The organism is Pirellulales bacterium (genome assembly GCA_036267355.1).
Classification (GTDB): Bacteria; Planctomycetota; Planctomycetia; order Pirellulales; family DATAWG01; genus DATAWG01.
The window spans coordinates 1-57671 of record DATAWG010000099.1 but is presented as its reverse complement, the minus strand read 5'-3'; the positions used below and the strand labels follow the sequence as shown (position 1 = coordinate 57671).

The 57671-nt window shown below is 62.3% G+C and carries 36 protein-coding genes (1 of these 36 running past the window's edge); 15 read left to right on the top strand and 21 right to left on the bottom strand.

Annotation, left to right across the window (positions count from 1 at the left end; all coding sequences use genetic code 11):
- A protein-coding gene (locus VHX65_15630; protein HEX3999982.1) for an NAD(P)-dependent oxidoreductase crosses the window boundary here: on the top strand, positions 1-9 show its end. Its footprint begins 876 nt before the window's first position; only the last 9 of its 885 coding nucleotides appear in the window; its start codon lies off the left edge, out of view; the stop codon is at positions 7-9.
- A gap of 257 nt (positions 10-266) precedes the next feature.
- Here the strand turns inward: VHX65_15630 and VHX65_15625 are convergent, their stop codons facing one another.
- The 5 genes from VHX65_15625 to VHX65_15605 all read right to left on the bottom strand — a co-directional run bounded on the left by VHX65_15625 (position 267) and on the right by VHX65_15605 (position 7139).
- Positions 267-1562, bottom strand: coding sequence for a DUF1501 domain-containing protein (locus VHX65_15625; GenBank protein HEX3999981.1), 1296 nt, complete (start codon positions 1560-1562; stop codon positions 267-269).
- A 163-nt stretch (positions 1563-1725) separates the two neighbouring features.
- Positions 1726-4602 carry a DUF1549 and DUF1553 domain-containing protein gene (locus VHX65_15620; protein HEX3999980.1) on the bottom strand — a complete coding sequence of 959 codons (2877 nt, stop codon included), beginning with the start codon at positions 4600-4602 and terminating at the stop codon, positions 1726-1728.
- A gap of 174 nt (positions 4603-4776) precedes the next feature.
- On the bottom strand, positions 4777-5598 hold the full coding sequence (locus VHX65_15615; GenBank protein HEX3999979.1) for a hypothetical protein: 822 nt from the start codon (positions 5596-5598) through the stop codon (positions 4777-4779).
- 30 nt (positions 5599-5628) lie between these two features.
- A complete protein-coding gene (locus tag VHX65_15610; protein ID HEX3999978.1) occupies positions 5629-6366 on the bottom strand; it encodes a hypothetical protein in 738 nt (245 codons plus the stop codon).
- A gap of 179 nt (positions 6367-6545) precedes the next feature.
- Complete coding sequence (locus tag VHX65_15605; protein HEX3999977.1) at positions 6546-7139, bottom strand: RNA polymerase sigma factor; 594 nt, start codon at positions 7137-7139, stop codon at positions 6546-6548.
- A gap of 441 nt (positions 7140-7580) precedes the next feature.
- On the opposite strand from VHX65_15605, the gene VHX65_15600 reads away from it, so the two are divergent.
- Positions 7581-8927, top strand: coding sequence for a GNAT family N-acetyltransferase (locus VHX65_15600; GenBank protein ID HEX3999976.1), 1347 nt, complete (start codon positions 7581-7583; stop codon positions 8925-8927).
- Positions 8928-8938: 11 nt separating this feature from the next.
- Positions 8939-9814 carry a hypothetical protein gene (locus tag VHX65_15595; protein HEX3999975.1) on the top strand — a complete coding sequence of 292 codons (876 nt, stop codon included), beginning with the start codon at positions 8939-8941 and terminating at the stop codon, positions 9812-9814.
- Between the two features lie 103 nt (positions 9815-9917).
- On the opposite strand, the gene VHX65_15590 is transcribed toward VHX65_15595, so the two are convergent.
- The 7 genes from VHX65_15590 to VHX65_15560 form a co-directional block, all read right to left on the bottom strand.
- On the bottom strand, positions 9918-10319 hold the full coding sequence (locus VHX65_15590; GenBank protein HEX3999974.1) for a DUF423 domain-containing protein: 402 nt from the start codon (positions 10317-10319) through the stop codon (positions 9918-9920).
- A 161-nt stretch (positions 10320-10480) separates the two neighbouring features.
- Complete coding sequence (locus tag VHX65_15585; GenBank protein ID HEX3999973.1) at positions 10481-14704, bottom strand: hypothetical protein; 4224 nt, start codon at positions 14702-14704, stop codon at positions 10481-10483.
- Between the two features lie 384 nt (positions 14705-15088).
- Positions 15089-17149, bottom strand: coding sequence for a hypothetical protein (locus VHX65_15580; protein ID HEX3999972.1), 2061 nt, complete (start codon positions 17147-17149; stop codon positions 15089-15091).
- 133 nt (positions 17150-17282) lie between these two features.
- Positions 17283-19070 carry a hypothetical protein gene (locus VHX65_15575; GenBank protein ID HEX3999971.1) on the bottom strand — a complete coding sequence of 596 codons (1788 nt, stop codon included), beginning with the start codon at positions 19068-19070 and terminating at the stop codon, positions 17283-17285.
- Between the two features lie 108 nt (positions 19071-19178).
- Positions 19179-21338 (bottom strand): type IV pilus assembly protein PilM, encoded by a 2160-nt coding sequence (gene pilM, locus VHX65_15570; protein HEX3999970.1) that lies wholly within the window; start codon positions 21336-21338, stop codon positions 19179-19181.
- Positions 21339-21665: 327 nt separating this feature from the next.
- Positions 21666-22934 (bottom strand): tetratricopeptide repeat protein, encoded by a 1269-nt coding sequence (locus VHX65_15565; protein ID HEX3999969.1) that lies wholly within the window; start codon positions 22932-22934, stop codon positions 21666-21668.
- Positions 22935-23150: 216 nt separating this feature from the next.
- Positions 23151-24461: a 6-phosphofructokinase gene (locus VHX65_15560; GenBank protein ID HEX3999968.1), complete on the bottom strand. Its 1311-nt coding sequence runs from the start codon at positions 24459-24461 to the stop codon at positions 23151-23153.
- A gap of 1241 nt (positions 24462-25702) precedes the next feature.
- Between VHX65_15560 and VHX65_15555 the strand changes: the two genes are divergently transcribed.
- From VHX65_15555 to VHX65_15540, 4 genes are all read left to right on the top strand, one after another.
- The gene (locus VHX65_15555) at positions 25703-26899 is read left to right on the top strand and encodes a hypothetical protein (GenBank protein ID HEX3999967.1); all 1197 of its coding nucleotides are present in this window, start codon (positions 25703-25705) and stop codon (positions 26897-26899) included.
- A gap of 803 nt (positions 26900-27702) precedes the next feature.
- The gene (locus VHX65_15550; protein HEX3999966.1) at positions 27703-29124 is read left to right on the top strand and encodes an efflux RND transporter periplasmic adaptor subunit; all 1422 of its coding nucleotides are present in this window, start codon (positions 27703-27705) and stop codon (positions 29122-29124) included.
- A 172-nt stretch (positions 29125-29296) separates the two neighbouring features.
- On the top strand, positions 29297-32818 hold the full coding sequence (locus VHX65_15545; GenBank protein ID HEX3999965.1) for an efflux RND transporter permease subunit: 3522 nt from the start codon (positions 29297-29299) through the stop codon (positions 32816-32818).
- A gap of 193 nt (positions 32819-33011) precedes the next feature.
- A complete protein-coding gene (locus tag VHX65_15540; protein ID HEX3999964.1) occupies positions 33012-35189 on the top strand; it encodes a TolC family protein in 2178 nt (725 codons plus the stop codon).
- 335 nt (positions 35190-35524) lie between these two features.
- On the opposite strand, the gene VHX65_15535 is transcribed toward VHX65_15540, so the two are convergent.
- The 7 genes from VHX65_15535 to VHX65_15505 form a co-directional block, all read right to left on the bottom strand.
- Entirely contained in the window at positions 35525-36556 is a 1032-nt protein-coding gene (locus VHX65_15535) for a hypothetical protein (GenBank protein ID HEX3999963.1), read from the bottom strand.
- Positions 36557-36783: 227 nt separating this feature from the next.
- On the bottom strand, positions 36784-40446 hold the full coding sequence (locus VHX65_15530) for an FtsX-like permease family protein (protein ID HEX3999962.1): 3663 nt from the start codon (positions 40444-40446) through the stop codon (positions 36784-36786).
- A 50-nt stretch (positions 40447-40496) separates the two neighbouring features.
- Positions 40497-41177: an ABC transporter ATP-binding protein gene (locus VHX65_15525; protein ID HEX3999961.1), complete on the bottom strand. Its 681-nt coding sequence runs from the start codon at positions 41175-41177 to the stop codon at positions 40497-40499.
- A gap of 913 nt (positions 41178-42090) precedes the next feature.
- Positions 42091-43842 carry a phosphoenolpyruvate--protein phosphotransferase gene (gene ptsP, locus VHX65_15520; GenBank protein ID HEX3999960.1) on the bottom strand — a complete coding sequence of 584 codons (1752 nt, stop codon included), beginning with the start codon at positions 43840-43842 and terminating at the stop codon, positions 42091-42093.
- A gap of 58 nt (positions 43843-43900) precedes the next feature.
- Entirely contained in the window at positions 43901-44158 is a 258-nt protein-coding gene (locus tag VHX65_15515) for a DUF433 domain-containing protein (GenBank protein HEX3999959.1), read from the bottom strand.
- A 195-nt stretch (positions 44159-44353) separates the two neighbouring features.
- The gene (locus VHX65_15510) at positions 44354-44761 is read right to left on the bottom strand and encodes an Hsp20/alpha crystallin family protein (protein HEX3999958.1); all 408 of its coding nucleotides are present in this window, start codon (positions 44759-44761) and stop codon (positions 44354-44356) included.
- A 73-nt stretch (positions 44762-44834) separates the two neighbouring features.
- Positions 44835-45272, bottom strand: coding sequence for an Hsp20/alpha crystallin family protein (locus tag VHX65_15505; GenBank protein HEX3999957.1), 438 nt, complete (start codon positions 45270-45272; stop codon positions 44835-44837).
- Positions 45273-46072: 800 nt separating this feature from the next.
- Here VHX65_15505 and VHX65_15500 point away from each other — a divergent pair.
- The 7 genes from VHX65_15500 (at position 46073) to VHX65_15470 (ending at position 55167) form a co-directional block, all read left to right on the top strand.
- Positions 46073-46630: a 3-hydroxyacyl-ACP dehydratase FabZ family protein gene (locus VHX65_15500; GenBank protein HEX3999956.1), complete on the top strand. Its 558-nt coding sequence runs from the start codon at positions 46073-46075 to the stop codon at positions 46628-46630.
- Positions 46631-46865: 235 nt separating this feature from the next.
- On the top strand, positions 46866-47264 hold the full coding sequence (locus tag VHX65_15495; GenBank protein HEX3999955.1) for an acyl carrier protein: 399 nt from the start codon (positions 46866-46868) through the stop codon (positions 47262-47264).
- A gap of 176 nt (positions 47265-47440) precedes the next feature.
- The gene (locus VHX65_15490) at positions 47441-48145 is read left to right on the top strand and encodes a 3-hydroxyacyl-ACP dehydratase FabZ family protein (protein HEX3999954.1); all 705 of its coding nucleotides are present in this window, start codon (positions 47441-47443) and stop codon (positions 48143-48145) included.
- Positions 48142-49425, top strand: a complete 1284-nt coding sequence (locus VHX65_15485; protein HEX3999953.1) for a beta-ketoacyl-[acyl-carrier-protein] synthase family protein — start codon at positions 48142-48144, stop codon at positions 49423-49425. The genes VHX65_15490 and VHX65_15485 overlap by 4 nt, the downstream gene beginning before the upstream one ends.
- Positions 49426-49790: 365 nt before the next feature.
- A complete protein-coding gene (locus tag VHX65_15480) occupies positions 49791-50276 on the top strand; it encodes a VOC family protein (GenBank protein HEX3999952.1) in 486 nt (161 codons plus the stop codon).
- 806 nt (positions 50277-51082) lie between these two features.
- On the top strand, positions 51083-52330 hold the full coding sequence (locus tag VHX65_15475) for a hypothetical protein (GenBank protein ID HEX3999951.1): 1248 nt from the start codon (positions 51083-51085) through the stop codon (positions 52328-52330).
- A gap of 233 nt (positions 52331-52563) precedes the next feature.
- The gene (locus VHX65_15470) at positions 52564-55167 is read left to right on the top strand and encodes a protein kinase (GenBank protein HEX3999950.1); all 2604 of its coding nucleotides are present in this window, start codon (positions 52564-52566) and stop codon (positions 55165-55167) included.
- A 114-nt stretch (positions 55168-55281) separates the two neighbouring features.
- Here VHX65_15470 and VHX65_15465 read toward each other — a convergent pair whose 3' ends face one another.
- Positions 55282-55905, bottom strand: coding sequence for a sigma-70 family RNA polymerase sigma factor (locus tag VHX65_15465; protein ID HEX3999949.1), 624 nt, complete (start codon positions 55903-55905; stop codon positions 55282-55284).
- A 460-nt stretch (positions 55906-56365) separates the two neighbouring features.
- On the opposite strand from VHX65_15465, the gene VHX65_15460 reads away from it, so the two are divergent.
- Positions 56366-57247, top strand: coding sequence for a hypothetical protein (locus tag VHX65_15460; GenBank protein HEX3999948.1), 882 nt, complete (start codon positions 56366-56368; stop codon positions 57245-57247).
- A gap of 234 nt (positions 57248-57481) precedes the next feature.
- On the opposite strand, the gene VHX65_15455 is transcribed toward VHX65_15460, so the two are convergent.
- The coding region (locus VHX65_15455) for a hypothetical protein (protein ID HEX3999947.1) at positions 57482-57671 on the bottom strand (190 nt) is incomplete at its 5' end.

Genomic DNA, 57671 nt, shown 5'->3' with positions numbered 1-57671 from the left:
GGACTATGAAAGTGGCGAAGCGACGAGTGCGCGACGCTATCTTTTTCCCCATGCCGCAAACGGCGCCCGGTAGCCCGAAGCGTTGGCGATGAATCTTCAGGGCGGCTCCGCCTCCGTCAAAGGATTCCCTCGCTAAGGCTCGGCCGAAAGATAACTTCCGCTTTTGAACCCCTCACCCTGCCCTCTCCCGCAAGGGGAGAGGGGCCCGTGGAGAAGTTGTTTTTCGTCCGAGCTTAACGCTTCGGACTCGTGTGTTGACCCAAAGCCTAGCCGAAAAGCTCCGGCACTGGTGTGCCGTTGCGAACGATCATCACCGGGCGGCCGGTCGGCGTGCGGTATTCCTTCGTGTAGTCGATCCCCAGGCTGCGATAGAACGACGCGGCAACGTCGTCGGGGCTGATTGCCCGATCTTTCGGCTTGGCGGCTTTCTCGTCGCTCGCACCGATCACTTGCCCGATTTTCATGCCGCCGCCGGCCAGCAGCGTGAACATCGCTTGCGGCCAGTGATCGCGGCCGGCATTCGGATTGATTTTCGGCGTGCGGCCAAATTCGCCCGTGACGAACACCGAAGTCGAATCCAACAATCCCCGTTGGGATAGGTTGGTGAGCAGCGCGGAAAATCCGTCGTCGAATTCCGGCAGCTTGCGCTCCTTGAGCGCTTTGAAATTCTGACCATGAGTATCCCAGCCGCCGTAGTTGATGGTGACGAATCGCACACCCGCTTCCACCAGCCGCGTGGCCAGCAGGCAACTTTGCCCGAAGGCATGGTTGCCGAATTTTTCGGCGACCGCCGCCGGCTCAAGACTCGTGTCGAACGCCTTGCGAGCAGCCGGCGAACTGACGATGTCGTACGCTTGGCGATCGAATTTGTCTAATCCCTGGAGCACGTCGCTATTGCGCTCATAGCCTTTGAACGTCGTGTCGAGATCGTCGAGCAAATGATGGCGGCGCTCCATGTCAGCCACCGTCAGCCCGCGCGACAGCGATATGCCGCGCACGGCAAATGGCTTGCCGAGCATGGGCACGGCGCTCGTTTCGAGCGTGGCGTATTGCACGCCCAAGTAGCCGGGGCGGGCGGTCGTGCTCGGAATCGCCACGGCCGAGGGAAGCTCTTTCGGCACGGGCAGCTCGCGGCTGATCACGGCCCCGTAGCCGGGATAATCGAGCGACCGCAGCGGCCGGTTGCCGGTGTTCATATAGTCGGTGCCGAGATTGTGGGCGCCCAGCGTGTGGCTAACGCCGCGTAGAATCGTGAACTTGTCGGCACACTTCGCCAGCTTCGGCAAATGTTCGCAGATCTCGATGCCGGGCACATTCGTTTTGATCGGCTTGAATTCGCCGCGATATTCGGCGGGCGCCTCGGGCTTGAGATCGAACATGTCTTGGTGCGAGGGACCGCCTTGCAGATAGATGTAGATGGCCGAGCGGCCCTTGGCCGGCGCCACCTGCCCCGCTTCGGCGAGCCGCAGATAGCCGGCCAAATGCAAACCGAGCCCGCCAAGTGCCCCGACCTTGATGAAATCGCGTCGTCGCAATCCGTCGCAAAAAATGTGAGATGCCATGGGAGACTCCGGGGAGGTGGGTGAGGCGGGTGGGGTTCGGATAGGCTACAGGCTACACGCTACAGGTACGAAGGCAGACGAACGCTGTCGCGTCCTGTAGTCTCAAGCCTCAATCCTTCAGCCTTTCTTAGAGATTCGTGCTTCGTCATTCTTCGCTTGCCGCTTAGTGGTTCAGGATGAATTCCTTGGTGTTCAACAAGGCCCAGAGCAGATCGCGGAGGCCGGATCTCGGAGTCTCGGAATCCGCGATCGCTTCGCGGCCACGGGCTAGTTCGGCCGGCTGCGGCATGCGCGACAGCGTACGCAAAAACGCTTCTTGCACCAAGCCATCCGTTTCAGCCGGCGACAGCTTCGGCGCTACAGGAGGCTTGCCACGCTTCGCGCTCGCGTCCGCGGGCGGTTCGTGCGGTGTTCGCATCGCAGCGCCGAATTTTCTGGTCGTCTCGGCCAGCCAGCCGCCGTCGCGATCGAGCATCGTCAGCACTTCCTGATCGTTTTGCAGGAAGAACGTTTGCAACAGGCTCGGCTCCATCGACCGTTCGCAATCGCAATTGGTCAATCGCCGCGGCTTGCCGAAAACCGTCAGGGCATAGCGGTTGGCCGCTTGGCGCGGCTTGCCCGGCCGCAACCCACCGGCGGAATCCAATCCGATGGCCCGATCGACCGGCTGTTCCATGGCAAGCTTCCACTCGGCGCTGCCGGCGGTCGCCAGCCGCAGGGCATCGTAGGCGACTTCGGCCGGCAGACGGCGCGGAATCGCATGGCTGAAATTGTGCTCATCGAGCCGGTTCGTCGAGTTCGGCTGCCAGCTTAATTGATACGTGCGGCTGTTGAGAATTTCCCGATGCAGCCATTTCAAATCGTAGCCGTGCTCGACGAAGGCCCTGGTGAGGTAGTCGAGCAGCTCGGGATTGCTCGGCGGATGGGCCTGATTGAGATCGTCGGTCGGCTGAACGATGCCGACGTTGAAATACGTTGCCCAAACGCGATTCACGATTACGCGGGCAAAGTAGCGCGTCGGGTTGCGACGGAGCCACTCGACGAGCGCTTGCCGTGGATCGTCGTATTGGTTCAGATCGACCATTTCACCGCCGAGAAGTTTTGCGTTGGCGGCCGGGATGGGCCGCGCTTTCGCTTTGGCGGAATTGTTTTTCGGCGGTTCTTTTTTGGCCGGTCTGGCGCCCGCTTTCGGGAGCAGAAACACTTCTTGGAGCGGGATGACTTTTCCCTGCTGGCCAAGCTCCGTGAGCAGCTTGTTGAAATCGGCGTTCTTCTTGGCGGCCTTTTTGGCCGCGCGGTTGGCGGCACTAGCAACCGTCGCAACGACGATTTTCGCTTTGGAACCCTTGGATACCGTCGTGGTGTCGGCAGAATGCTCCGCCCTTCGCTTCACGGCTCCCGCGGCAAGCGCGACGGTTTTCATGTCGGGGGGCAAACCACCTTCGGCTTGGCCGCGAATTACGGCCGTCAATTCGTTATTCACAGCCCGATCCTCCGGGGCAACACCGAAACCGACGCGCGTAAAGAACCGGCTGAAATCGTCGAAATCCTGCTTCGTCCAGCGATCGAACGGGTGCTTATGGCATTGGCAGCATTGCATCTGCACTCCGAGAAACGTGTAGCAGAAGCCAAGCGCCATATCGTTGGGATTGCGGAAATTATTGCGAGCCCAATAAAAGGGCATCGTCGGCGAGGCGGCGAAATCCGCCGAACCATGCGGAGCGTTGTAGGTTGCCATGCGCCGGCAATAGGCCGCGTAGTCTTCCCCCGGCTCGCGACTGGTGGCCAACAGCAGGCCGGCCACGATCTTGTCGTACGGCACGTTGCGCCGCATCCGGTCGTACATCCAGTCGTACCATTGCAGCGAGGCGGTGGTTTGGTCGAACCATTGAATTTGGTTCGCGTTGTTGCCGGTCAGATCGCACAATCGCGTCGCCCACCACGCGGCATAGGCCGGGCGGCTCAGAAGTTCGTCGATCTTCCGCTGCCGCTTGTCGGCCGAACGGTCGGCCAGAAAGACGCGAATCTCGTCCGGCGCCGGCAGTGTGCCGGTCACATCGAGACTTGTGCGGCGCAAGAATTCGGCGTCGTCGGACAATGGCGACTGCGTGATGCCGAGCTTCTTGAGCTTGTTCAACACCAATTCGTCGATTCGGTTGTTGGTCGGCGTTGCGGGATAGCGCGGGCCGACGAGGTCCGACAGCGGCAAAAAGACGGGCACAGGCGTGATGCCATTGTCGTAGTACGCCACCACTTGCGTGTCGCCTTTGCCCAAGCACGTCACTCGGCCCGACGAATCCACTTTCGCCAGCGCATCGTCGTTCGACTGATAGCGGCAGAGCGGCGTCACATCTTCGCTAGTGCCGTCGGTCCAATGCACGATCGCGCGGAGCTGCACGGTTTCGCCCGGCTTATGAAACACGATTTCAGCGGGCGAGACGTCGAGACTGGCGACATCGACCGGCTTCGCACTATTTGCTTGTGCAGCGTTTGCTTGTGCAGCGTTTGATTTTGCAGTGGCCGATTTTGCAGTGGCCGATTTTGCGGCCGGCAATTCGCTGTTGGAAAGCTTGGCGCCCCCCTCGATCCATTTGAGCAGCATGCGATATTCCCAATCGCCGCGTTTCATGCGCAAGCCGCCTTCATGGTCGATCGTGAGCGTAGGCTTCTTGAGGATCAAGCTTTCGCCGGGATGCTTGACATCGACTTTGCCGTCGGTGCTCGTCAGCAGCGTTTGGTGGTCGGTGACGGCGTCGTAGCCGAACAGGGAAAGATGAAAACCGCCGCGGCCTTGAAACGAACCGTGGCAGGCCCGGCCGTTGCAACCGAGCCGGCCGAAAAGCGGCTCGATATGCCGGCGGAAATCGGGCACCTCGTCGGACTTCGCGCCGCCGGCAAACCGCTCGCTCGCAGGCGGCAGCGGCGTGGAATCGGCCGGCCGCGCAGCCGTGTCTTGCACCGCGGCGGCGAGCGCTTGCCCCACCACAATGGCCGACATGCCTGCGGCAACGATCAGGCCATTTCGCAACGGGCGGTTCATCGCATTACTCCCTTCATCAGGCGCCGCTCACCAGGCGCTGCTCGCCGGACACCGTTCACCGGGCAGCGCACGCTTACGCAGCCCCGCGCCGGCCGGCGGATCTCGCTGCTCTACAAGGATAATGACTTTTCGGCGAGGCGGGTTACTGTCACGACGGATCAAATCCGTATCGGATCAAGGCTGGGCTTGGTCGGTGGGTGGGATAGCGGCGGAGCTTGTCGGCGTGGTCGGGCGGGCGGATTTCGTCGCAACGCTGGGCTTTACGGCATTCGCAGCCGGTCGCTCTTTCGTCGATTCTGCCTGTCTTGCGGCGGTTTGCAAGCGCCGGTGATTGATGTCGGCCATCAATTTTTCGAATTGCTTGTCGATATTTCGCTGCCGATTCGCTTTGAATTGCTCGACCGACGAATCGAGTGTTTTCAGCCGTTCGGCCACACGATCGCGCTCCAATTGCAATTCCGCAAGCTGCACCTGAGCCTGCTCCTCCAGTGCGGCCTTGAGCTGCACGGCGAGTTCCGGATCGTTTGACATGCTCGACCGGGCCGCGAGAAGCTGAATTCGCGACTTGATTTTCCACAGCTTCAATTCGAGTTCGTAACGCGGCGGATCGGTTTCGTGGATTCGCGCGAGCCGTTCGCTCGTCTGAAAAAGTTGCCGCAGGGCGGCTTGATATTGCGCAGAATGCGAGATTTTCAGGTTCTTCAGCAGTTCGACCAGTTCCGGATGATGCTCGCGAACAAACTGCAACGCGGCCGCCTCGCGCTCGGGTGTAATCAACACCTGCACGGCCTTCGCAACCGGCTTACCGGTAGCAGACAGTCTGCCGGCGACCGATGGCTTGGTTTTGGGCGAAGCACTGGCGGCCTGCGGTACGGATGACGGCGATTCAAGCGATTCGGCCGCGATCGCCCCGACGCCAAACAATCCCACCGCCAAGCATGCGGCCAAGCACGCGGCAATCACCCGTGCGGAGCATGATGAAGTCTTATAGGCCATCTCGAACCATCCTCGCGTTTCTCGCCAAACCTATTCGGCGGCCCGCGCACCGCCCGACGCAGGATTGGCGTTCGGCGGAACGGCTGTCTCCGCGGGCGCTACCGCCGCCACAAGCCAGCTCGGAGCAATCAATTCGTCGACGGCGTCGTTCGAGCCGCCGGGCGACGCAGCATCCGCGGAAGCGGAATTGCCGTTCGCGAATCGGCTCGCCTCGGCCAAAACGCTTTCCGCATCCGGACCGGATTCCGCGCCGACTACAGCCATTGCGTCCGTGCCCTTGTCGGTGTCGGAAGGATCGGCTTGGGCAGCCATGTTCATCCATTCGAGAGCCAAGTCGTCGGTCGCTTGCGAATTCCGATCACCGCTAGTTCCGGAAACGCTTGAGCGGGCTTCTTGATCCGGCGTTGCAACGGCCCGATGCGACGCAGACAACACATTTCGAGCGGCGTCGACCCCGACGATTGCCAAACAACATGCCGCCGCGCCGACCGCCGCCCACGCCGCACGCCGCGCCAATCGCCCCAAAAATCCGACCCGGGCAGGCCGTTCGCATGGCCGAGTTTGTCGTAGCGAGCCGGCGTCAGTCGCCAACGGCACAGCCGCGAGCATTAGCACAGCCGCAGCGACGGCCTCGCGCGCTTCCTGGCTTTCGGCCAAGAGCGATTCGAATTCTGCTCGCTCGACGGACGATAGCTCATCGCCGAGATAGCGCAAGGCCGACAAATCCAGGTCGGCATCTCCCATCGACATCGACTCTTCGCCAGCCATATTCCGTCCTAATCCGCTGTTGTGGTTCGCGTGAGCATTGTCTTCGTCAGTCGGTTCAATCGCTCAAAAATGTGAAGAATGGCAAATGTGAAGAATGGCGACAGGCGCCTCACGACCGCCGCTTTTTTTCGGGTTTTCCTGAATCAAGGTCGGAGCCAATCCCATTCTTTGACACGCTCTCAGTTCTGCTCGTCGGCAAGGCTTTTTCGCAGCTTTGCCAGGGCCAACTGCATCCGGCTGAGCACCGTTCCCAGCGGCAGTTGCAATTCCCGGGCGATCTCGGCAAATTTCTTTTGGTCGGTAATCCGCATCCGCACGACTTGCCGTTGCTCGGCCGGCAATTGCTCGATCGCGCGGCGAACCCGTTCGACGGTTTCCCAGCGTATCAGACGCTCCTCGGCAGTCTGGATGCCGCCAAAATCCCGTCGTCCTTGCTCCGCCAAGCCATCGGCCGCGATCCGGCGGACCGCATTCACTTCGACCGCACGCCGGCGACGAAGCGCCAGTGCCTCGTGATACGCGACGCTAAACAGCCAACTTTTATGTCCCTCTTCGCGAACGGTGTGGCCATGCTCGACGAGCTTGGCGAACGTGGCATGCAGCACATCGGCGGCTGACTCGGCGCTGCCAGCTATTCCACTGCCGGCCATTCCACTGCCGGCCACCCGATTGCCGAGCACTCCGACGACGAAGCGGCGTAGCGCGTCGGCGTGCTCCAAATAAAGCCCGGCGACCACCTGCGGATCGATCTTGCACTCATCCGCCCAACTCAAGGCAAGCCCCCGTCGCGCCCGCTTTACCTTATTAGATGCGCAGCAGGCGCCGATTATTTGGTTTTCGCGGAAAAAAATTGCCGCCGTCGGCAATTCCCCTATCCTAACGGCTCCGCGGGGGGCGTTCAAATTGTCGCTTCCGCTTGGAGGCCTCCCTCGCTGACGTTGCGGGCTAGCGTGGAGTTGGCAACGGAGCACGGCCCGAACGTGTTGGGGCGGCCGACCGCCAATCGCTGGGGCGGGCCGACCGCCAATCGCTGGGGCGGCCCGACCGCCAACCGCTTGCAAAAAACCAAACCCCGTCGCGGGCCGCGCGACTCGCAGCATCGGCATCATCGTCACACATGCTCCGGGATCGGTTGCCGCATCGCCGGCGCGACGTAGAGTGGCTGTGAGGGCATACTTTGCGTCGGCCGGCAAGCGTCAGACGGGAGGCAGTCGATGGCGACAGCACTCAATTTGCTCGAACGATCGATCGCTCACGAATCGAGCGCCGGATATACATCTCGGACCGTCCCCGGAATCGACGCGATCGGCGGATTGGAAGCGAAATGGCCGAGCGTCGATCTTGAAGCCGCGGCATTGATCGTCGGCCGCGAATTGATGGGTGGCGCGGCGGCTGCTGCCAGGACGAGAGCTCAATCCGCCGCAGCACTGCGTTCGGAAGCTTTAGGAGGCGGCGAATGCGGCGGCCCGATGGCCAGCTTCGGCTGGACGCTGGCCGCCGCCACCACGCTGGCCGATGAACAAGCGCCGCAAATCGTTATGGCAGTCGATGGCGACGGCGTGCTGCGCGGCGTCGCACCGCTAGCTCGACCAATCGGTTGGGGCGCCGCCCGATGGGAAATGTTGGGCGTCGGGCGGTTGAACGAACCGGCCGACTTCGTGTACACCGACCGCGAGGCACTCGGCGCACTGGCCGACGCAATCGTGCGGCTGCGGCAACCGTTGCTCTTGGGCCGCATGCCCGAAGATTCGCCGACCATCGAAGCGCTACGAACAGCAAGCCGTGGCCGGGCGATCGTCGTCGTCAGGCCTCAAGCGAGCTGCCCTTTCATCACGTTGGACGAGAGTTGGCAGTCGCCGGAAGGCCATTTGAGTTCGCGGCGGCGATCCGACTATCGGCGCGCGAAGCGGCGCGCCGAGCGCGATGGCGAAGTGCGTGCCGAGGTGCTCGCGCCTGCAAGCGATCAACTCGACGAACTGCTGAAAATCGCCTACGACATCGAGGCTCGTTCGTGGAAGGGGGAGGCCGGAACGGCATTGGCCTGCGATCCGCTTCGCGGGGGTCATTTGCGTCGCTTCGCCGATTGGGCGGCGAAGGCCGGCACGCTGCGAATCGGCCTGCTCTGGATCGGACACCAACCAGTCGCCATGCAAATCGCCACGGAAGAAGCCGGCCGCTGGTGGTTGTTGAAGATCGGTTTCGACCCGGCGTGGGCCGATTGCTCGCCCGGCACGCTGTTGCTCGGCGAAACGATCCGGCATGCCGTCCGCCAAAAGCTCTCAGCCTATGAGTTTCTCGGCACCGTCGAGCCGTGGACGCAGGTCTGGACGCAAGAAGAGCATCGCTGTGTCTCGCTGCGGCTGTATCCATTTGGCTTGCGCGGCGCTGCGGCGTTCGCCGCCGACACCGTCACGGTTGCCCGCCGTCGATCGACCGCGGCCTTGCAGCGGTGGCGCGGGCGGTTTCGCGGGGCGGCAGCCCGAGCCGACGGCGACGCAAGCCCGCCAGCATCCTCGGAAACGACCGCCGCTGACGCCGACGAGCGACCAACATCCGGGTAGAGAGTGAAGCGATGGGCAATTTCGTGCATCGACTGACCAAGGCCGCCAAAGCGCCCCTGCATGCGCTAGCCCGACGGGCGGCGAAATCGTATATCGCCGGGAGCGAACTGGACGAAGCGTTGGCGCTCGCCGATCGACTGGCTGCTCGGGGCCTGCGGTCGACGATGGGCTATTGGGACGCCGTCGGTTCGGAGCCCTCGAATGTTTTTGCCGCGTATCACGAAGCGCTCGAAGCACTGGGTGCATTGGGCCGCGACACGTATCTGTCGATCAAATTTCCTTCGCTCGGTTATTCCACTCCGATCCTGGAGTCGCTGGTACGCGAGGCGGTGCGATTGCAGGTTCGGCTGCACTTCGACGCAATGGGGCCCGAATCGGTCGATCGAACTTGGGCGGCGGTGGATTCCGCGCTGCGACAAAATGCCGACATCGGCTGCACGCTGCCGGCCCGATGGCGGCGCAGCCCCGACGATGCGGATTGGGCCGCCCGCCGCGGGTTGGCTGTGCGGGTCGTGAAAGGGCAATGGCCCGATCCGACCGACCCGCGGCTCGACCCGCGACGCGGATTCGAGGCGATCATCGAACGGCTCGCCGGTCGGGCGCGAACGGTCGCGGTGGCGAGCCACGATTTGGGCACGGCTCGTGCCGCACTCGAACGCTTGTCGTCGCTCGGCACACCGGCCACGCTCGAGTTGCTTTATGGCTTGCCGCTGACGCGACAGATCCATTTGGCCCATGAATTCGGCGTGCCGGCACGGATTTATTTGCCGTACGGCAAGGCCTATCTTCCCTACTGCTTGTCGCAGTTGAAGCGGAACCCGCGGATCGCGTGGTGGCTGGTGCGCGATGCCATGACGGCAAGAATCGGCAACGCGGCGGCGTTGTAAGCCGCACGCGGCGGAGGCAACCGCCGAGGCGCGAAACCGCAAGCGAGCCACCCACTCGACCGGCATTGGTGCTCGCTTGCGGTTTCGCGCGTCGATGCAAGATTCACCGCGCCGCGGTCCAACCCCACGCCGCAACCGCCAGCGCGATCCAGCCGACGACGAACGACAGTCCGCCGATCGGCGCCAAAAGCGGCAGCGCGACATTCCCCGATAGTGCGTTGGCATACAGCCATCCGCAAAACAGCACGATGCCGAGCAGAAACGCTGCGCCGGCAATTTGGGCCGCCATCGATGGCCCGCCCGCACGCAGCGCGAGCCCGACGAGAATCAGGCCGATCGCATGAATCATCTGATTCCGCGCGGCGGTGTCGAACACCTCGAGCTTTTCCGCCGTCATGAGGCCGGTCTTCACGCGCTGCTTCAGACCGTGAGCGCCGAACGCTCCCGCCAAAACCGCGGCCGCGGCCAACACGGCGCCAACGATAATCCACCAGCGGGCGTTCATGAGAGCGACCAATGGTCGGGAAAGAATGCCGGAATATGAACACCGCAGCACGCATCGGGAATGCTAATGCCAGACGCGCGAAACCGCAAGCGTTTGTCCTTGCCGTTTGAGAGGGCAAGTCGCTTGCGGTTTCACGCTCCGCCGCAAATTCGCTACGCGGCTCACGGAGGCGTCGTGGTGCCCATGAGCTTCGTTTCTTCCTCTTCCTGGATGATGATTCGGGGCGTGACCATCATCATCAGGCTTTCCGTGGTGCGGCCGACGGCCGTATTGCGGAACAAGCGATTGATGTAGGGAATGTCGCTGAGGATCGGCACGCCACGTTCGCTGCGGCCTTCGCTGAGTCGCTTGATGCCGCCCAGCAGCACGGTGCCGCCGTCGGGCACACTCACCGTCGTTGTTACCGTGACGAAGTTGAACGTCGGCAATTGCACCGTCGTGCCGGAATTGACGGTCGTCGCGCCGGTCGCCGCGCTCGTGGAGGTGGCGGTCGTGTTCGCCGCGGTGCTGGCCGAGTTGGTGGTGCTGGTCGAGCCGGTGAATTGGAACGTCTGCACGTTGCCGATCTGGCTGAAGAACGGAACCACCGTGAGCCGCACGAATCGATTGTCGGGCGAAACCACGGCCTGCACCGTCAGCGACGTGCCTTCCGAGAGCACGGTGATCACCGGCTGTTGTGCGGCGGCAAAATCGCCGACCACCGGCACGACGCTCGTGACGAACGGCTCTTGCGAGGTGTCGGAGACGAACGCCTGCTGGCCGTTGAATAGCGTCACCTTCGGCGCCTGCAACACGTTCGATCGATCGTCGCCCAACAGCGCTTGCACCAGGAAGAAGGCCTGGATGTCGCTAAGGATCGCGAAGCCGAACGAGGCGGGCGTGGTGTCCACCGTCAGGCCCGTGAAGGCCGGGATGTTGGCGTTGGCGATGCCGTTCTGGTTGAAATTGATCGAGCCGGTCGGCGTGGAGGTGAAGCCGGACGTGGCGGAGCTGGTCGAGTTCAAGCCGATCACCTGGCTTTGCTGGGTCGAGGCCCCATTGAAGGCGATCGCGCCGTTGGTGGCATTCGTTGGAATATCGAAGTTGAAGTCGACGCCGATCTTTTCGAAATAGTCGTCGTCGAGGGTGATAAACCGCACTTCGATCGTCACTTGCAGATCTTGCAGGCGGCGCAATTGTTGGAGCAGGTCGGCGATTTGCTCGTGGATTTCCTGCGTCTGGCTGACGACCAGCGTCAGATTCGTGTTGAACGGAGCGATCGAGCCGGCGCCGCCGTTGCTGTCCCAGCTTTGCGGGCTGACGGTCGACGTGATCAGTTCGATCAGCGAATCGAAGTCGGCTTGATTGCCGCCCCCCGCTCCGCCCGGGCCGGCGTAGCCATTTTTCTGATTGCTTCCGCTGCGGACCTGTCCGGTGCCGACCGGGAGAAACTGGGCTTGAACGCCCGGGCTCACGTTGCCGCCCTTGGGATCGCCGGCCAGCGCGCCCATCGTGCCGGCGCCGAAAGCGCCCCCCGACGCGCCGCCGTAGCCGATTCGATCGTAGCCCTCGCGCAGAGCGGCGTTGATCCCTTGCCGGCCATCCGGGCTGAAATTCGGAATCGGGATGACCAGGTCGGCCACGGGATAGCTCTTGGTGTAGACCTGCCCGTGCCGCTGGTCTTCGCTCGTGATCTTGAGCACTTCGTCTTTGATCACGTAGTTCAGGTGCAGGGGCTGCAGGATCAAAGCCAGCGCGCTTTTGAGCTGGATGTCGCGCGTGAGATCGATCGACACGGGTTCGTCGCCGGAGACTCCTTCGGCTTTCAAACCTTCGGCGTCGATATACATGTTCACTTGCGTGATCTTCTTCAGATAGTCGAGCACCTCGCTGAGCGGGGCTTGCTTGAATTTCAGCGAGACCGGCATCGTCAGCTTCTGCTCGATGTCGAGATCGCCGGGGCTGCGGTGCGTGTCGCCCTCCGCCATAAGCCGCTTGCGGCGATCGGTGAGCGCCAGCCAATCCGGCCTGCTGCCGAATTTGAACGAATCGCCCGTGAAGGGTTCGGCCGATTCGTCGACCTCCTGCATGGCGGTGTTGAAGCCGTCTTCCTTCTTGCCTCTGATATCCAAATCGAGCGCTTCGCGGCGGAGCATTTTGCTCACCGTGACCATCTGGTGGACGACCGCGTTGTTGGGATCGATTTCCGCGGCTCGTTTGGCAATGAGTTCGGCCTGGGGGAAGCGGCGTTCGTCGATGGCCTTGTTGTAGTCGTCGACCAGCGACGCGAGCTTTTCGCCGATTTCCAGCTTGGCATTGCGACGATCGTCGACTTCTTTATGCACGGCCGCGTTGTGCTCGTCGAGTTCGATCTGCGCCAAGTGGCGTTGGATATACACCTGCATCTCTTCGATGCTGGCGTCGATGCGGCGCAAGAATGCCTGGCGGTATTGCGGATCGAGATCCGGAATTGCCACGATTTGCAGCCGCTGTTGCTGCAACAGTTCGAGGCCCTTTCTGGGCTCGCGGGCTTGCAGGCCGTGGGCCGAATTCTGTGCGCGAGAAATATCGGCCGAGATTTTGTCGGCCAGCATTCGCTGATGCGCGGCGGCGGCGTCTAACATGCCGCCGTTGGTTGCCGGCCGGGGGCTGACGTAGAGCATTTGCAGATGATCTTGCAGGCGGGCCCGGGTCGCCGGATCGAGTTGTTCTTGATGAACGTAGGCGAGGCGGAACAATCGCATCGCTTCCGCGCGATTGCCGTCGGTCAACGCCTTTTCACCCTGCCGGAACAGGAGCAGGGCCTCCGGCGCGTTTTCGCCGTTCGGAGCGCTCGGCATAGGATTGGCCGGCACCGGGTTGGCCGGCACCGCTCTGCTCGCACCGGGCGGCACGGATTCGACGGCTTGCAATGCATTCGGATCGGCGGCCAGTTGCACCGTGGGGGCCATGGCCATCGCCGCCGGGACATTTCGCGTCGGATCGGAGTTCGGATCGTAAATCGAGCGCGTCACGTAGCCGTTGCCCTGCGTATCGCTCGCTTGCGCTCCGCCCGCCATCACCACTCCGGAGGGATTGTTCCGCCGGGCCATCTGAATATCGAGCAGCACCAGCGCGGGCTGATCTTCCTGCGGGCCGAAGGCCGAATCCCGGGCGAATCCGCTTGCCTGGCGGGCCAGTTGCTCGGCCAGATTCAGCTCGCCGCGACCGATCGCCGCGCGAGCCTGCCGGATCAATTCGGCGGCATGCTGCTTGTCGTCGCCGCCGCCATTTGCCGTTTGGCCGGGGACGGGATGCATGGGCATGGCCTCGACAGCCATCAGGTTGATTGTCGACGGCGCTCCGTTGCCGCCGCCACGCCGCTCGGCGGCTATCTCTTGCAACAAGGCGTCGGGATGCTGTTCGACCGGATTGTATTGAACACCCATGTTCTGCGCATCGCTGGCGAGACGTTCGGCATCGTCGTACTCCCGCCATGCCAACAATCCTTTCGATTCCTCCATCAGCAGGCCGGCATACTCGTGGCGATAACCTTCCGTGTTGCTCTGGTTTTGCTGCGCCATCAGGTTGTTGTAGCGATTCATCAGCGAATCGACTTTCGCCGGGCTGTCTTCCATCGGGCCGTAAGCCACCCCGGTCGCCCTGGCCTGCTCCAATTCGGTTGCGGCACGGCGGGCATCGCCCTGCGCGAGCGCCTTGCGGGCGCCCTTCAACAGCGCATCGCACTTGTAGCGGGCCGCGGCGTCGGTGGACGGCGCAAAGCTTTGCGATTGGGCAGCCGACGTTGGCGGATTTTGGGATGCCACATCTGGTGCAGACGTAGCCGGCAGATTGAACGACGGCATGCCGGTCGATGGATAGCCGCCGCCCGCCGGATAGCCGGGCGCCGCGGTCGAATCGGCCGGAACATACTGCGCCGGCGCTCCGCCTTGCGCGACGGAAGAGAAGCCGCTTTGCGATTGGCTCGGGCTGGCATAAGCCGCGTCGCCGGGCGCGGCTGGCTGCGAATTGTCGCGGCCGGCGAACGGATCCTGGGCCTTGCCCAGCGAAACCGGCGGGATCGAACTGGTACTGGTTCCGTCCGGATTCAAGCCGAGCGAGCGGTTGTAGTCGGCGCGGCATTTCTTCGGCGTGTCGCCGCTGTGAAACAGTCCGTATTTCGGATTCAGCGCTTCGGCCCGCGCGATAAACGAATCGGCCAATTGCCAGTTGCGCTGCTGCATGGCATTGCGGGCCTGACGCAACAGGTTGTCGGCCTGTCCGACATCGGTAGCATCATCGCCGATCGCCGCGGCGACCAGATAGGTTTGGACGAGCCCCATCGGAGGCACGGCTCGAGCGACGCCGGCCGAACTTCCCGCCAGAAAAAGTAACGTGCCGACGATGCGCTTTGACGTGGTATTCAACCCCATTCTCCTTCATCGAAAAGCATCTTGCTGCCAGCCCCGCTGTCGAACGCTCGGATCGCGACGTGGCCATCGTGGCCGCGCAACAATGCCTGGGGAGCTGGATGGCTTGGGTTGGTGCGAACCTCCGGAATCGGAATCGTCTTCGACCAAACTTCTCAACACGACGAGATTGGCTGAAGTTCTGTCGAAGATTTGCAGAAGAGAGCGGGATAGATACCGGCGGGCGAAAAGGCGGTCAAGGGCAGTTGGCGCGATTCTCGATTGCGGGCGTTCAGAAACGCAAAAAAGAGACGCGCGAAACGCAAGCGATTCGCTGCTCCAACCGCTCGTTGGAGCACGCTTGTGGTTTCGCGCGTTCGAAATCAAGCTGGCATTTCGCCGCTAGCGATTGCCGCGGCGGCCCGATTGCGGGCCGTTTCTCGGGGGCAGTAATCCGCCGCCCGGAAGCAAGCCGTTGCCGGCCTTCGGAGCCCCACCCGGAGCCGGAGTTGCGGCGGGGGCCGCCGGCGGAATGTGCGTCTGTTTCCAATCGTCGACGATCGGCTTGTCCTTGGCCTCGTTGACGACGATCAGCCGCGGGTTCGCCGGATCATCGACATCGTCGAGCAAAAGCATCTCGGCCGGTTCGGTCATTCCTTCGGTGCCGGGCAGTTTTTCATCATTGCCGCGAAGATCGAGCAGCACCGATGGCGTGCGGAATTTGCCTTGGATATCGCGGACCACGCGCTGCACCGGATCGGCCACGCCCTTGACGGTTTGATCCGCGACGGTGGTGCCCACCAGCGCGCCCAAATCCGTTTCGAATTCCTTAATCAATTCGATGGCTTGAACCTTGTCGAACGTGAAGACGCCGATTTTCGCCTTGGGCTCCTGATGCTTCGGGCGATCGATATTGCCGCCCAAAAGCCGCGTGTCTTGCGGAATCGCCGCGGTCGGCGACGTGTCGCTCCACGGCGTCTGTTTATAGGCGACCATTGCCGTTTCCGGCTTGAGCAGCACCTGCGGTTCCAGTCCAAAGTTCGGATTGCGCAGCAGCATTTGCACGCGATACTTGTACGAATGCCCCGGCTCGACATTCAAATCGATGAAGCGGAACAGTTTGTAGGGCACCTCTTGGGCTTGGAGCTCGGCATCCGCCCGCGCCCGGGCGCCGCCGACGATCGGCGGATATCGCCGCGAGACGGGCGCGGCGCCGCGTCCCCCTCCGGCCGCATTCGGATCCGCACCGAAATCGGCCTGTCCGGGTCCCGGTTGAACCGCCGGCGGAGCCATGCCGCGGCCGGCCGCCGCCACGGGCGGGGCCAGCGGCACCTGCGGCAGATGTGCCGCTTCCTCGCCCCACACACGCAACAGCACCGGGGGCAGCGGCCATGTAAACCATTTTTCCATCACGAATTCCGGCGCCGCTACTTCCGGCACCTGAACGGCCCATGTTTTCTGCTCGCGATCCAATTGCAGCATCGTCGCCCTGCTGAGGTGGAGCTTGTTCACTTCCTCTTTCGTCGCATTGAGCAGCGTGGGATCTGGATTCTTGTAGTCTTGCCGGATTTGGTCCATGTCGCCGAAATCAAGCGTAATGGTCTTGCCGTCAGTCGTGTCGGTGCGCTCCAACACACACCAGACATATTTCGGCGTGTCGCTGTCGAGAGCCGGTCCATTGCGGCCGCGGCCGGCGCCGGCCTCTGCTTCGGCATGCCGGGCATGCTTGAAGCGACGTTCGTATTCCTCGCGCTGGGCTTGATCGGGGACCAAGCCGGTGACCACGATTCCATACACGCCCGTGGCTTCGCCCGACGCCTGCGGGCCGGGTTGCGTAAAGCCCGCGGGGAACGGCTGCGTTGCTTCCGCTCCGCCGGCGGCTGCTCCTGCTAGAGGATCGCGCGTCGTCGCAACGGGTGGTCGAGCTGCCGGACGGCCGGGGCGGCCCGTGATCCGACCTGGAATCAAGCCGCCGCTAGCCGGCGCGGGTGCGACACGGGCAGGCGGCGACTGCTGACCAAGGATCGGCGGCGCGGCTGCCACACCGTTCGACACGACGCAAAGACCGCCGCGAAATGGCGTAGCGCGAAGCTCCTCGACCTTGAACAACGTCGGGTCGTTGCGCTTGATCGGATCCTCGAATGGAGGCTGTGAAATACGGGAAATCTCGGCCAATCCTTTCGGCAAGCTGTTTACTTTGACCACCGTGCTCGCGAAATCTTTCCCCTTCACATCCTGATCTGCCGGCGGGGCCCGGAGGTGGCGGAGGTTGCTGTCGGCGGTGGCGCTATTCCGCTTGATCGCCTCGGGCGAAAGATTCTCGGGAAGCGTTTCGCGCGAAGCGGCCTTCACGATGAACACGCCCAAGATCAGCACCGCTGCCGCGAGACCGAATTTCTCGCCGTGTTCGATGCCGAACTGCTTCAACTGATCCATGTCGAGTTTCAACTTGACCTTCTTCATGCCTCTGTTCCTTCTCGTTTCGATTCGCCCCCGATCTCTCGCCCCCGTCGTCCCCGCTTCGTAAGCCGATCAATCGCAACCATTCACGTTGAAGTCTCTTCGGTGGCAAAACGGATATGTCTGTTCGACGTTTCTATTTGTTGAGAGGAGCCGCCGGCGAACCCGCCGCCGGGCCTGCCGGAGCCGCAGTTGCCGGCGCGGTCGCTGGCGTCGTTGGTGGAACGGCTGGCGACCGACCGGGCGGCGCCGACCCGGCAGCCGGCGAAGTGCCGGGCAATGTCGCAGCAGGCGGTGCTGAAGCAGGCGGCGTTGCGGTCGGAGCCACACTGCCCGGCGGAACCACACTGCCCGGCGGAACCACACTGCCGGGAGCAACGGTCGCGGCCGATGCTGGTGGAGCGGTTGCCGGGCCCGCCGCAACCGCTGGGTTGGCCGGTGTGGCTGCGGGAGCAACCGGAGCCGCGGGAGCTGCCGCCGGCGCGGGAACCGGATTCAGCGCTGCGCCGGCGCCGGCCGCCTCGATGCCCAGCTTGGCGAGATTCGGCCGGTTCATCAGATACGCGACACCGTCGATCTCGACCGTCACGTTGTGGAGACCAGTGGAACTGCCGGGTCTGTGGCCTGCGGGAGCCGGCCCGTGCCCGCCTTCGCGATCATCGGCATTGATTCGCACCTGGCGAACTTCCAGCGGCAAGGGTGAATTGCAAAGCTCGACCAGCAATTGCTGCCAGCGCTGTTCGTCGGCCACGAGCACGAGTTTGAAGGCCATGCGGTTGTATTCGGGCGAAGTCGAATTGGCCCAATCGGAGCCGAGCAAGGGTTTTCCATTGCCGTCGACATAGCGGCCATCTTTGAGCCAAGCGTCGGGATCGGCGGGGCCAGCCGGTCCGATTTGTCCTGGGATCGGGCCTGGCCCACCGCCCGGCATGCCGAACGCCGGGCGGCGATGCCCGCCCATGCCGAGCGCGCCTTCATCGGTCGAGCGGTGGCGCATGGGGCGCTTTGGCTCGAACGCCGCCCCCGCGGGTCCGCCGGGCACGCCGGGGGGACCCATGGGGCCGGGGAGTGCCGGAGCACGTCTAGCGCCTTGTGGGCGGTCGATGCGGTCCGCGCCCTCGCCCAATGGGAATTTGTCGGTGGCGTCGTAGCCGATGCGAGTTCGCACGATTTCACGAATCACGGCATCGAAATCGCCCGTCGCGCCGACGTTGGTGCGAGAGATGGCTTTGAGAATCGCTTCGAGCACCCACAGTTCTTCCTGGGCATAGCGCACATCGAGCGGCGAGGGCGGGTCGATCCAATCGTAGTCCTTCACCAGATCGCCTTCGTCGGCCGCGTCCCAGTTGACGATGTAGGTTTTTTTCGGACCTTCGGCTTCTTCCGTTTCCTGACCATTCGGTCCGCGCGCTCGATTCATGCGCGGCATGCCAGCCGGATGAGCCCCGCCTCCGCCTCCTTCCGTTGGCGCCCATTCGGCGTCCACGATATCGGCCATGTGAGCAAGCTCGGTTTTGACGTAGTTCTGATAGCGTTCGCAGAGCGGCTCCAGAGCGCGTGGATCATCGGATGCGGCCGGCCTGCTGAAGGCAGCGATAAAGTCGGGCCGCAAATCCGCGGGCCATACAAGCACCGCTTTTTGCTGGTTGTAGAGTTTTTCCCAGGCGTCGAGCACATTGGTGCGCAGGTGGTCGGTTTCGCTGTTGACGTATTGCACCCATTGATCGTTCGGATGATCGCCGCTCATCAGCGGCTGCACGCCCGAGTTGACGCCGCTGATCTTTGACTTCTGAGTGGCATAAGCCGCGGCCAGATGGCCGCTGGCGACCCAGAACACCGCCAAGGGGATGAGCACCGAAAGGCCGCACAAAATCCAAAAGTGCTCTCGCTTGACGATTTCCCAATATTGCTTGACTTGGTCCATGGCGACGAAAGGGTGAGGGGTTAGGGTCAGGGGTTAGGACGAACGACGGACACTTGCAATGCGATGGCTGGCATTTCCTCGACCTGCCGCCTGTAGCCTGTAGCCGTGTTAGGGTTTTGCTTCGGGCGGATTGCCAAGCGCCATGGCCGGGGGCTTTTCCGACGCGGGCTTTTGTTTTTCCAGCAATTCCATGCGTTTGTCGATCGGCGTTTCTTTCCAGACGAACTGGAGCGTGAAGTCGCAACGCATTACCGGCACGGTTTGCGGCTGAGCGCCGGCTTGCTGCTGCTGGCCGGGCTGATCTCCGGGAGTGGCCCCGGGAAGCGGCACATCTTCGGGCTCGGCTCGCGTGGCTCGCACCAAAACCGGGTAGCTAATTCCCATGTCTTTCGGCAGCAGCGAAATCAGTTTGCCGTCTTTGTCGGGAAGCGGGATGGGCTTGTCGATCAGGTTGCGGAGCAGCGTGCGGCGAATGTATTCCGCCCCTTCGTTGCCCGGGTCTTGATTGTGATAATGATGTCCGACGATCTGGATTACCCATCCTTCGCCGCTCGGGCCGGCGGCGGGGGGGGCTGCGTCGCCCGGCGGCGGGCCAGGCGGCAGACCGGCGTTGTTTGGGCCTGCCATTGGCGCGGCCGCAACCGCGGAGCCCGGCCCTTCGTATTTGTCCTTCACATCGGCGAACCAATCCTCGAGCCGCGTGAAATGCTCGCAATCGAGCCGATCGATCACGATCCGGCGGCTCTTGGTCAGCGCGGCTTGCAGGTCTTCGGGCTTGGCGACACCGAGCGGCGGCGGTTCGGAGGTGTCGCGCGGCAAGGCGTCGCTGATGGCTTTCATCAGTTCGACCCACATGATCTTCCGGGGCTGGACGCCGCTCAGCCGCTCGCCCATTTCCTTGACTTTGTCGAAATTGGTTTTGGCGGTAGCGAATTCGGCGGTCGAGCGATCCGCGCGGCTCTTGACCTCCGTCGCGGTAACTTCCGCGGATTTCAGGCTTTTTGCGCTTTCGCTGCCGCTCTTGTCGTTGTCGTCGGCCGTTCGAAACGCATGGTAATAGCCCATGAATCCGACGCTGCAAGCCAGCAGCATCGCTGCCACTGCGCCGACGGCCCACGGCTTCTTGGCCCGAATCAAGCGATCCTGCAGAATTTCGCGCGGGATCAAATTGGTGCGCAACTGCGATTGCTTCAAACCTTGCAGGCACAGACCGTAGCACACGGCGAACGACAACAAGTTTTCTCGGAATGACGGCGCTCCGACCACCGCGGCTCCGCTCAGCCCGCGATATTCGTCGAGATCGATCACTTCGTAGCCAAGGCTCTGGGCCAGATATTTTTGCAACCCGCGCAGTTTCATCGCGTTGCCGAGCGTGACCACGCGGCCGATCTTCGCCGAGCGATCGACACTTTGGAAAAAGCTGATCGAGCGCTGCACCTCGGTGACCAGATCATTGAACACCGGCCGCATTGCGAGGAACACGGCCTTCGGATCTTCGGCCTTCAGGGCGTTGCGCTTCAGGTGCTCGGCTTTGGTGAACGTGAGCTTCAGTTCTTTGGTCAGCGCTTTGGTGAAATGGTTTCCGCCGAGCGGAATGTTGCGCTGCCAAACGCGATAGCCATTCGTCACGACGAGGTCGGTCGTGTCGGTGCCGAGCGAAACGACGATGATCGAAGGAGGCGGATCTTTCGCGTTGTAGTCCTCGACCGGCGGCAAATCTTGCAGTTGATCGAAGACGATATAGTTGTAGATCGCCAGCGGCGTAAGCTGCACGATATCGACTTCGATCGCGGCTTCGTTGAACGGCCGCAACGCCCGGGCGGCTTGGTCGCGCTTCATCGCGAACAGGCCGACTTCGGTTTCCAGCGCGAAGCCGTCTTCTTCGCTGCCGCCCGCCATCTGCTGATAGTCCCAAACAACGTCTTCCAGGGCGAAGGGAATTTGCTGCCGCGCCTCGTAACGCACGATGTCGGGGATTTTTTTGGCTTCCACCGGCGGAAGCTTGATGAACCGCGCCAGCCCGCTCTGCCCAGGCACGCTGATCGCCACCCGGTCGCCGCGCACTTTATTGCGCGAAAGAAATTGCTTCAGCGCATCGCGGACGAGTTCGACCGGATCGGCCTCGGGCTGGCTCAAGATTTTCGGATACTCGATGAAATCGAATGCGTCGGCAACGATCTTGCCCGGCTCGTCGTGCGGCACGCAGCGCAGCGCCTTCACGGCGCATTGGCCAATGTCGATCCCCCAAACAGCATTGCTTTTAGCCATGCAATAATTCCTCTGCTCCGGCTCGAATGACGCCCTGGCAGCTTCCGGGACCGCGAAGGGGTCGCAGATAAGTTGGGGCGGCGGCGACTTCCCCCGATTCCCCAGTTGTCAATGTTATCGCGGGGGGAAAGCGTCTGTCAAATAAAAGCGCGAGCGGCGCGGCGAGGAATCCCCGGCGGCTGGCCGGCTAAGCAGTGGAGCGCGAACACCGGGACAAGCCCAGGGAAGGCCCAGAGAAATTCTACAAGGGGTCTACGCTTTCCAGGCCTTCCCTGGGCTTCGGGAGCACGCGGGGCGCTGCTGCGGCGGGGCGCTAGTTTGCGCGGCTTAGGAGTCGAAGCCGTCGGGATCGGCGGACGGTTTGGCTGGAGGAGCGGGTGGCGCAGGCAGGGCAGGTGCGGCGCCGCCGTCGCCTTCGTACTTCTTCAACAGTTCGGCCGCCAGCTTGTCGTTCGGAGTCAGTTTCAATGCCTCGGTCAACTGCTCCTTCGCCGAATCGACGTGTCCGGTCATCAGGTAGTGATAAGCGCGAAGGAAGCGCGCTTCGCCCGATTTCGGATTCTCATGCGAATATTTTTCCAACGCGCGCAAATGCGTCGTGTAGCGGGCCTGATCGCCATAATAGGCAAACACGGTCGCCCAGTCGGCAAGCGGGCCCAGCGCGATCGCGGCGTGGGCTTCGATTGCCGCAGCCCGATAGTCGCCAAGCGCAAATGAACTGAGCGACATCAATTCGTGGGCTTTCGGATTTCGCGGCGATTCGACTGCCGCATGGGTCGCCAGGCGCAGCGCATCGTGGTAGCGTCCGTCGTGGAAGGCGGCCTCGGCCTGGGCGAAGAATTCGGCGCCTGCCGAACCATCGGCATCATCCGCGTCGGCCACGGCAGCCGCGCCCGCTGCATTTGGGGGTGCTGCATTTAATGCCGGGTTTGGCAGGACGCCATTCGCTGGACCGTTTCCCGCCACCGCGACCGGCGGACCAAGATTCACGGCCGCGGGAAGGGGCGGCAGGCCAACATCCGGGTCGCCGTAAAGCGCGTAATACGAATACGGATCGCCGTACGGATTGTAGTAGGGATACAAGTAGCCGTAGCCACCATAGAACAAGGGCACAAAGGCGAAGTAATAGGGATAGATCGCGTGATTGCCATAACCGTTCCAGTTCCAATGATTGCCGTAATACTGTCCGTTGTTCCAGTGGTGGTAGCTCTGCTGCGCGGAATTGTTAATAACGCTTGCGTGCGTCGAGGAATTTGCAAAACCGCCGGAGGTGTTCGGCGAGAAATGGCCGCTGGTGTTTGGGGCGAACGTCGGAGATGAGCTACTGACATGGCCGCCGCCGCTGAACGACGATCGGCTGCCGCCCGCGCTAAATCCGCCCGAATAATGGCCGCCGCTAAATCCACCGCTGAATCCACCGCCGCTGAATCCCGCATGTCCACCGCCGATTCCAGCTCCACCTCCGCTGAATCCGCCGCCGCTTTGACCGCCGCCGCTTTGACCGTTGCCCGCGCCGATCACCGGCTGCGCGAAGCCAAATGCCGCAATCGCCGCCGCTACTAAAGATGTTGCAAAGATCGATCGCTTTTGAGACATGGTCCACCTGTCGATGGGAAGACGGATCGAGCAAGCCCGGAAGGCAAATCCAGCCGAGCGGATCGGAACTATTATAGCGGTATGCCGGTGCCAGACGCAGCGCGGCCAATTCAGGCGCGGGCCGCAAAGCTTGCCCACCTTGCCGCCGCCGTTGGCGAGCAAGTCTTGCAACGACTGCTCCATTGGCGACTCGCCCCGCCAACTATTGAACACCGCTCATTCCACGTAGGTTTCGAGGAATCGAGCCAGCTTGTGGAAATCGGAATTCGGATCGACGTAGCGAACGACCGTGACCAGCGTCGCCGGATCGACGAGTTCTTGGAATGGAACATAGCGCAACTCGAGCTGCCCGACGATCGACACCATGACGCCGTCCAGTCGTTTCTCGACCAATGCCCGATAGGCCCCGACGCCAAGCTGGCTGCCGAGCATGACGTCGAAGGCGTTGGGAGCGGCGCAGCGGGCTTCATAACCGAGTTGCAGACCGGTGACCTTGCGCGAGCGGCCTGTTTGGGATTTGTATTGGTCGGTGATGAGCTTCGAGAACATGCGGCACAGGTTCACCTGTGGAATCGAAATATGCCCGTGCTCGTCGCGGGCAATGCCTTCCAAGTATTTGCCGGGCAAGAACTCGGCCAATCCTTCGGCGATGACGATGACGCCGAATTCCTTTCCCTCCCTTTCGCGGGCGAGCATTGTGCGCACGATACGGTTGACTACTTCTTCGACCTTCATCACCGTGCGAGATGATTTTTGGCCCGTTTGTGGATCGATCGTTTCTTCGCGGTCTTCGTATTTGTCGTGGACATCTTCGACGCTGATCACGAAGCTCGCTTCGCCTGCAATGGCGCAGCCATAGGCAAGCCAACCGGCGCTGCGGCCCATCGATTCGGCGAGATAATAAGCGCGGTTGGCCTCGGCGTCGGCCAGTAAGTTGCGGATTTCCGTGGCGATCGTGTCGACGGCCGTGAAGTAGCCGAATGTAAAATCGATGCCGGTGTAGTCGTTGTCGATGGTTTTGGGAAGATGCACGACTGGAATCCGCCGGCTGCCGGCGGGGAGGCGGTCTTGAAAGAGTTTGAACTTGTTGGCGGTTTTCAGCGTGTCGTCGCCGCCGATCGACACCAGCGCGTCGATTTCGAGCGAGCAGAGAGCTTCGTAGACCGTCCGCAGTGGAGCGACGCGGACGGGATCGTCGAGATGCTTCGGGTCGGACACATTCTTGCCGGGATTGGTGCGCGCCGTGCCGATCAAGATGCCTTGCGAATTTCGCGTGCGGCGGAGTCGCTTGTGGTCGAGCAATACGTAGTCGCCGCCCTCTTTGAGCGGTTTTTCCGTCGAATACTCGACCAGGTGGGAATAACCGTGCAGGATTCCGACGACCTGTATGTCGTTGCGCAAGAACGAGACGGCGGCGGTGGAGATAACGGCGTTGGCCCCGGGAGCCGGACCGCCGGCGAAGAGAATCGCGACGCGACGAAACGGATGCGACACCTTGGGAGGTCGGGATAAGGCTGAGGCGTGCATTACGGTGCTCCTGATTGCCTAAGGCTGGGCCGAAAAATAACTTCCGCTTTTGAACCCCACCCTGCCTTTCCCGCAAGCCCCCGCAAGGGAGAGGGGTCTGTGGAAGTTCGTGGAAGTTCGTTTTCGGCCGAGCCTAACCGCTGATGTGCATGTGATAAATGCTAGAGCGAGCGGGAAAGGCCCCCCCGGCTAGCGATTCTCGCATAAGTGGCAGCCGCCGTGCTTGCTCTTATTGTCCGAATTGCACAAAATCATAATTGAGCGATGGCAGTAGTTCATCCCCAAATTTCGGCGTTTGAATGTATTGCCGCGGTTGGGGCCTGTTGAAAAAAAGGGGACTGGCTCCGAGCGACCAGTCGGTTATCGCGGTTTCGTTTTTGCCGCGAGGCGCCTGCCTCCTTTTTCAACAGGCGGTTAGAGATTGGTAAGAGAGGGAGCATCGCGACGCCAACTCGCGGTTCACACTGGCCGACCGCGCTGGCCAGTGGCACACGGACCACCGGTGGCAAGGCGGCCAGTGGCCGGGTTCAATCCTGCACTGCCCGCTCGGATTGCAAGCGGTAGCGGTGCGCGGAGTGAAGAGCTGCGGAAGGCGTTTTCGGGCGGGGGCCTGGAGAAAGTTGATGATTCGGTTCCATTGTCTCGAATGTGGGATGCTGATTCAGGCACATGAATCGTCCGCGGGTCGGGCAGCAAAGTGTCCCGGTTGCGGCAAAGTGCTGGAAGTGCCTCGGAGTTCTGCGACGGGAGCTCCACCTGAGGCAAAACAGAGCGCCGTGCCCCCTCCGTCGCCGAAGCCAGCGACGGCTCCGCCGCCCGGGCCAGCCGCGGCTCCGCCGCTCGGGCCAGCCGCGGCTCCGCCGCTCGGGCAAGCGGCGGTTCCTCCTCCCGTGGTCTCGCCCAGCGTGTCTCGTCGGGCGGGGACCGCGGTCGCTGCAACACCACCGGTCGGGCGGATGCAGCCGACACCTCCGGCGGCGCCTCCGGTCCCGCCTCCTTTGGCTCCGCCCACGATTGCCGCTACTCCGCCAGACTCCAAACCGCTATCGCTCGATGAATTGCTTGGAACCGCCTCGAATGGGGCGAGTGTTCCAAACGCCCGAATGCCAGATTTGGGTTTCTCGGATTCACCGAAACCAACTCCCCGCCATGCCGCGACGAATCGTTCGGCAAAGAACGGCGCAAAATCCATGGCGGGCAAGGGAAATGCGCGGCGGTCGGCGGCGGTTGGAAACATCCGCATGTTCAGCATCGCCGCGATCGGCGTAGGTGTGATCGGCTTGGCGCTGTTCGCAATTCCCTACGCTGGAGTGGCGCTCGGAGTTGCCGGGCTCGCGCTTGGAATTTACAGCGTCGCTCAGAGTGCATCCCGGCGCGATGCATCAATGGGGCTGGCTTTGGCCGGCGCAGCAATTAGCGTCGCGGCGATGGGTGTCGGGGGATTCTTCACGTTCCGCGCAGCGCCGCAGAAGATGATTGCAAAAGCGGCGCCAAGTGCCGCGGTCCCGCCAGGACCCTCAACCGACGGCGGCGATTCAAGCGAGGCCGGGAGCGGTGACGCCAGGCACTTTGCCGTCGCCGCGGTGAAAGCCGCCGTCGCGGGCGCGGTTGCTGATGCGCGAAACCCGGCCAGTTTTGCCGCTGCGGCTATTCGCGGCGCGGCGCGCGATCCTGCCAAGCGGGCCGATCGTCTGGCATCGACGGCCGACGGACACAGCAATCCGATTGCTGCGGGCAACGCCCGTGTCGCCGGGCCTGTTACGCTACGGCTGCAGGATCCGGCGAATCCCGACAAAATAGTCGCCGCCGATGCTGCTCCGGGCGCTTTGCCGGCCGGGGATAATGGTTCTTCGCCGAGTGCAACGCCAGGCGGGGAGGATTCGAGTCAGGCGAAAGCTGCCGTCAAAGCGCCGATCCATTGGGCGGCGGTCGATCAAAACGAAGCGCAGGGCAACGACGACATCAAAGTCACGGTGACCAAGGCCGTCACCGGCCCGCTGTTTTATCGCCTTGGCGGCAATGCGTTGCTCGACGGTAAAGAAACTACCTTTCCGGTCTTGCACATCTCCGTGAAGGTGGAGAATCATCAAACCGCCGGCGTCATCGACTATAAGGGTTGGATCACGCTTCCCGACGCCGACGCCACGCTCACCGACGACCAGGGAGCGGAAATCAAACGGTTCGATTTGAGCAAATACACGCCGCCAGGCGAATCGCCCAGTGTGATCGACAGCCATCCGGCAGCGAAAATCGATATCAGCGAATCCAACGAAGATGTGATCGTCTTCCAGTTGCCGCCCGAAGGTACGCAATACGTCCGGCTAAAGCTGTCGGGCAAGCCCGTCGGACTGCCCGACGACCTCTATTTCCAGATCCCGCGATCGATGATCAAACCGGGTGAAACCGGCAATCCGCTCTTGCCGCTGGGGCCGCCGTAAAAGGGGCACCCGAAAGGTTCGGGCATTTTTGCGTTGCCCGGAGTGCCCAACGTGCGTGCCACGACAACGGCGGCATCCAAGCAGCGATCGCTGCGGATTCAATCAGCAGCGTGACGGGCCAGTTGCTTGGAAACCGGCGATGCTGCTCCGAATGATGCGGCGCCGCGCCTAAACGCCGCTGCCGGCAAAGCGCCGATTCATTGGGCTGCGGTCGGGCTACCCAACCTCTATTTCCAGTTTCCGCGATCGATGATCAAACCGGGCGAAACCGGCAATCCGCTCTTGCCGCTCGGGCCGACGGTAATAAAGAGCGGCATCAAATTCGGGCATTTTGCATTGTCCGAGCCTCTCAAAGTGCCAGGCGGCAGCGCTCTGCGGCAGCGGGCACAACGCCGAAGATTGACCAACTCCGCAGTGGCAAGCTAAAACCCTGTCGCGGCACATCCTACGCAGCGAACCATCTCTTTGCGTGTGCCGTAATGTTACGGTTGTGGTCCGATGGTCGGCCAAAGAGTGGCCCGACTCCAAGCGCAGGCAAATGTCTTCCTTGCCGGTCAGACAAAGCGCAAGGATTGTTCCGGCACAAGATTGCATCGAAGATGCCGCGGCTGGGGTCAGTGTGCGCTGCGAAGGCTTGCCGGCTTCGATCCTTTCGGGCCAAGCGATTCGGCTGCGACGCCCGCTCCTTCGCAGATTCGCGGTATGTGCGATGACCTATCTTTTGAGAGCAAAATCCAGCTTTTGCGACGAATCATGACCTGCCTGCGAACGATGATTTTGTAGCTTTTTACGGATAAAGCATCATGTCTGCATCAGAAGAAACATCCCCGGCGACAAGCCGACGGGGCGCCAAATGGCGCTGGATTGCCGGATCGATTGCAGTCGTCGTGCTGATCGTCGTCGCGGTGCGGTTGTTGCCGGGCGCCCTGGAGAAGAAAGATGCCGGAGCGTCTGCAGGCGATCCGCCGGATAGCTCGGGATTACAGCTAACGAGTGTTCAACCGCCGATCGTGAAAATGCCTGCCGAGATGGTGCTGCGCCTGGGGGTGAAAACGGCTGAGGTCGAGCCGTATTCTTCGCCACGGACGCTGAAGCTCGATGGCACGCTGATGGTCGATCCCAGCAATATGGCCCGAGTCCATTCGCGATTCCCTGGTGAAATCATGGAAATGGGACCCTCGGACCCGGGCAATCCGAAGTCGCAGCCGATCCGATTCGGCGATCGGGTCGAGAAGGAGCAACTTATTGCGGTGGTTTGGTGCAAGGATTTGGGCGAAAAGAAGAGCGAATTCGTGGATGCGATTCTGCACCTCCGGCTCGACGATGAAACGCTCGCCCGCCTCCGCGACCTGGCCCAAAAAGGGGCCACGCCCGATCAAACCGTCCGGCAGGCGGAATACACCCGGCAATCCGATTGGATCGCCCGCAGCCGAGCCGAACGAACGCTCCGCTCGTGGCGGCTGACGGATGAAGAAATTCAAGCTCTCGAAAAAGAGGCCGATGCAATCGGCGCGGGTCTGACGGCCAGCAGCCCAAAGGCACAGCGCGACTGGTCGCGCGTCGAAGTGCGGTCGCCGATTTCGGGGGTCGTCGTGGAAATGAACACGGGCGTCGGCGACATCATCGACACCACGCTCGATGTCATCAAGGTGGCCAATCTGAATCGGCTCCGTGTGCTATGCCAGGTGTATGAAGAGGATTTGCCCGCGCTACAGGAACTGAAGCCGGAAGAGCGGAAGTGGACGATTCAGATCGGCGCGGATGCCAACCGCAAACCACTTTCGGGCCAGTTCAGCTTCGACCAGATCGGCCGCATCATCGATCCGAGCCAGCACACGGGCCAGGTGCTCGGCTGGATCGACAATCCCGACGACAGGCTGTTGATCGGGCAATTCGTCACCGCCACGGTCTCGCTGCCGGCGCCGAAAAATCTGGTGTCGGTGCCGGCCGCCGCGGTCGTCGAAAACGGAGGCGGAGCGACGGTCTTTGTGCGGCACGGGAAAGACCAGGATTGGCAATTCGAGGAGCGCCCTGTGGCGCTTGCCGGGCATGGGACCGAAAAGTTCTTGGGAATCGTGAAAACTCCATCGCAAGAGCAGCAACAGCGGGGCATCAAACCGCTCGAGCCGCACGAGAACGTGATGGTCGATGGTGTGTTGCAGTTGTCGGCCGCACTACAAGACCTGCGGGCCGAGGCGGCAGCGAAGACCGCGTCGCAAAACTAAGAACGCGGACGCACCGGGTGGGCTCGGGGTGCGATGCCCGTTGCTCTGAGTGGGCATGGCCGGCGCACGCTTGCCCGGGCAAAGCCGTGGGCATGGCACCCGCGCCGCGGTGCTCGTGGGCACTTGGTTTCATGAAGCCGTTTGAGTCGTTTGCCGCCAGAGGTCGTTCATCATGGTCCGTAAACTAATCGATTGGGCCACGGGAAGCCGGGCCGTCGTGCTCCTCATGGCGTTGAGCCTGCTGGCCGGTGGGCTTTATGCATTCTTCCACGTCAATGTCGAAGCCTATCCCGACCCTGCGCCGGCGATCATCGAAGTGGTTGCGCAGTATCCCGGCGCCTCGGCCGAAGAAGTTGAACGGCTGGTGAACATCCCCTTGGAAGATGCGCTGGCGGGCATGGCGGGGCTGGCTTACACGCGCAGCCAATCGCTGTTTCAATTGGGGCATCTGCGCTGCCAATTCAACTACAACACGGAATTCAGCGCGGCCAAGCAGGAAGTGCTGAATCGCCTGCGATACGCCCAGTTGCCGAACGGCGTGACGCCCGTCATTTCCCCGGAGACGCCCACCGGCGAAATCTATCGCTACACGCTTTCGAATCCGAAGGATGCCGCCGGCCGGCCGATCTATAGCCTCAACGACCTGAAGGCCCTCGAGGATTGGACGCTCGAACGGCAATTTCGCCGCGTGGACCGCATCGGCGACGTGGCCAGCTTCGGCGGCACCTTGAAACGCTATGAAATTCAGCCCGACCCCGATCTCATGGCGCGTTACGGCATCACGGTCAACCAATTGCAAAACGCGATTTCCGGTTGCAACGCCAACGTCGGCGGCGACTACGTGAAGCAAGGGCCGGCGGTGCAGGTCGTGCGCAGCCTGGGCTTGATCGGCGGCGGCGAAGATCCGGTGCAAAACGTGCTGGGGATGAAAGACCCCGTGGCCGCGCGAAACTATCTTCGCGACGAAGAAGATCGCCGGCTGCGAGAAATCCGCGACATCGGCATCGCAGCGACTAACAATGTGTCGGTCCATATCGACGACGTGGTCGATGGTGGGCGTGTCCCGGCCGGATATCCGCTCGCCGATCGCGGCGTGATCGTCGGCCACCAAACGCGGCTCGGACGCGTCGCCGCCGATCGGCCAGCCAAGGATGCAAATGGCAAAGAGAAACGCGTGGGTGGCAAACGCGTTTGGGACGCGAACGACGACGCCGTCGAAGGCATCGTGCTGTTGCGAAAAGACGAGCAATCGTTGCCGGCCTTGCGCGACGTGGAAGCCAAAGTGGCGGAATTGAATCAGCCCGGCTCGGGCCGGCTTCTGCCCGGCGTGAAAATCGAGCCCTACTACGATCGCACCGAGCTGACCAATGTCACGCGCGAGACGGTCAACGAGAATCTGACGATCGGCATGATTCTCGTCAGCGCGATCTTGCTCATGTTTCTTAGCAATGTGCGGGCGGCGCTGATCGTGGCGATCAATATCCCGTTGGCCCTGCTGTTCGCATTTTCGGTGCTGTATTTGCGCGGAAAGTCGGCGAACTTGCTGTCGATCGGAGCGGTCGATTTCGGGATCATCGTCGATTCGACGGTGATCATGGTCGAGAATATCTATCGTTTTATCAGCACGGGCGAGCATGCCGAGTTGCCGTTGCGACAGCGGATCGTTCGGGCGGCCGGCGAAGTGCAGCGGAGCCTTTTGTTCTCCACGCTGATTCTGGTTTGCGCGCTGTTGCCGCTGTTCACGATGCAGGGACCGGAGGGACAGCTCTTTGGCCCGATGGCCGACACGTATGCCTTCGCCCTGGCTGGGGCGCTGTTGCTGGCCGTCACGCTCTCGCCGGTTTTGTGCATGATTCTGTTTAAGAAGATCAAGCCGGCGCGCGACAATCTGCTCGTGCGCGGCTTGAAGCGCGGCGCCGTCGCGTTCGTCGATGCCTGTTTGCGCTACCGCACGGCATTCCTGGCCTGCGTGGGGGCACTGATCGTGCTCACCATCGGCTCCCTCCACTTTCTCGGCCAGGAGTTCATGCCCGAGTTGGAGGAAGGAAATCTGTGGATTCGCGGCGACTTCCCCGTCACGACCTCGCTGGATGAGATGAACGAGAAGGTCAAAATCGCGCGTTCGATCCTCTGCAAATACGACGAGGTTGAGCTGGTAAACACCGAAATCGGACGCCCGGACGATGGCACCGATCCATCGGGCTTTTACAACAGCGAGATGTTCGTGCCGCTAAAGCCGTTCAACGAATGGCCCGCCGTCAAACGGCAAACCGGCTGGCGATCCTGGTTCAGCCGCAAGCGCGCTCGGACCAAGGAAGAGCTTGTCAAGGAAATGAACGACGAATTGAACAACACGCTGATCGGCGTCGATTGGAACTTTTCGCAGAACATTCGCGACAACGTGATGGAAGCTCTCTCGGGCGTCAAAGGCGAAAACTCGGTGAAGATTTTTGGCCCGAATCTGGCCGAGCTCGACCGCCTGGCCGACGAGACCAAGAAAATTCTCGACAAGATCCCGGGAACGGAGGATGTCGGCGTATTTCACATCATGGGTCAGACAAATCTCGAGTTTCCGATCGATCGGCAGAAATGCGCTCGCTGGGCCGTGAATGTTGCCGACGTGCAAAATGTGTTGCAATCGGCCGTGGCCGGTAAGCCGCTTACGCAAATGATCGAGGGAGAAAAAACGTTCGACATCAGCATGCGTTGGCCCGAGCGGCTACGGGCCACGCAGAAACAAATCCTCAATATTCCCGTCGAGGTGAGCAACAACAACGTCGCTGGCAGCAGCGTGGCCGGGCTTGGCAGCACGCCGCTGACCGGTTCCTCGACGGGGCTGACGCCGCTCGGCACCAGCGCCGCAATGCCTTCGCTCAGCGGCGGACAATTCAACGGCACGCTGAACAACTTCAGCAGCACGCCTCGCCGCCGCGTGAAAGACCTCGTCACTCCGACGGGCGCCGATGGCCGGCCCGACCCGAACGGCAGTTTCGTGAAATCGGGCGCGACCGACATCTACCGCGAAGACGGCAACCGATTGATCGCCGTCAAGTTCGGGGTGCGCGGCCGCGACTTGGCAAGCACCGTCCGCGAGGCTCAAGAAAAGACGGCCGCCCTGTTCAAGGCACCTTATCGGGCCGAATGGAGCGGCGAATTCCACGAAATGCAAGAAGCCGAGATCCGGCTCTTGGCGGCCGCAAGCTTGTCGCTGGTGTTGATTCTCACGCTGCTCTATATGGCGTTCCACTCGCTGTTGGACGCGATCGTCGTGCTCTCCAACGTCGTCGCCGTTTCCATGGGCGGAATCTGGGCGTTGCTGCTGACCGGAAGCAATTTCAACATCGCCGCCGGCGTCGGGTTTATCTCGATCGTCGGCGTCGCGGTGATGAACGGACTGCTGCTCGTCTCCACGTTCAACCATTTCCGCAGCATGGACATTCCGCTGCACGAAGCGATCGTGCGGGGCGTCGAGCGATTGGCCCGGCCGATCACGATGACGGCGCTCGCCGCCATCTTCGGCTTGTTGCCAGCCGCGCTGTCGACGCGCATCGGCTCGCAAACGCAGCGGCCCTTGGCCCTTGCCGTCATCGGCGGCATGACGATCACGTTGCTGCTGACGAACATCATCCCCGTGCTCTATAGCTTCTACGGCCACCGCGAGCCGCCCGAAGGCAGCAGCAGCTTCGCCGAGTAGCTTTCCAGCCGTCTCTTCCACCCGCGCAAACCTTACCGAACGATCGGTTTCTTCCTGCGGTAACGGATCGACGGGATGCTCCAGCGATTCGCATGCTGCGGTTCGCGCCCGGTCGATACTTTTGCACGGGTCGTAACGTCAATCCATGCGTATTGTGCTAGCGGTCGGGGCGGTCCAAACAGAGTAATCCGCAATGTCAGGATCGACCGCGCGCAATTGCCTGTTCGGCTGCTTGGCGCTTACGCTGTCGGCCGCCGGTTGCTGGAGCGACAAAGCGGGCAATGGATCGGCCGCTCAGCCGCTGTCTTGCCCGACGGCCTGCCTGCCGCCGCCAGCCACGATACCCTACTGGGTTTCGTCGCCCACCGACCCGCGGCTGAACAGCCTCACGGGGCCGGCCATTGCTCGAACGAACGGCCCGCAACCTTCGGCGACTGGGAGCGCTCCGCCCCCCGCAACGGCCGCCGCGACGATGTGGCCGGGCATCGAAGCAATGCCGCCGCGCGCTCCGCAATCGATGGTCGTTTCGCCGCCCACCGCTGCCTCCACGACCGTGCGGACAACGGCGCTCAGGTCGGTGGTGGTTTCGTTTGGCGCCGAACGCCAGACGGCAATGCAAGCTGCCACGCGCCGGCAAAGTCTTCCCGATCCGCAAACGCCAGGCAATCCGCAAATCGTCGCATTGCCGCCGATGGTATCGGATCTTTCCATCACGGCGACCGCGACCGGCCGCGAGCCGGCCGAACCCGTGCGTCAAGCGTCGGCTGCGGTCGATGCTCCGCCCGCGATTGGCCCTCCCGCCATTCCATTGGAAAACGTGCAATTGGCCGCCGCAGGCGCCCCCGCCGCGGAACCGATTCCCGCGCCGCATCCGCGGCGGCTCGAGGTTCCTCCCGAATTGCCGGGCGCCAACGCGCCGCAGATTCGCCTGCCGCCGCTCGATCGCGAGCATGCGGCGGAGCGTGCCGCGGCGGTCGCCAAATTGTTCCCGCCGCTGCCGCCGCTGGGCGCCGAGTATCAGGCGACGGCATTGCCGCAAGGAACGCCGCTCACGCTTGACGATCTGGAACAGATGGCCCGCCAATATAGCCCCGACCTGCGCCAGGCGATGGCCAACGTGCGCAGCGCGGAAGGGGCCATGATTCAGGCGGGCTTGTACCCAAATCCCACGGTGGGCTATGAATCGGACGACGTCGGACAGGGGCTCACGGCCGGCCAGCAAGGCGGGTTTGTCGATCAAACAATCAAGACCGGCGGCAAACTCCAATTGGCCAAAGCCGCGGCAGAAATGGACGTCGCCAACGCTCAGGTCGCGCTGCGCAAGGCACAGTCGGGCTTGGCTGCGAAAGTGCGCGGGGCGTATTTTTCCACGCTCGTGGCCGAGGAAAATGTCCGCGTCAGCCACGCGCTGGCCCGATTCTCCGACGAAGCCTACAACGTTCAGGTCGATATGGTCAAAGGGGGCCAAGCCGCGGCTTATGAGCCGTTGCAGCTACGTGTGTTGGCCTATCAAGCCCGCGCTTCGCTGGTGCAGGCCCGAAATCGTTACGTCTCGGCTTGGAAGCAATTGGCGGCGGCGATGGGTGTGCCAGGAATGCCGCCGGCCCCGCTCGCCGGCCGAGTCGATGCTCCGGTGCCGCTGGTGCGATACGACGCGGCCTTGGCCCATATCCTGGCGACGAACTCCGACGTGCTAACGGCCGAGAACACGCTTCATCAGTCCCAGATCAATCTCCGGCTGGCGCAAGTGAATCGGATCCCTGATCTAGATGCCCACGTTGTCGTCGAGCGCGATTACACCACGCCGCCCTTCGGCACGATCGTCGGCGTGCAGCTCGGCGGGCCACTTCCATTGTGGGACCACAACCAAGGCAACATCATGGCCGCCGAGGCAGCGGTGACCAAAGCTTCGGAAGGCCCCCACTTCGCCCGCGACGACCTCACCAGCCGGCTCGCCGATGCCTACGAGCGCTATCAAGACAACATGAAGGTGATCGAGATCTACCGCAAATGGATGCTGCCGGATCAGGTGCAGGCGTATCGCGGGGCGTATCAGCGGCACCAAACCGAGCCCGACGTGGTGGCATTTGCCGATGTCGTGACGGCGCAGCAAACGCTGGCCACGACGATCACGTCGTACGTCACGCAGTTGGGCACCCTATGGCAAGCGGTCGTCGATATGGGCAGCCTGCTCGAGGCCGAAGATTTGTTCCACATGGGCGATCCACAGAATCTGCCGCCGGTGCCCGATCTGGCGGCCCTCTGTCCATTGCCCTGTTGCCACGCCTATCAACCGGCGGCCGCGGCCGGCTGGCTCGGCGGCGACGCCCAATGGCCGGCGCTCGCCCCCGGCGAAAAGCCGACCCGGTGAGATTGCGCGTGATACGCAAGGGGTTGCCGTTAGATCGGCTGAAGTGGTGCGTCGCGCCGAATCGCTTGAAAGCGAATCTGCATTAGAAGTAGTCCGCAGAGATTTGAGCCTGAAGGGCTCATGCCGTCAGCCCAGGGCGGAGCCGCGCGAGCGACGTAGCCTTGGGAATGTGATGCGACGGGTTGCGTGGCCCTGAAAGGGCCGCTCACAATCGCGTCGCCAATTGAACGGCCCATACAGGGCCGGCGGGTGGCAGGCGCCGTCAATCCAGGCCTCCGCCGCACACGCGGCTCCGGCCTGGGCTGGCAGAATCGGCCTTTCCGGCCGACGGCCTCTTAAACCGACCTCGCCTTCGTCTCAACCTTGTGCGGCGGCGCATCGGCCACCGCTGGTGCGTGCGCCGGACCATGCGAGCGCGGAGCGAACACCAGCACCGTCACGGCGCCGGCTGCCGTCACGATCAAGCCGGCGTAGAACAGCGGCCCGATGTGTTCCCAGGCCGAATTGCGCGCTACCTCGACGAATGTGTTCACGACCGGCGCACCGCCGAACACCAGCGGCATGACGTACAGGGGTTTACCGCCCAAATTGAACGCCATGATCACACCCAGCGCGCCGATCGCTCCGGCTGCTCCGCCGCCGAGGCTCCAAGCTGTTCCGGATAGATTCCACGACTGGCCGGATTCGGCCCCTGCGCCCAACAAGATGCCGGGCACTAACACCGCGACGAGGAAATAGGCGATCCCGACACAGAGAAACGGCCGGAGCCGGCTTCCGGCCATCGCCACCTGCCCCTTGTGCAGCGTCGGCCCGTAACACCCGAACGAAATGGCCGTCATGGCCGTGAAAACGCACACCAGTGCAAGCTGCGACGCGGTCAGGACGAGTCCCGCGCTCCCGCCGCGCGGCGCGGTCAACAGCACCGTAACCGATCCAGCGATGACGAGTATGAGGCCGGCATAAAACGCCGGCCCGATTTGCTTGTACGTTTTGGCCAGGAAGATCGTGACAAACGTGTTCACTACGGGCGCGCCGCCGAACACAAGCGGCATGACATAAATCATGCTCGCCCTCCCGCCGTTCTTTGCCGCAAGAATGACGCCCACCGCGCCCACCGCGCCGCATGCCCCGGCAATCATGCTCCAAATCACGCCCTTCGCCGACCAATGCCCCTTTTCGCCAAACAGCTGCATCAGCAACAGCGGTGCGACCACGGCGATCACGAAATACGCGAGGCCGACGCACATGAACGGCCGCCACGCGCTGTGGTTCATTGCGGCCGTGCCCGATCCCAACATCGGACCGTACACGCCCCAACTGACAATCGCCACCACGATGAACAACACGACGTTGAAAAAACTCTTCATGGCGAAACATGGCTCCAAAGCGATGCGAGGCGGGATTCTTCCGAGGCGGGCAACGATCGAATTCCCATACCCTAGCACATCGCCGATTGCGATGGGAGTGGAAACAGCGGACGCCGTTCGGGCGGGGCCCTCCTCGCTGACGCTTCGGGCTTGTGTGCCGCATGCCCCACACTAGCCCGAAGCGCCGGCGAGGGAGAACCGCCGCTCGACGATATTCTTGCTCCCGCCTAATCGCCCCGCAGGGCAGGAATCAACGGCGCTCGCAAGGTTGCCCGCACGGCGATCATCCCCGCCGCCAGGCCGACGACCAACACCAACACCAGCGTGGCCAAGAGTTCGACCCACGGAATCGCGGCGCTGCCGGCGAAAAGCTGGGCCGCGATCGCCACCACGGCCGCCAGTACGCCCGCCCCCAAGCCGCCGATCAACAGCGCCGCGTTCTCCCACATCACCATCGCCGCGAGCCGGCGGCGGCGGAATCCGGCGGCCCGCAACAAGGCCAGTTCGCCGCGGCGCTCGAAAACGCTCCGCAACTGCACCACCGCCAGCCCGATCGTTCCCAAGAGCAACCCCAAACCGCCCAGGCTTTGGAACGTGGAGAGATACGTATTTTGCACCGACATGAATGCGGCCAACAGATCGGCGGTGGGCTCCGCGTCGAAGCCGAAATCGTCCAAACCGCTTTCCAACGCCCCGCGCGCCTCGGCCTTCGACACGTCGCGCGTGTCGATCAAAAAAAACCGATAGCCGCTCGTGCCCGGAAAATAGCGCAGCAGCGCCGCTTCCGACATCAGCACGTCGCCCTGAAACAAGCTATTTTGCAGCAATCCCACGACCACCAGCGGCACGGTTTGGCCGTCCTCGGCCGTGATGTCGAACGTGCTGCCGACGCCGTCGAGATGCAGGCTGTAGAGGGCCGTCGTTTCATCGAGCACCACCGGCGCTCGGCCTCCCAAGTCGCTTTCAGAGTCGAGCGCATTCCGCGATCGATTGGGCGACGTTCGACCTTTCGGATCGAGCAGCAGCCACGGATTCTTTTCCTCTTCCGCCGTGCGCGCCGCCGACGCCGACCATGCAAACCCGCCTCGATCGATCATCGCCTGCGAGACGCCCAACACGCGCGGCTGCCGCGGTTGAAACAAGTTCAAGCAACTCGCATCATCGCCGGAATGAACCCGCATGGAAACAATCTGGCATTTCGCCAGCAGCGAGTCGGCCTTCTCGTCGAAGCCCAGGTCGGCGCGGCCGTCGGGCGTGTTCAAATTCTGATAGATCGGCAAATCGGTTTGGGCATAGAGCGAAAATCCGCCGTCGCCGCTAGCGAACCGCGCCCCGTGCGCCGGCGGCTCGAGATGAAACGCGCTCATCGAAACGATCAAAAACGTCGCCGCCGCCATCAGGCCGATCGTCAGCGTGCTCCGCACCGGATGCCGCGCCGCATTGCGCACCGCGAGCCGCATGAGCGCCCCGCGACCGGCAGAGACGAGCGTCGAGCCGCGATCGGTGCGCAGCCGGTCCCAGATCAATAGCATCTCGGAGATCAGCACCAGCGACGCACTCGAGAAGAAAGTTTCGGCTTGTGCCTCGCGTGTGCTCAATTGCATCACGATCGCCAATAGCGCCATGAGCAGCGCCAGCGCAAGCCCCGCCCAGCCGAGCGTTCGCGGCCAACTCGTCGGACGCCAGCGGCGATAATGCCGCGCGACCGGCGCAAACTTTCCCCGCCACCACGCGGCTTCCCGCGGCGAAACCGAAAGTTCGTCTTCTCCGTCGGCCTCCTCGGGCGCCGGCAATTCGCCCTTGGACCGCACGATTTCGACCGGCGGATTCGTCTCGCCGGCAATCAATCGCCGCACAGTCACTTTTCGCAACTGCCGTAGCGACCAGGCGATCGTCGCCAGCGAAACCAAAACGCCGATCGCAAACCCTTCCAGCAAGCTCAGGGGCGTGACGTACAAATGCAGAAACGGCGTCACCACCGCCGCCAGCCACACCGTCTGCAAGCCGACCAGCATCAGCCACGCGTAAAGCACTCCTCCGACCACGCCCACAACGCCGCCAACCAGCGAAACGATCAACCCCTCGGAGAGCAAAATCCAGCGCACCTTGCGGCGGCTGAAGCCGAGCGCCAGCAGCAATCCGATCTCCGCCCCCTGTCCGTCGATCCCCAATTTGAACAGCAGTGCGACGAGCATCACGGCCGAGGCGATGATGAAAAAACTGAAGCCGAGAAACAATCCGTCGAACGGCGTCGTGCCCGACGCGGCATCGATGGCGATCTGCTTCACCGGCAGAAATCGAAAGCCCTCGGCGGCCGGATCGATTTGCAGCCGATCGGCAAGGCTCGCCGCGGTCATTCCCGATGCGGCAGGAATCCGCCAGCTCGTGGTTTGCCCGAAGCGGCTCGCCCAAAGTTTTCGGCCGCAGTCGAGCGAAACAAACGCCTTGGGAAGCGCCCTGTAGCGCTTCCAATATCGCTCATCTTGATCGTTCGGCGGACGCGTGCGAACGCGCGATGGATCGAAGCGAAACGGCGGGTTCCAATCGGCGATCGATTTTCGATCGGTGAGGCCCTTCAATTCCGGTACGAGATTCGGATCGACCGCCGGGCCCGACATTTCGACGATCGCTTTCAAGCGGAGCGTGGTCGTCGTTTCGACCGTTTGGCCGTGCAGGCTATCGGGGAGAAAATATTGGATGCGCACCGGATCGCCTGGCTTGAGCGGAACGCCTTGCTGGGCCATGTCGTCGGCGGCCCAACGGTTGAGGACGATCTCGTCGTCGGCGAGCGGCTGGATCGTTTCGCCGCTGGAATTCAGAAACGGCCCCAGCGGCGGTGCGGTCCGCAAATCGAGCGCCGTGATTGTCGAGTACGGAATCTTGGCTTCGCTGCCCGCGTTGCCGGCAAGGATGTAGTTGGCCAGATACGTGAAGGTCGGCTGGCCGTGCAATGGGGCAAACGCCTTCTCGGCAGCCTGCTCGATCGGGCCCTCGATCAGCATTCGATCCGACGTGACATTGAAGTAGCCCTCGTCGGTGCGCTTGATCGACAGGCCGTAGTCGGCTGGCGTCGGATGGAGCGAATCGGCGAGCAATCGTGTTCCAGCGGCCAGCGACCCGTTCGAGCCAGAATTTCCGGAATTGCCGGAATTGACCGAGGCAAAAATCGCGTCGACTCGCCCCGGCTGATCGAGGCCGCTTTGCAACGTGCCGAGCGCCACGAACGCGTCGTCGGGAAGCTGCTGCGATGGATAGAGTCCGAACCGGCCCAGCCCATCGGCAGGGAGAATTTGTACGACGCGCAGCGCCGGCAGCGATTTCACCGTCTCTTTTTTTCGCCCCAATGCGCTATCGGCCGGAATATCGCTGGGGCGCGGCAGCCGCAAAATCACCTCGTCTCCAACCTTCGCACTCAACTTTTCCGCCAGCGGAGCATTAAGCACGATTTCAGTATCGCCGAGCGGTTTGGAAACCGCCGGGCCGCTCGTGGCAAATGCTTTCCAAAACTCCGGCCGCACGCCGAGCACAGTCGCTCGGCCGGCCACGCGACGATCCGCATCGTTCGAGCCGCTGCTGTGGGAGAGCGTTGCCTGAAGCAGGATCGCCGGTTCGACCGACATGGCCGAGCCGGCAAGCGCCTTCGATTCTTTCCGGGCGTCGGCCGCAATTTGATCGGCCAATTCGGCGCGGAAGAATCGTGGCGCCACGAGCGCGTCGTCGATCCCTTGCAGCCGGTCGAGGGCCAGATGCCGCAAGCTGCCGCGCATCGAATCGCCGACCACCAGCGCTCCGGTGAGCACGGCCGTCGCGGTCATTACCCCGAGCGCCACGGCGATATGAACCCGCCGCCGGTGACCAAGACTTTCGATGATGAATCGCCAGAAGCTCATATTCGCTTGGTCTCTTGCTGGTCTCGTCCTTCGTCCCCCGCCCCTCGCCCCTACTTTGGCACTTCCTTCAACCGTCCTTCATCGAGCTCCAAGCGGCGTTGAAAGAGTGCCGCCAATTCCAAGCTATGCGTGACGACGATTAGCATCGTTTGTTCCTGCTGCTGCAGTTCGAGTAGCAATTGGCCGACCGCGTGGGCCGTCGTGCGATCGAGATTGCCGGTCGGTTCGTCGGCCAACAGTAGCACCGGTTTCTGGATCAAGGCTCTGGCCACGGCGACGCGTTGCCGCTCGCCTCCGGAAAGCTCGGCCGGCCGATGCTCGAGCCGGCTGCCAAGCCCGACGCGCTCCAGCAACATCTTGGCCCGCTCAGAGGCCGGGCCGTCGATGCCGCTGTTGGCCAACATCGGCAGCAACACGTTTTCAAGCACCGTGCATTGGGGCAGCAGGTGATGGTCTTGAAAAACGAATCCGATTCGCCGGCTGCGGAAATCGGCCAGGCGGGGTTCGTTCAGGTCGAACGGATTCTGGCCGTCGAGCCGCACCGTGCCCGAGGTCGGTTGCTCGAGCGTGCCGACGATGTAGAGCAGCGTGCTTTTCCCGGAGCCGCTCGGCCCGAGCACCGCGAGATTCTCGCCCACAGACAGGTTGAGCGAAACGCCGCGGAGTACGTGCAGCGATTCAGCCCGAGTCGGATATTCCTTGGCAACTTGCTCGATCGAAAGATTCGACATAGATGTAAGGCCGGGGATGGGATGTTCGGCGCGGGGCGTGGTGGCCAGGCGGGCTGGGTGGATGTTCCATCTTATACTTTGCCGCCAACGACAAAAACCCTGCACTAATCCCCGCGACGCGAAACGCCCAGTTCCCCTCTCCCCTTCGTGGCAGCGGGCTTAGGGGCGAGGCGGGCGTTCGCCGGTGTGCCACTGGCCAGCGCAGTCGGCCAGTGCGAGCGCCGCTTGAGCTCGCACACAAATGAAACGTCCAGCGGCGTGCGTCCCTCGCTAACGCTTCGGGCTACAATGCGTTCGCCGGTGGCACACCAGTTCCCCTCTCCCCCTTCGCGGGAGAGGGGCTAGGGGTGAGGGGGCGTTCGCCGGTGTGCCACTGGCCAGCGCAGTCGGCCAGTGGAGCGCCGCTTGAGCTGGCACATAAATGGAACGTCCAGCGGCGTGCGTCCCTCGCTAACGCTTCGGGCTACAATGCGTTCGCCGGTGGCGCTGACCGCGGTGCGGGCGATGATGAATTTCGAATGAAGGCGCCAACGTAGTAGGCACACTCCGTGTGCCGTCTGCGCTCCGCGGCGGGTTGGGCACAGAGCGGGGCAGACGGCACACGGAGTGTGCCTGCTACGTTGGGTGCGGCCTTGCGGCCGCGCGCTACGCGGCTTTGATTTCGACGGCGATCTTTTCCGGCAGCGCGACGGCGCCGACCGCGCTGCGGGCGCCGATGAATTTCGAATAAGGCGCCAACGTAGTAGGCACACTCCGTGTGCCGTTTGCGCTTCGCGGCGGGTTGGGCACAGAGCGGGGCAGGCGGCACACGGAGTGTGCCTGGGTGCGGCCTTGCGGCCGGGATTGGTGATTCGTGGTTTGCGCTGCAATGTATCCGCGTCTTTCGCGTATATCGCGGGTGCCTTGCTTCGCGTTATGCGGTATCGAGCAGCTTTAGATTGGGCGCGATTTTGGCGATTTCGGTGCCCAGATACCGGCTTACGTCGCTCGTGGTCTTGAGCTTCAGCGCGCGGTTGAGAATTTCTTCTGCGCGGGGCTGCGTTAGATGGCTGGTCAGGTCTTTGATCGAAGGAACGAAAGCCGGGCTAAGACTGAAGCTGCGCAAGCCCATGCCGAACAGCAGCAGGAATGCGCGCGGGGCGCTGGCCATTTCGCCGCAGAGGGTGCAGCGTTTGCCCGCGGCGATGCATGAGCGGATGGTGTTGTTCAGCACCCGCAAAACGGCTGGGCTCAGCGGTTGGCATAGATGGCTGACGCGCGGGTTGTCGCGATCGGCCGCCATCAGATATTGCACGAGATCGTTGGAGCCGATGGAAACGAAATCCACCTCGTCCATCAGCGATTCGATGCAGATCGCCGCGGCCGGCACTTCGACCATCAAGCCGATCGGCACGGTCCCATAGCGCTTCTTTTGCCGATCGAGTTGCTGCTTGGCTCGGGCGACCATTTTGCGCACTTTGCGGATTTCTTCGAGCGTCGTGATCATCGGGAACATGAGCCGCACGTCGTTTTTCTTGCCGTATGCGGCCCGCAGGATGGCCCTGATTTGCGTGGCGAAAAACTCCGGGTGCTCGAACGACAAGCGGATCGACCGCCAGCCCATGAACGGATTCGCTTCCCTCGCATGGCCCAAATAGGGGATCGTTTTGTCGCCGCCGAGATCGAGCGTGCGGATCGTGACACGGTGGTTTGGGCTGGCGGCGATGATTTTTTTGTAAACGCCGAGCTGCTCCTGTTCGTCGGGCACGTCGGGATGCGTCAGGAACAGATACTCGGTGCGATAGAGCCCGATGCCCGAGGCGCCCATCGCCGCGGCGGCTTCCGCGTCGGCGAGATTGTTGACGTTGGCGAGCAGTTCGATCTCGACGCCGTCGGCGGTAACGGCCGGATGATCGCGGGTGGCGGCCAATTGGTCTTTCAGGTCGAAGAACTCTCGCTGCAGCTTGCGATACGCGCTTTCGATTTCGGGGCCCGGGTTGACGATCACTTGTCCTTCGCGGCCGTCGACGATGATCGTGTCGCCCGTCTTGACGAATTTCAGCATGCCGCGCAAGCCGGAAACCGCCGGAATGCCGTGGCTGCGGGCGAGCAGTGCGGCATGGCTGGTTTGGCCGCCGGCCTGCGTGGCGATGCCGACGAATTTTCGATGGCCCAACAGCACCACGTGCGACGGCAGCAATTCATCCGCCACGACGATCAGCGGCTCGGGGAGCGTTTCGATTTCCGGGTGCAGCACCTCGGAAAGATGGCCGCTGATGCGGAGGATCACGTCGCGCACGTCGGCCAAGCGCTCGCGGATATACGCGTCTTCGGTCTTCTCGAAAAGCGCGGTGTATTCGTGCAGCACCTGGTTCAGCGCGTAGGTGGCGCTTTGATGTTGATCGACGATCCAAGCGCGGATTTTCGCGGTGAACGACGGATCGCGGAGGATCGCCTCGTGGGCCTGGAAGATCGAGGCCTCGAGCGTGCCGACCTGTGTGGCCACTTTCGTGTAGAGCGAATGCAAATCGGCGGCGGCGGCATCGCGCGCACGTTCGTAATTGGCCAACTCGGGCATCACTTCTTCGGCCTCCAACCGCCGCGTGGTTGGATTCACGAAGATTTCGTTGATGCAATAAGCCGTCCCCACCACGACGCCCGGCGATACTCCAATGCCCTTGCGCATAGCGGGCAGTTATAGCACCGATCGGGCGGGCGAGACAACGGGGAGGGAGAATTGAAGTTCATGGCTGCGCGCGAGGCACGTCGATTTCCTCCGACCGCCACGCGGCATACGAGAGCGCGGCGGAAATGTCCTCGGCTTCGAGATATGGATGATCGGCCAGAATTCCATCGAGCGTTGCGCCGCTCGCAACGAGGCCGGCAATCGCGCCGACCGCGACCCGCATTCCGCGAACGCACGGCTTCCCACCTTTCCACCCATTCTGGCGATTTGGCCATTGAAATAGAGAGTCGAAAGTGATTCGGCTAAGTGCGGACATTTGCTAGCCATCCTGGGGCGATTTCTCGATCTAAGGGAGCCGGCACAACTGACGAAAATAAGCACACGTTGATCAACCGAAAAAAATCGCCCTGGCACGAGCGCGATGCTCGCGTCAGGGCGTCGTTGATCACGGAATGCCGCAAATCTTCTAATTTTCGTCTGGGTTTTCGGCCACCGGAAACCCGGACGAGCATCAGCCGTTCGAGCTCGCCGCGTTTACGGTGATTTTCCGTGGTTTGGCGGCTTCGGCCTTCGGCAGATGCAAAAACAACACTCCATCGCGATATTCGGCGTTGATCCGAGCCGGATCGATCTGTTCGCTGACGCGGAACGTGCGATAAAAATCGCCGACGCCGAATTCGCGCAGCAAATAGGTGGCGTTTTCACCCCGGCGCTGCGGCACCTCAGCGTGGATCGTCAACGAACCGTTTTCGAATTGGATGTCGATCTGGTCGCTCTTCGCGCCCGGCAGATCGGCGATCACCAATAGTTCGTCCGTCTTCTCGACCAAGTCGACGTTCGGGCGGTAGTATTGCCCGCGTTGAGGCTGTTGCCCAACGGCGGCCTGGGCTCCATTTTCTTGAAGCGTTTGGGTTGCCATGGAAAAATCTCCTCGGAAATTTGTCTACTTTTTGCGTGGGATTGTTAGCGGCCGATCCGCATTCAGCCTGCTTTCACGACGCGTGAATTTTCACCTTCCGCGGCTTCGCAGCCTCGGCCTTCGGCAACGTCACCAACAGCACACCGTCGTTGAACGACGCTTTGACGCCATCGGCGTTGACATCGAACGGCAGCGCGACGACGCGCGTAAACGAGCCAACCGGGCGTTCTCGCCGATGATAGGTCTTCGAGTCGCTGGCCGCTGCCGGTTCAGCACACTGGCCCTTGAGGATCAATTCGTTTTCCACCACTGTGATGTCGAGATTGTCTTTCGCCACGCCGGCCACTTCCGCTTCGACATACAGCGTGTCCTGCTCTTCCCAAACGTTGACGGGCGGAAATGCGTCGAGCCCACCTGCAACGGGATTGCCGAGGAAGTTGACGAAGAACTGATCCAATTCATTGCGAAGCTGATTTGTGGGCGACGCATGCCACGAACGACGTAATAGCATTGCATTCCTCCTTATCGGAAAATCCGGTGTTTGCGGCTTCCGATTGCGGAAAGCCGCCGATGCCGAAAATCAAATGCCAAACTGTCAATCCAACGAACCAACACACTGAAAAAGCAAAGCGTATGCCGACTCGATTTCTCCGGCCTGAGCGGCTAATTATCATGTTGGGAAATATGGAGTTGTGAAAACCGACCGCTCCGTGCAGGCCTGGATCATTGGTGCCACCATGGCAGATACGGGTGAAACGACGGCCGACCGTAGTTGCTAGCTTGGGCCTCGAATTCTCGGCATTCTCTGACCCGCTCCGCGCCGGGAGGCCTCGTTTTTCGGTTGTCGCGTAGCATGCATCTGTCTATACTCAACCCTGTAAGACTCGACCGAAAAATAACTTCCGCTTTTTGAGCCGCCGCCCTGCCATCTCCCACAGGGGGAGAGAGGGGTCTGCGGAGAAGTTATTTTTCTGCCAAGCTAAAGGCCATTTCTGCTCCACTCAAGGGAATCGCCTTGGGTTAGCATAAAGACGGGAAAACAAAAGACTTAGGGTTCGGTCCGCACCAGGCGAACGGCCAAACTTTTGCAGGTCGGGCTGGCGATCCTGGCGGAAGGCTTGCCCACAAGGTGGCGAGTGGGTCCATCAATCACGACTTGATGTGTTGGGTGGTTGTGTGAATTGTGAGCGGCAAGGCGCTAGCCGCCGGTCGAATGCGGCGCGGCGGCTGAAAAACCGGCGGCTAGCGCCTTGCCGCTCACGACACGTGGCGCCCGCCAATTTTGCCTGGACCAGCCACTAGGGGGCCGTCATGCGTTTCACACTGATCGACCGAATCGACCAACTTGAGCCCGGCGCCTCCATTCGCGCGGTGAAATCCCTGTCGCTGGCGGAAGAGTATTTGGCCGACCATTTTCCGCGGTTCCCGGTGATGCCGGGCGTATTGATGCTCGAGGCGATGACGCAGGCCGGGGCTTGGTTGATACGGGCGAGCGAAGATTTTGCGCATAGTATGGTGGTGCTTAAAGAAGCGCGAAACGTGAAATACAGCGATTTTGTCTCGCCGGGGCAAACGCTCTGCGTCACCGCCGAAATCACCGGCCAGGATGAGGTGGAAACCAAACTCAAGGCCCAAGGAACTGTCGACGGACAAACGAAATTTACTGCCCGCTTAGTGTTGGAGCGCTACAACTTGGTCGAGCGAGGCCTGGGAGCGGCGGAGACGGACGGGTTGGTGACGCGGCAGATGCGAGCCTTGTTCGCTTTGTTGCACCGCCCTGCTGCCGTCGAGCAATCGGCGAAGGAAGCCATTTCGCCGCACGGCGTACAATCCGCCGCGGCGAGCGGAAGCGGAAGATCGGAACAGTAAAGGCAGGTGCGTGCCAGCAAACCCTGGTGTGCCAGCAAACCCTGGTGTGCCACTGGCCAGCTCAGTCGGCCAGTGCTGCGCGACGCGGTGGGTCGGCACTGGCCGACTGCGCTTGCCAGTGGCACACATCGACAAAACAACTCAGCAAACCAGCAGCTCGACAGCCACGAAAGCGCATCCGCCGCGATCGAAAAAACCATTTGGTTCGTAAACCCGTCTTTGGAGGTTCAACGTAATGCCGTCGCATGAAGAAGTCTTTGCCAAGGTGCGCACCGCGCTGGTCGATGCACTCGGAGTTGATGAAGACGAAGTGACGCCCGAGGCCACGATGGTTGGCGATCTCGGGGCCGAGTCGATCGATTTTCTCGACATCGTGTTTCGGCTGGAAAAAGCATTCGACATCAAGATTCCGCGTGGCGAGCTTTTTCCGGAAGACATTCTCAATAATGCCGAATACGTTCACGACGGCAAAGTGACCGCCGACGGGGTCGAGCAATTGAAAAAGCGGATGCCATTCGCCGATCTCAGCAAGTTCGAATCGAATCCGGTCGTGCAGGATTTCGTGCTCGTGCTCACGGTGCAAGACTTGGTCCGCTACGTCGAAGGCAAGCTCAACCAACAGGCCAAGGTGTAGGGTGAGGGCGAGGGTTCCGCGCGAGAGCAAAAAGCGAGGCTCCAGGTCGTTTCGCGTCGCTGCTGCCTTGTTTTCTCACGCGCCGTTCGGTCGGTCGTGAGCCCAACCCAGCATTCCCTCCCGCCCCTCGCCCCTCGCCCCTCACCCTTCCCCCTCACCCTTCCCCCCTACTCCCGATGCGTTGGTTTTGGATTGATCGTTACACCGAATTCGAAGCGGGCGTGCAGGCCACCGCGGTCAAGGCGGTGACGCTGGCCGAAGAACATCTGCACGACCACTTCCCCGGCGCGCCGGTCATGCCCAATTCGCTGATCCTCGAGGGTCTGGCACAAACCGGCGGCTTGCTGGTCGCTCAGCAGCACGATTTCGAGCGGAGCGTGGTGCTGGCCAAAGTGAGCCGGGCGAAGTTTCATTTTTCGGCCCAACCCGGCGATACGCTCAAATACCACGCCAAGATCGAAAACCTCAAGCAAGAGGGGGCCTCGGTCAGTCTCACAAGCCATGTCGGCGACCGGCTGCAGGCGGAAGCCGATGTCTTTTTCGCCTATGTCGACGATATCGACGGCGGCCGGCAACTGTTTTCCCGAGATGCGTTCGTCGTTTGGCTGCGCACGCTCCGGCTTTTCGAAGTGGCCAAGCTGCCCGATGGCCGGCCGCTGCCTCCGCCGGTCACGGCGCAAACAACGCCGCCCGGTGAACCTGAAATCGCGGGCGGCAAGCCGGATCACGCCCCGAATCCGCCGATGGCGGCTAATTTCGGCAATCCCACTGAAAATGGAACGTCGCCCACACACGGAACGTCGCCGGCACACGGAACGTCGCCGGCACACGGCCGTGCCACGGACCATGTCCGCTCACCAAGGGTTGGAGAGCAGCGATGAGAAAACGTGTCGTCATTACCGGCGCGGGCTGCGTGACTCCGCTGGGCACGAGCGTCGAAGAATTGTGGAGCCGGCTGTTGCGCTGCGAGTCGGGCGTCGGGTATACGACCGTGTTCGATGCCCGCAATTTTCCCACCCGCATCTCCGCCGAGGTTCGCAATTGGGATATCAGCGCGATCGGCGAAGATCCGCAGCGCTGGAAATATCGCGGCCGCCACTGCTGTTTTGCCGCGGGCGCCGCCCATCAGGCCGTCAATGCGGCCGGAATCGATTCGAGCGCCGTCGAGCCCGATCGCTTCGGCGTTTATCTCGGCTGCGGTGAAGGCCAGCAAGATTTCAAGCACTTCGCCGAGATGATGAACGAATCGCTCTCGGGCGGACAGTTCGATTTGCTGCACTATACCCGCGCCGGTATCGAAACGCTGCACCCGCTCGGCGAGATCGAGCAAGAGCCCCACATGCCCGCGGCCCACCTCGCCACGATGTTCAACGCCCAAGGGCCGAACCTCAGTTGCCTCACCGCTTGCGCGGCCAGCAGCCAGGCGGTCGGCGAGGCGGCCGAAATCATCCGCCGCGGCGATGCCGACATCATGCTCTCCGGCGGCACGCATAGCATGATCCATGCCTTCGGCGTGACGGGCTTCAACCTGCTCACCGCCCTCAGCACTCGCAACGACGAGCCGACGCGAGCCTCCCGGCCATTCGACAAGGATCGCAATGGCTTCGTCTTGGGCGAAGGCGCCGGCATGGTCGTGTTGGAAGAACTCGGACACGCCAAATCGCGCGGCGCCCCGATCCTCGGCGAATTGCTCGGCTACGGCGCGACGGCCGACGCCTATCGCATCACCGACACACATCCGGAAGGCCGCGGCGCCGCCGGTTGCATGCGGCTCGCCCTAGCCGACGCCCAACTCGGCTTGGAGGATATCGACTATATCAATGCCCACGGCACCAGCACCGACGTCAACGACAAGGTGGAAACGCTCGCCATCAAGACGGTGTTTGGCCCGCAGGCCTACAAGATTCCAGTCTCGAGCACGAAGAGCATGATGGGCCATTTGATCGCCGCCGCCGGGGCCACGGAATTGATCGTGTGCATGTTGGCCATCCGCGACAAAGTGCTCCCGCCGACGATCAACTACGAAAATCGCGACCCCGATTGCGATCTCGACTACGTGCCCAACGAGCCCCGCGAAGCGAAGTGCCGCCGCGCGGTCAACAACAGTTTCGGCTTCGGCGGCCAGAATATCGCCCTAGTCGTCGGCGAATACGCCGGCTAACGGTCGACCGAAAAATAACTTCGCCGAAGCACCGTCTCCCCGTGCGGGAGAGGGCAGGGTATGCAAAACCCTCTCCCCTTGCGGGAGAGGGCAGGGTGAGGGGTTCAAAGCGGAAGTTGATTTTCGGCCGAAGCTAGGGCTTGGCCGAAAAATAACTTCGCCGAAGCACCGTCTCCCCGTGCGGGAAAGGCCAGGGTATGCAAAACCCTCTCCCCTTGCGGGAGAGGGCAGGGTGAGGGGTTCAAAAGCGGAAGTTGATTTTCGGCCGAGCCGAAGCCAATATCGCCGCTCGCACACCGATCCGCGTGCCTCAGCGTCGAGCCAATCTCGCTCGCATCGAGCTGCTCAAAACAAGGGGAAATCCGATGGCCAAGCAAGCCAAGAACACGATTTGCCTTTGGTACAACGGCGATGCCGAAGAGGCGGCCCAGTTCTACGCCAAAACCTTTCCCGATTCATCGCTCGACGCGGTACACCGCGCGCCGGGCGACTATCCGGCAGGGAAGAAAGGGGAGGTGTTGACGGTCGAATTCACGGTGATCGGAATTCCCTGCCTCGGCCTCAACGGCGGACCGGCATTCAAGCACACCGAGGCATTTTCCTTCCAGGTCGCAACCGCCGACCAAGCCGAAACCGATCGCTACTTCAACGCGATCGTCGACGGCGGCGGCCAGGAGAGCGCGTGCGGCTGGTGCAAAGACAAATGGGGCCTCTCGTGGCAGATCACGCCGCGAATTCTGCTTCGAGCAATCACCGACCCCGATCCGGCCGCCGCCAAGCGCGCCTTCGACGCGATGATGACGATGAACAAGATCGACATCGCCACAATCGAATCCGCCCTCCGCGGCTGACGCGCTTCCAACGCTCGTGCGACAAGTGATTCCCGCAGGGAAAACGGGGTCAGAACTATTTCTCACCCCGATATTCTACGGCTTGCAAATAGTTCTGACCCCGTTTTCTGTCCCTCCAATACAACTACGGTTACTAACACTTGCGTTGCGGCAGCATTGTAGCACGAGGAGGCATTTTCGGGAGCCGTATTTGGAGAGTTGCACATGGCCCGACCGAAGCGACGGATGGCGCGATTTGGCGGTGGCAATTTGTCGCGGTGATATTAATCGTGTCATTCGTGGTCGGAGCCTACTTCGCATTCTGGGGCTTGGTGGGCACAACAGACCGCCAGGCCACGCGCCGGGCGTTTGCTGAGGGTCGGATCACCAAGCAGCAAGCGAGGGAAGTTCTCGGTGATGAAGTGGACCGGGACGGCTTGTAAATAGTTCTGACCCCGTTTTCTGGACGTTTTCGGCTTGCAAATAGTTCTGACCCCGTTTTCTGCTCCGCCGAATCCCAGGCCGAATCCGAGGGCGAAGAAAACGTCGGGAGCCAGACCAACACAGTTTGGTCCGCAGCCATTTCGTCCGCAAGCGTTGCTGCCGTATGCGGCTGGCCGCAGGAGCGACAATCGGCGACAGGATGCTGGTTTTTACGGAAGACTTATGTACGATAGGGAGGTCGATTTTTCCTTCCACCGCACGCTCGTCTTCGGAGGGATATTGGAATGGGAAGGCGCACAGGCGGAATTCGGCCTAGGCGATGTCGTGAGTTGCGCACGGTTGAATGGCTTGAGCCGCGCTGCGTTTTGAGCGCGTCGGCGGGGATGTTGCCGTTCGCACCGCCCCCGACGGATCTAGCCCACGGCGGATTTGACGACGGTCCGGCTGCCACGTTTGCGGGCTCGGCATTTGCCGCACCGGCTTATTCGGCGGCCGCTCCCGCTTTTATCGCGCCGGCCTTCATGAATGAGCCGCAATTCGCCGGCAGTGGCCGGGCGATGGATGGCCAGCAGCCGGCGGCAATCGCGTTTGAAAGCGGTTGGCACAACGGCTTTTTTCTAGCGCGAAGCGATGAATCCGACGGCGGATGGTACGCTCCGCCACCGGGCCGTGCGACGGGATCGTTCGCCGAGACAAGCGGTTTCGCCGCGGCGAATGAAATTGTCGCGGCGCCGAGCCTATCGCCCGATGCCCGGCCTCCGATCAGCGGCGGAATGGAATTGACGGGCGTGGCTGGGCAAGCTGTTTCCGACGGCAATTTGGTTGCTGGCCCGGCGGTCTTCGAGGCCGGATCGGCGATCGCTATGGTAATCGACCAATCGCCGTTGCCGCTTCTTGAGACCACTGCTATCACTTTGGTTGCCGCGCCGCAGCGTGCATTTGCAGCGGTGGATGCGGGCCCCATGATTTCCGTGGCTGCCGAGGCGGCGTCGCCCCTTGGCGTGCTGGCGTTCAATTCGTCGCTCGCGGGCCAGGCGGCGTCGTCCGCTAGCACGCAGGCGCAGCAATTTTTGGTCGCGGCCACGGTCGGTAGCGGCGCTCGCGCACCGACGACGCAAGTGTTGTCGACGGCCGGTTTGTTCTCATCCACGAGCGGGGCTGGCTCTTTCGTGCCGGCATCGGCGCCGAGCGACGGGAGCGTCGTTCCGCTTTCTGCCCACGATGCGTCGGCCTATCACGGCGAGTCCACGAGCAATGCGAGAGCGGCCGCGGTGCCTTCGAGCGAAACAACGGGCGGGCTCTTCGGCGGCGGCAAGGAGCTCGTTGCCGGCGAAGTTGCCGGCGGCGAAAACGGCAAGATGGCAATGGCGGGGCTGCCGGTGAATCTGTCGGCGGTGGATCATGCCGTCAAAACGATCATGGCGGAGATCGGGCAGTTGGACTCTGGCTTCAGCCGATGGTGGGACGACAGTCATTTCAAGCCGGCGGTGGTTGCTGCCGGCGCCGCGGCGTTCGGTGCGGCGGCCATTTACTACGCCCGACGCCGTGGTCGACGAAATCTCGATGAAATCGAGGAAGAGGCGAGCAGAAGCTGGTTGTTCGCTCGGCTGCAACCAGTGCCGAGCGAATAGCTAGAAGCGGTTCAAGACCAGAATGTAGAGGGGGCTGTCCGCCCGTTTTGATTTGAAGGCTACGCAAGACGGGGGGCAGAGGGGCGACAGTCCTCTTTTTGCACAAGGGGACATTGCACAAGGGGACAGTCCCCGTTTTGCTCCGAAGACTCCGCAAAATGGGGACAGTCCGGCCGTTTTGGTGACGCAGCGGGGGACAGTGCCTGGCGGCTTTGAAACTTCTTGTAGAGTCTATGACGCCTTCTTCGAGTTCTCCGCTTACCCAACCGGCTTCCACGGTCGACGGCGCCGGCGACGCTCCTGGCCGCGAATTGCCGGCGAACCCGGTCCTGGCTGCGACGCTCGACGCCATGGCCGACCAATGGAGCGCCGGGCAACGGCGGCCGGCCGAAGATTGGCTGGCCGAACATCGCGAACTGCAAGCTGAGCCCGAGCTTGCGGTGCGGGTTGTTTATGAAGAACTGTGCCTGCGAGAAGACTTCGGGGAAGACGTTACTTCCGAGGAGTTTTATCGACGGTTTCCGCAATGGCAGTCGGAATTGGCGGCGCTATTCATGTGCCACCAGTTTCTGCAGCCGGCTCCGAGGCTGGTCGTGTTTCCCGATGCCGGCGAGTCGCTCGGCGAATTGCGGCTGCTCGAGGAATTGGGAAGCGGCGCGCGAGGCCGGGTTTTCTTGGCGACGCAGCGTTCGCTTTCCGATCGGCCCTTGGTCGTGAAACTGACGCCGCGCCGCGGCCACGAGCACTTGTCGCTGGCCCGATTGCAGCACACCAATATCGTGCCGCTATACCTCGTGCAAGATTTTCCCGAGGTCGGCCTGCGCGCGCTGTGCATGCCGTATTTGGGAGGCGAAACCTGGCACGAGATCGCCCAAGAACTTCGAAATTGCCCGATGGGCCAACGCACGGGCGGGCAGATTGTCGCCGAACTCGCAACGGTGCGGCGCGCGGCAGACATTTCCACGGGCGAACCCGCGCCGGCGCTCGGCTATCTGGCGAGTTCGACGCATGTCGAGGCGGTGTGTTGGATCGGGGCCTGCTTGGCCGATGCCTTGCACTACGCCCATCAACGTGGGCTGGCGCATTTGGATATCAAGCCGTCGAACATTCTGATGGCGGCGGATGGCCAGCCGATGTTGCTCGATTTTCACCTTGCCAGCGAGATCGAACGATTGCATCGCAAGGAAATTACGACGATCGGCGGCACGCCCGGCTACACCTCTCCCGAACAGGCGGCTGCGATGCAGGCGGTGCGCCGCGGCCTGCCGATTTCCGAGCAGGTGGATTGCCGGTCGGATATTTATTCGCTCGGCGTCGTGCTGTATGAAGCGCTCCGCGGCCAGTTGCCGGCGGCGGGGGCGGCGCGATCGCGGGCCGAGCTTCGCCAAGCGAATCCCGGCGTGAGTCGTGGAATTGCGGATATTTTGCACAAATGTCTGGCGCCGGCCCCCTCGGCGCGCTATCCGAACGCGGGCGAATTGGCGATCGATTTGCGCTGCCATTTGGCGAATTTGCCCCTGCGAAACGTGCCCAACCACAGCCTTGCCGAGCGCTGGCGAAAGTGGCGGCGACGGCGGCCATTCGCATTGCCGTCGGCGGCGGCAGCCCTGACGGCAGTGACGATTGTCGCGGTTGTCGGCGGCTTGCTGTATCGAGACCGAGTGGCAAATGCCGAGGCATCGCTCCTCCAGTCGCAACGAGAGCTCACGGCCAAGCAGTTTGCTCCAGCGATCCAGCATGCGGCGATTGCGCGGCGCGGCTTGCGATGGTTTCCCTGGCAAGCGAATCTCAGCAAACAACTCGAAGCCCAACTCACCGCCGCGCGCCGCGCTCAAGCAGTCGACGGACTGCACCAACTCGTCGAGCGGCTGCGGTTCCTCGACGACGAGCAGATGAGCGATCAGGCGCTTGCAGAAGTCTTGGCCGGCTGCCAAGAAATTTGGCGGGCGAGAGACAGCTTTCTGGCGACCAGCGCCGCGCCAGGAAGTGCTGCTGAAGGAACCTTTGGGGAGCAATTGCGGCGCGATCTTTTGGATCTCGCAATTCTTTCGGCGAGAATCGAGGCTCGATTGGCGCCTGCGGAAAAGGCCGCCCAAGCACGTTCTACGGCATTGCAGATTCTGTCGGAAGCGCGGATTTCCTGCGGCGAGAGTCCGGTGCTGGAGGTCGAAGCCGGCGATTACAAAGTGGATGCAGCGTCCGCAAACCGCCGATCGAAACCGGTTCGCCCCAACGACGCATCCAACGCGGCCGCATCGCTGCCCAGTGCGGCCAGCGCATGGGAACATTGTGGCTTTGGGCGGTGGCTGATGCACCACGAGGCATACACGGATGCGGCACGCCAGTTCACCGCCGCGATCGACTTGCAGCCAAGCGACTTCTGGCCCTACTTTCAACTGGCGCGATGTAATTTCGAGCTCGGCAAGTTCGGTGCGGCGCTCCAGTCGGCTACGGTCTGCGTCGCCTTGGCACCCGACCGCGCCGAGTGCTTCTATAACCGCGCCATTTGTCAACAAGCCCTGGGCCGGGATGCGGAAACATTCGCCGATTTAGAGCGCGCAATCGGGCGCGATCCGCAATTCGCTCCCGCGCTGCTCGAGCGCGGCATTCTTCTGGGGCGGTTGAAGCGATTTGCCGAAGCCCAACAGGACTTGAATTCCGCGCTCGATCATGGCGCCAAGCCGAGCGAAGTGCACTATCAGATGGCCCGGCTGTCGGCAGCCCAAAACGATCGGGCCGGCGCGATGCGATGGATCGTGAAATCGTTGGCCGAAGGACCGCCGTACCCGCCGGCGATCGAATTCGAGCGAGAGCTGCAGCACGCCGCGCGTCGATGAGTGGCGTTGACGACAGGAGTCGGTCGTCCGCGCGGGCGGAGAATCGCCCGAAGCATAACCTCGGCGACGGCCTCGGGATGAATTCCGGTTGCCCAGATTATTTTCCCCTGGAACCTACGCTTCCATGACGCGCTGCAAGCGGGCCAAAGCGCGGGCCAAGAGCTTTTCCGCCCCTTGCACGGTTCGGCCCATGCGAGCCGCAACCTCAGCGAACGGCCGTCCTTCGATGCGTCGCAAGACGATCACTTGCCGATAATGTTCCGGCAGTTGCTGCAAGGCTGCATCCAGGCGTCTTTGCGCCTCGTGGCCCATGGCTTGTTCGCTCGGCGTGCTTCCATTCGCGATCAAGCGGACGAGCGTGTCGCTCGCTTCGCCGGGTTTCTCGACTTCCAGCGGTCGCTCGAGCCGGGCGTTGCGACGCTGCGTGCCGAGATAGCGACGCATGTGATTTGCCACCAGTCCGGCCAAAATCGTTCGCAGCCAGGCCACGAATTCAGCTTCGCTGTTCCCCCGGAAGCCGGCGAAATGTTGATGTGCCTCGAGGAGCGTTTCCTGGGCTAGGTCCGATCCGTCGGCTTTGCCTTGAATCTGCTGCCGCAATTGAGTTTGGGCGACCCTCGCCAGATACTCACGGAAAGCGCCGAGTAGATCGTCCAAGGCCTGCCGGTCGCCGCGCCGCGCGCGTTGAAGCAGCTCGAGCCGACCGGCGGACCGCTTCTTTGAAATCTCCGTGCTCATCTATTCTCCGCCGTTTACGGCTAGCTTCCCCGTGGATTCATGGCGCCATGCCCGCAGCCTTGAGTGGCCACGTCCATCGCGCGCCGAACATGCCGCGCAAAGTCGCCGGCATGGGGGCCCATCGGATGATTGCCGTTCCGGCGCTTTGTCAATACTAAGCGTCACGTCCTTCGCGGGCAACCGACGCAATTTTCGCATTCCGGTTCTCTCATTCGCCGGCGTGCAAACGAAATTTGCTCGTCGCTGCGATTACATGCGTCTGTTTCACGTTGATTTCGGTGACCATAGTTACGGAGTCCGAGAACATCGGGGGCGTTCTCAGCGCAAGCCTGCTCATCGCAAGCCCATTCGAGGCATGGAGTACGGCGGTTAGCGGCTCATCGGTTGGCAACGGTTATTCGCAGGAGCAGGACTGTTGCGTTCGGATCGGGGGCTTATTCGGCGGACGGAGATCATTGCCATGAAACGCGAAAAGAGAACCTATTGGCTTCGACGGCTCGGCGGTGAACACCTGGAATCGCGCAGTATGCTGGCGGCCCATCCCATTTTGCCGGCGATGGTCGTCCCGGCCATCGCACACTTCGGAGCGGCGCAAGGTGCCGGATTCGTCGGCAACGCGATTGCAGGCCGGCTTAACGCCAGCTATTCGAGTTCCGGCACAATTCTCTCGGCGTCGCTCACCGACACCAGCGGTGGAACCGGAACCGGCACGGTCAGCTATTCGGTCGTCAGCGGACGAAACGGCAGCACGAGCAACAATCTCACGGTCAGCGTGACCGGCGAAGCCGTCGACACGAGGCTGACGGTGGCGATCGGCGGCGTGACCGTTGGGGTCTTGGAGACCAACGCATCCGGCGCCGGCACGCTCCGATTGTCGGAATCGAACTTCCCTACCAGCGTGGCCGCCGGCGACACGGTGACCGTCGGCACGCTCAGCGGCACCTTCGCCACCTCGACCTCGACCGGCAACGGATCGGGCGGCGGCTGCATGAGCTCGACTTCTTCGAGCCTTACGGCATCGCTCACCGATTCCAGCAATGCCTCGGCGAGCGGCGCCGCAACGTTGACGACAACCAGTTCACACGGCTCGACCACCAGTTCGCTGACCATCAGCATCAGCGACGCCGCGGCAAGCAGTTCGCTCACAGTCGCCATCAATGGCACGACTGTCGGCACATTGACGACCGACAGCGATGGCAACGGAACCCTGACGATCTCGACCGGCTTGCCGAGCGTTGCGTCTGGTTCGACGGTCACGGTCGGAACACTTAGCGGAACCTTTGCCAACTCCGCTTCGACCGGCTCCGGGACAACGCTTCGACTGAATTTGCTGCGGTTGTGATTCGATCCCACGCGGCAATGCCATGGCCGATGCAAATGCCGAGCGTCGGTAAGCGAGTGACTGAGATTTGCATCCCGAGAGTTCGCTTATCGGCGCGAGGCGTTTGCATTTGTCCGCTGATGGCGCAGAGGGGGACGGTCCTCACGTGACGCAGAGGGGGACAGTCCCCGGACGTTTTGGTGACGCAGCGGGGACAGTCGCCGGGCGTTTTTGAAATTGCTTGAGTGTCGAGCATCACGGGCCGATGCTTGGCGGGTTCGGATCGAGGTAGTCGCGCGGGCCGCGGTTTGTGTAGTACGGATAGGCGACCGCCCCGGTCGGCGGGCCTTCCGGGCCGACATACGTTCCGCCTACGCCGCGAGGCAAGGGACCATAGCCGGGGCCGCCGGGGCCTGCGCCGTTGGGGCCGCAGCCGTTCGGTCCG

Bases quoted from the DNA above. Each gene is read 5' to 3' on its own strand.
- VHX65_15550 (HEX3999966.1), top strand. From the start codon at position 27,703: ATGTCTGCATCAGAAGAAACATCCCCGGCGACAAGCCGACGGGGCGCC.
- VHX65_15595 (HEX3999975.1), top strand. From the start codon at position 8,939: ATGGGCAATTTCGTGCATCGACTGACCAAGGCCGCCAAAGCGCCCCTG.
- VHX65_15470 (HEX3999950.1), top strand. From the start codon at position 52,564: ATGACGCCTTCTTCGAGTTCTCCGCTTACCCAACCGGCTTCCACGGTC.
- VHX65_15525 (HEX3999961.1), bottom strand. From the start codon at position 41,177: ATGTCGAATCTTTCGATCGAGCAAGTTGCCAAGGAATATCCGACTCGG.
- VHX65_15625 (HEX3999981.1), bottom strand. From the start codon at position 1,562: ATGGCATCTCACATTTTTTGCGACGGATTGCGACGACGCGATTTCATC.
- VHX65_15620 (HEX3999980.1), bottom strand. From the start codon at position 4,602: ATGAACCGCCCGTTGCGAAATGGCCTGATCGTTGCCGCAGGCATGTCG.
- VHX65_15460 (HEX3999948.1), top strand. From the start codon at position 56,366: ATGAAACGCGAAAAGAGAACCTATTGGCTTCGACGGCTCGGCGGTGAA.
- VHX65_15600 (HEX3999976.1), top strand. From the start codon at position 7,581: ATGGCGACAGCACTCAATTTGCTCGAACGATCGATCGCTCACGAATCG.
- VHX65_15510 (HEX3999958.1), bottom strand. From the start codon at position 44,761: ATGGCAACCCAAACGCTTCAAGAAAATGGAGCCCAGGCCGCCGTTGGG.
- VHX65_15530 (HEX3999962.1), bottom strand. From the start codon at position 40,446: ATGAGCTTCTGGCGATTCATCATCGAAAGTCTTGGTCACCGGCGGCGG.
- VHX65_15540 (HEX3999964.1), top strand. From the start codon at position 33,012: ATGTCAGGATCGACCGCGCGCAATTGCCTGTTCGGCTGCTTGGCGCTT.
- pilM (HEX3999970.1), bottom strand. From the start codon at position 21,338: ATGGCTAAAAGCAATGCTGTTTGGGGGATCGACATTGGCCAATGCGCC.
- VHX65_15475 (HEX3999951.1), top strand. From the start codon at position 51,083: ATGTTGCCGTTCGCACCGCCCCCGACGGATCTAGCCCACGGCGGATTT.
- VHX65_15495 (HEX3999955.1), top strand. From the start codon at position 46,866: ATGCCGTCGCATGAAGAAGTCTTTGCCAAGGTGCGCACCGCGCTGGTC.
- VHX65_15580 (HEX3999972.1), bottom strand. From the start codon at position 17,149: ATGAAGAAGGTCAAGTTGAAACTCGACATGGATCAGTTGAAGCAGTTC.
- VHX65_15465 (HEX3999949.1), bottom strand. From the start codon at position 55,905: ATGAGCACGGAGATTTCAAAGAAGCGGTCCGCCGGTCGGCTCGAGCTG.
- VHX65_15610 (HEX3999978.1), bottom strand. From the start codon at position 6,366: ATGGCTGGCGAAGAGTCGATGTCGATGGGAGATGCCGACCTGGATTTG.
- VHX65_15505 (HEX3999957.1), bottom strand. From the start codon at position 45,272: ATGCTATTACGTCGTTCGTGGCATGCGTCGCCCACAAATCAGCTTCGC.
- VHX65_15590 (HEX3999974.1), bottom strand. From the start codon at position 10,319: ATGAACGCCCGCTGGTGGATTATCGTTGGCGCCGTGTTGGCCGCGGCC.
- ptsP (HEX3999960.1), bottom strand. From the start codon at position 43,842: ATGCGCAAGGGCATTGGAGTATCGCCGGGCGTCGTGGTGGGGACGGCT.
- VHX65_15485 (HEX3999953.1), top strand. From the start codon at position 48,142: ATGAGAAAACGTGTCGTCATTACCGGCGCGGGCTGCGTGACTCCGCTG.
- VHX65_15555 (HEX3999967.1), top strand. From the start codon at position 25,703: ATGTTCAGCATCGCCGCGATCGGCGTAGGTGTGATCGGCTTGGCGCTG.
- VHX65_15500 (HEX3999956.1), top strand. From the start codon at position 46,073: ATGCGTTTCACACTGATCGACCGAATCGACCAACTTGAGCCCGGCGCC.
- VHX65_15565 (HEX3999969.1), bottom strand. From the start codon at position 22,934: ATGTCTCAAAAGCGATCGATCTTTGCAACATCTTTAGTAGCGGCGGCG.
- VHX65_15575 (HEX3999971.1), bottom strand. From the start codon at position 19,070: ATGGACCAAGTCAAGCAATATTGGGAAATCGTCAAGCGAGAGCACTTT.
- VHX65_15515 (HEX3999959.1), bottom strand. From the start codon at position 44,158: ATGTCCGCACTTAGCCGAATCACTTTCGACTCTCTATTTCAATGGCCA.
- VHX65_15480 (HEX3999952.1), top strand. From the start codon at position 49,791: ATGGCCAAGCAAGCCAAGAACACGATTTGCCTTTGGTACAACGGCGAT.
- VHX65_15490 (HEX3999954.1), top strand. From the start codon at position 47,441: ATGCGTTGGTTTTGGATTGATCGTTACACCGAATTCGAAGCGGGCGTG.
- VHX65_15560 (HEX3999968.1), bottom strand. From the start codon at position 24,461: ATGCACGCCTCAGCCTTATCCCGACCTCCCAAGGTGTCGCATCCGTTT.
- VHX65_15545 (HEX3999965.1), top strand. From the start codon at position 29,297: ATGGTCCGTAAACTAATCGATTGGGCCACGGGAAGCCGGGCCGTCGTG.
- VHX65_15535 (HEX3999963.1), bottom strand. From the start codon at position 36,556: ATGAAGAGTTTTTTCAACGTCGTGTTGTTCATCGTGGTGGCGATTGTC.
- VHX65_15615 (HEX3999979.1), bottom strand. From the start codon at position 5,598: ATGGCCTATAAGACTTCATCATGCTCCGCACGGGTGATTGCCGCGTGC.